The sequence below is a fragment of the Nocardiopsis synnemataformans genome (genome assembly GCF_965343085.1).
Taxonomy (GTDB): domain Bacteria; phylum Actinomycetota; class Actinomycetes; order Streptosporangiales; family Streptosporangiaceae; genus Nocardiopsis; species Nocardiopsis alborubida.
Map to the genome: position 1 here is coordinate 1 of NZ_CBDRFA010000067.1, position 46,787 is coordinate 46,787.

A 46,787-nucleotide genomic window follows, 5' to 3' on the forward strand; every position below is an offset into this window, starting at 1 on the left:
GTCAGGGTGGTGTCGACGACCGGGGCCAGCTTGTAGGTGCCGTCGCGGTAAAGCAGGTAGTGGCGGGGGTTGTTGCGGGGCATACGGCTGCTCTGCACGTGAGTGGCCGTGTCCGGGGTCGCGATGATCCGGGTGACCTCCCAGCCGTCCGTGGTGGTGCGGCCAACGGCGCCCTCGCTGTCCATCACGGGCCAGCCGTCCCCGGGGATGATCGCGACGGCGGTGCGGGCGACTTCCAGACCGGCGGGGGTGAGGAGCACTCGGCCGCGCTTGGTGCGGATGAGGCCCTCGGCCTCCAGGAGGACGCGGGCCACGCTTCCGGCCCGGATGCGGCCGGTGCGGGTGGCCTTCTGGAGGTCGCGGTGGACCTCGGGGGTGACGGCGAGGGGACGGGTGGTCGTGAGCTTCATGTCGCGTCTCCGTGTGTGGTCAGGCGGCCAGGTCGAGGCCCCGGGTGGCCATGCGGGTGGTCAGGCGCTCCATCCACAGGTGGGCGAAGCGGGGGCAGTTGGAGCAGCGGGGGTGGAAGGGTGCGCACAGCGGGTCGGCCGGGGTACGGCGCGCGGCGTAGGACCAGGCCATCGAGTCGGCCGAGTGCAGGTGCTCCCCCACTGCCATGAGCCCGGTCGCTTTGAAGCCGAAGGCGTGCAGCCGGATGCCGTCGGCGGCGAGTTCGCGGATGAGGTCGTGGACGGGCCGGGTGCTCTGGCGTCGGCAGACCGATCCGAGGCCAACGACGGGTTCGGCGGTGAGGTCGATTCCGGCTGCGGCGTAGGCGTCTCGGTGCCTGCGGTAGTCGTCGGCGGTGCGCCCTTGGAGGACCGGGGTCCAGCGCAGGTGCGCGGCGATGGTGCGCAGGTCCAGCAGGTTGGCGATGGTGAGGGCCTGGTGGTCGGCGACGGTGAGGCCGGTGGCCTTGAGCGCGTCGTCCTCGCACATCCAGTCCTGGATCGCCGCCCAGTCCAGGTGGCCGATCTGGTCGGTGTAGCGGGCGACGTCGGCGGCGTAGTCGGCGGGGGTGATGGTCCAGGTGCCGTGCTTGCGCAGTTCGGTGTAGCCGCCCGAGTCCAGGGCCCAGCGGCGGTCAGCCGGGAAGAGTGCGCGGCGGTCGCGGATGGTGCGGTAGGAGACGAACATCGGCTGGCCGCGCAGCCAGCGGCCGCGGCCGTGGATCCAGTCGGGGTGGTGGACACCGAGATAGAAGGTGGAGGCGTCGCTGCTCATGGTCCGCCTCCGTTGTCCAGGTCAGTTCGGGGGCATCTCCCCCAACACAGAGAGCATATATAGCGTGCCCCATGCACGCAACCTGTGCGTGCATGGGGCACGGAAAATTGGTGGTTTCTCTCTCGGGTCTGGTCAGAGGTCCTTGTCCCTCCCGGTCTCCGGCTCGCCCTGGTGCTCACAGATAACGCGGCCCGCGATCTGCAGCACCGCCATGAGCGCCACGTTGCGCACGGTCGAGGTGTCCTCGACCGCGACCTGCCACAGGGCCTGGGCCATGCCCTCGTCCCCATTGGTCAGGGCAGCGAAGACTTGGAGGCCGACGCGAGCCCCCGGGTTGGCGGCCAGGTCCCATCGGACGTTGAGGCGGGGGTCGTAGTCAGCTCGGGCCTGCTCCCCTGCGGGCAACGGTGCCACCCGCACGGATTCCGCGACCCAGACAGCCATGCAGTCGAAGAGGACGTCGGGAGGCTCATACGTCAGGCGTTCCAGCATCCGGCCGACCTCGGCCAGAGCTTCCACGCGCCCGCCAACACGAGCGACCTCGGCCGCCAGCAGCTGCTTGGCGAACTCGTTCTCACTCATCCGGTGACCTCTCGCGTGAGTACAGGCACCGCGACCTTCTTGTTGCCACGCTCGTACCAGCCGCACTTGCAGAACACGGACTTCTCGGGGTGGTCGGGGCATCCCTTGCGATAGCGGTTCACCGCGGCGAGCAGGGTGGGGTGGGCTGGCCGTTCCAGAGCGAGGCTTCCGGTGTCGCTCGGGTGGCCGTTCCAGGTGTGTACGACGCGAGCGCCGAGGTCGGCAAGCATGGCCGTGACCTCGTCGATTTCGGTGGGGCCGATCATGTGTGCGGGCGTCAGCTCGTTGCGCTCGGGCTTCCAGCCCGCACGAGCCACGTTGACCACGATGACGACCTTTCCATCCCATCCGGCGGGGATGAACGCCAGAGAGCGGTTGGCGTCGGGCAGGTACAGGCCCTCCCCGTGGTGCTGGAGGATCGCTCCGTCGGGCTGAGGTGTGTCGTAGAGCCAGCGCAGGCCAGCGGCCAAGGCCTGGCGAATGGTTGAGGCGGTCATCGGCCCTCCGGGGCGCGGTCGTCGGGGATGGTCATCGAGGACGTCCACCAGGTCTCGCGGCTCACCGGGGCGTCCCGATGACGGCGCGCACGCGGCTGACCTGGCGGGTGATCTCGTCGGCGAGCTGCGCTGCGGTCGGCACCGTGGCCCGCACGCGGGGGCCAGTCCCGACGAACGGCCGCTCTTCGACCCCGACATGCCAGGGGTGCTCCCGTCCGGCGTGGTCGAGGTCGTAGCCGATGCCACCACGGATACGGGGGTTGTCGCGAGCAGCGAAGTGCACGACCACCGCTCCGGCCTTGGCGGGTTCGAACCAGCGCACGTCCGGGTGGCTGTCGACGACCTTCTCCATCAGGCTCTTCAGGGCGGTGCGGCGGGCTTCGTCAAGAGCGATGTGCACGGGGCAGATGTCGCTGATACGGGTGGCGCTGCATTCGGCGAGGTGGGCGAGGCGGGCCCGGTCGAGGCAGTCCTCTCCGCGCGTGGGGGTGTGCTTCAGGGCGTTGCGAAATTCCGTGAGCAGGTTCTCGGCGTCGCGGGTGGTGTCGTCGAGGTAGGTGAAGGCCCGGTTGGGGTTCTCCGTCCAGCCGTTGAGGAGCAAGCCGGCCCGGTCGGTGGCGGCGGTGATGGTCGCCCATCCGCCGTCGAGGGCGAGTGCTGCGTTGCTGTGCAGGGCCAGGGTTTCGGGGCCGCGGTGCAGGTACCAGAGAGCGCCCTCCTGGGACAAGTGGAAGATCTCACCGTGCCATGTGGTCTCGCGTGTGCCGGAGGACGTGACGGTCCAGGTGGGTTGCTGCATCGGACATTCCTTCGTGGAATCGGGTGTGGCGGTAAGGCCCGCCCCGGGGTTGCGGGGCGGGCAGAGCTCGGTCAGGTGGGTGGTGCCGACGGTCAGCGGCGGGGCTTGTGCCCGGAGTGGGTGGAGCAGCAGTCGATGGTGCTGCGGGTGTTGGGCTGGTAGCGGGTGCTCCAACCGCGGGCGGCCGCGATGCGCCGGGCGATGTCCAGGTCGCCCCAGCGGGGGGAGGCGTCGGGGTGGTCCTTCATCGTGCGGATCTCGTCCGCGGTGACGTGCGTGCGTTCCGGGCACGTGCCGACGCCATGGGGAACGTCGCAGGTGAGCATGACGGTGGCGCTCATGGGGTCTCGTACTTCCATGCGTCGAGGTCGTCGAACAGGCTCTGTGCGCGGATGGTGTCCATCTCGGCTTCCAGGCCCGGGTCGCTGTACTCCTCGTAGTCGTCCAGGAAGTCCCAGCGGTGCCGACGCCTGTTGGTCATGTACTTGAGGACCTGCTCTTGGTTCGGTGCCTCGTAGGGACCGATGATGTGCTGGTCCCGCTCCCACACCTGCAGAGGGCTCCACGGGTCATCGGCGTAGATGGTCACCTCGTGCTGGTCCGGGTGCTGGTCTGGGGACACGTGGCACACCGTGCAGGGGTACTGGCCCCGTCCTTGGTGCCATAGGGCGCGCTCCTGCCTACGCTGACGCATCCGCCGCAGGATCATGGCCTGAGCGCGGCCGTGGTCCTCGACGTCCTGTCCGGGGCCCAGGAGCGGCTGGAAGCCGTGAGGAGCGACGCCTTCCTGTGCTCCGTCGCCGTGGTGGCGAGGGTCGCGCCCGCATTTTTTGACCGCGCATCCCGACGGCGATGTCCGGCCGGAGACGAAGGCCGGGATGCCCTCGATGCGGTGCTGGGCCCGCGCGGCAAGGCAGGCGGCGCGGCGCCTGCCCCGCTCGGCCGCCACGATGATCTTGGCCAGCTTCAGCAGTACGTCGGCGTGGCACGGCTGCCCCTCGGGGCACCAGCACGCCAGGTCCTTACCGACCAGGCCGCGGATGCGCGTGAGGATCCAGGTACGGCGTTCATCGGACAGCTGCCAGGCCCCGGGCAGGTCGTCGTAGTGGACCTTCCCGGTGAGCCAGCGGTGGTAGGTGGTGATGGCGCGGGCGAGGGCTTCGGTCTCGGTGGCGGCCAAGCCCATGCGGATGACGCTCTGGGGGTCACCGGCGAGCGCGTTGAAGGCCGTGTGGAATCGCGTGCCCTGGCCGACATAGACGATGTTGGGGCCAGACAGGCCGGGTTGGTTCTGGAGACGCTTCGGGATTCGGGTGACCTGCATCGGTTCCTTCTCAGGGGAGTGCGGTAGGGCCCGCCCCGCGCACGCGGGGCGGGCGGGTGGAGTCAAGTGCGACGGGCGGGCTGGAACGTCCACCAGCCGTCGAACCCGTGGGGCATGCTCGGGACGTTGGCGACCATCGGGCGGAGGATCTCCAGGTGCTCGGCGACCACATCCGGTTCCTGGACGCCCCAGTACCGGGAGCCGTCCCACCGGCCGTCGCAGTCACCGCCGTACCGGCCGTCGGTGTGGTCCTCCAGGAACGCGCGCCCGGTAGCCGGAGGCTCCTCTCGGGAGTTCCACAGGGTGCCGATGCACGCGTAGGTGACGCCCTGGCGGCGGCGGTACCAGACGGCGTCGATGCGCCCGGCGTAGTAGTGGCTACCGTCGCTTCGGGTGCGGGTGTCGACGCGGAGGCTGTTCAGGTCAACGGCGAACGGTTTGCGGCTGATCAGGAAGCGATCTTCGCGGATCACTGGCTGTTCTCGCTCTCGTGGTTGGTAGCCCGCTGGCACGCGGTGCGGGTGCGGGCATGCCGGGGAGGGCGTCCATCACGCCCTCGCGGGCTGGGTGTGGGCGCGGGTCGCGGCCAGCAGCCCCTCGGCCAGCTCCGTCTTGGAGATGAGCACGTGGCTGGCGTCCCCGCGCATCGTCGTGACGATGTACTCGGCGAGGGAGACGTTGTCGTGCCTCCCCCCGTCGGTCTCGTCGAGGTGGCTGGTGAGTTCGGCGTGGGCCCGGTCAGGGCTGGCGGTGATCTGGCAGTTGTCGCCCTTGTGGGCGCACACGGGGCAGGTCAGTGTGATGGTGTTGTCGGGTGTCTGCGGGCTGGTGGTCTGGGCGGTCACGCCGTCTCCTTGTGAGGGTTGTGGGGCCGCCCCCGGTGGCGGTCGGGGGCGGCCAAGCGGGTGGTCAGGCGGCGAGGTTCCAGCGGTCCAACTTGCCCTTGTAGCCGAGCGCGCGCATCTGGGCCTGGAGGTCCAGGCAGGTGGCGCGCAGAGTGTCGATCTGCTCGGACGGGGCGTCGGCGCTGTCGACCTTCTTCGCGAGCCGGTACGCGCGGCGGTTGTGCTTCGTACGCAGCTTGAGCAGGTCCAGCCGGTCTTGGTCGACCGGGCGGTCGTTGGCCCTCGCGATGGCTTCGAGCATGGACAGGGTTGGCTTGAAGGAGTCGCCGATCTCCCATTCGAGGTCGGCGTAGGTTTGCGCGAGCTCAGGGCGGAGTTGGCACGCGCGAATCAGGTCGGCGTTGGCCGAAAGCACACAAAATGAGCAGCTGAGCCTGCTCATTCCAGCGGTGTACGCGGAATGGTGGGGTAGACCGGTCCGGCGGTGTAGGTCCCAGACTCGGTCCTCGCGCATGTTCAGCACCGGGTGCCAGGTGCGGATGGTCCGGCGCCCGGAGGATGCCTTGTGCAGGTCCACTGGGGCCAGCTTTGAGCGGGCCGTGGACTCCTGGGCGCGCAGGCCCAGCACGTACAGGATCTCCGCGGTTCGCTCCAGGCCCAGCGCGGCGACGACCTCGGTCACGAACCTCATCCCCGGGCCTCGCTTCGCGAACGCTGTGCAGTAGCGGGCCAGAGCGTCGGGCCACATCCGGCGGCGGCGCACCTCGTCGAGCAGGTCGCGGTCGGCGGCGCGCTCCACGAACCGCAAGCCGTAGATCTCGGCGTGGGTCCGGGCGATGTCGGAGGCGCCGGGCCACTCCAGGATTCCCAAAGGGTTGTGGAGGACGGTCAGCTTGTCGAGCATGCCCATCTCGTAGGCGAGGGAGGCGACCAGGAAGAAGGCGGCCCCGGAGTCCTTGCCTCCGGAGTGAGCGATGATCCCGGCGTCGGCGCGGGTGAGCAGGTTCCGGGCTCGGACCAGCCCGGGGGCCAGGTCCCACGGCCGCAGTCGGATGGGGCGCAGCAAGCCGGCTTCAGGGGTCTTCAGCAGGGTGCTCACAAGGTCTGTTCCGTGTCGTGGTGCTCCCACAGAGAGCAACCGGTGATCGGTTTGTGGTCGGGCAGGTCCTGGTCCAGGCGGCAGGAGTCCGGCCAGCTTCCGGCGCCGCGGCATCCCGGGCGGCAGTCGCAGTCGTCGGCTCCGGCGGGTTCGAAGTGGGCGCAAGAGCGGCAGCCGCGGTTGGCGGGGTTGTGCCAGCAGCGGTCGATGTGGGCCTCGGTCACCGCTTGGCGGGAGCGGGAGAACGAGCAGTGCGGGCATTTCCACCGGGTGACGACCAGCGGGATGGCCCGGGGCGGCATCCCGGGCAGTGGGGTGCGGTCACTCATCGGTGGCCTGCTGGGCTTGAGCGACGGCGAGGTTGCTCATGGCCAGGGCGAGGAGCAGGCCGCGGATGCCGTCCTGGTACTTGTCCTGGGCGGCGAGCCGGTCAATGATCTCCTGGGTTCGATCGGTCATGGATCGACGCTCCGGCTCGGCCGCGGGCTCCGGAGCGTTGTCGGCGGGCGGCTTCCAGCGATGGTCAGCGCGCCTTTCGACGAGGCGGACCAGGTCCTCGGTGGTGTGGACCGGCCCGGCGTTCCATTCCTCCGCGTGCCGCGGGAAGGAGGACTCGTAGTAGGGGCGGGGTTCACCGGTGACGTGGATGTGGATCTGGCTGCCCGTCCACACCGCGGTCAGGTCCCGGCCGGGCAGGGTCCTCTTCTGGCGGCGGTAGCCTTCGTAGTCGATCGCCTCGACGATCTGCATGAACCGGCACCGCAACTCGAAGCCGCTCCTGGTCTCGTGGACCGTGACCTCGTCGGTCCGGACCTTGGTACCCAGGATCCGGCCGAGCTGCTCGCGGAAGGGCTCGTTCTGGGCCCAGGCAGCGTCGCGCGCCTGCTGCCGCTCGCGGTCGTATTTCTCGAAGCGGGCCTTGACCTCGGCCTCCCGCGCCGTGTCGAAGACCCGGACGGCTTCACGGAAGTGGGTCGGGTCGATGCCGTCGCGCATCTCCCAGTTCGTGTTTCCCATCGGGTTCGCCTTTCTGAGCAAAGGGGATGGGGCTGCCCCGCGCAACGTGGGGCAGCCGCGCGGGGTTCAGGGCGCCGGGGGCCAGCCCATGCGCTGGCACAGCAGGTCCACGGCGGCGCGTCCCACGGTGTCCAGGTCGGTGGAGACCTCCAGCACCTCGGCGACCTCGGTGTCGTCGAGGGGGGCGGTGTCGGCGGCAGAAGCCTTCGTGGCCATGTCGAGGTGGAGGACGCCGTCGGTGTCGCGGCTCAGGGTGTACAGCTCGTCGGGGTCGTGCACGGGGTTTCCTCCGCTGGTTGGGGTGGCGGGCCGGGGCGCGGGCACGGTGCGCCCCGGCCCGCCGGGTGGGTGGTCAGGTCCTTGGCGGCGGTGTGGTCCTCATCTGGGTCCAGGCCGCGCCTGTGGTCGATGGGGCCGCCCCCAGGAGGGACGGGGGCGGCCCCGGCTTGGGTAGGGGGTCAGGTGTTCTTGCGGCCCGAGGCGCGCCGGTTGAGGGTGCGCCGGTAGTCCTGGAAGCGGGCCTTGGCGATCACCGACCGGTCGGTGGTGCGCAGGATGATGCCCTCGGGGGCGCCACCGGCGCTGTCGTCGAGTCCGGCCTGGGTGGTGGGCAGCAGGTCGGAGAGGAAGACCTGGGTCTCCTCGATGCTGGTGGGCAGCGCGTCGGCGGCGATGACGCCGAGGTCGGGGACCAGGTCGATCTTCTGGTCCTGGGCGAAGTCCTCCAGCTCACCGCCTCGGGTGAAGAAGATCTGGCCGCCGTCCTCGCGCCAGGTGCTGATGCGCGCCTGGGGCCAGCCCAGGACGACGCCGACGGGGATGGTGGCCACGTCGAAGAGGCGGTGTCCGACGGCGCGGGTGCCGGTGTACTGCTTGCTGGCGCCGGTGACCTTGCCTCCGTAGACCTCCAGGAAAAGGACCCGGATGCCCGCGCTGGGCGGGGTGAGGCGCTCGGCCAGCGGGCGCAGGGCCTCGACGATGCCCAGGGCGGGGTTGGCGATGAGGTCGCCGCTGGCGTGCAGGAGTTCCTCGCGCGAGCCCAGGATGTAGTCGCCGTTGGGGAACTGGATAATGCGCGAGTTCGTGCCGTCCAGCTTCTCCGAGATGTGCACGACGTCGGTGAAGGCGGTGGGCTCCTCGACGAGGCCGCCGTTCTTGGGGTCGAGGCGGTGGTAGGTGGGGATGGACGGGTACTTGGTGGCCGTGTTGAGCGAGCCCAGGTCCACGTCGTTCATGGTCAGGTCGGACACGATGTCCTCTTTCTGTGTGTGGGGCGGGCCCGGGTGGCCTCGCCTTGCGGGGTTAGCGGGGGAAGGTCTTGAAGGCGTAGTCGCATCGCACCCAGGCCTCGGATCCAACGCCCTTGTCAGAGCCCCACGCCTTGCTGGGGATGTGGGTGATGCGGATCTTGACCTGGCCCTTGCCGAGCTTGATGATGCGCCCGGCGTAGGTGCCGGAGTAGCGGCCGCCGGTGGTGCGGGTTCCGACGGTGTCGCCGAGGCCGATGGGGTTGCCGATGGCGTCGGTGTAGCCGTCGCCCGGGGTGGGCGTGTGCTGGGTGTCGGCGAGCATCTGGGCCGCGCGGCCGACGAACCGGTTCATCCGGGACGGGTCCTCGGTGGTGACGGTGCCGTCCTCGGTGGCGATCTCGCTGAGCGCCGGTCGGGGGTCGGGGATCGGCTGGGTGAGGACGGCGAGCAGGTCCGAGGCCACCGTGGTGCCGCCTCCGGACATGGGAATGACGGCGTCGATGTCGGCGTCGGGGCGGCGGCTGTAGCCCCACCGCCATCCGGTGTTGTCCCATTCCAGCGTCACCACAGCCCCAGCGAAGGGGCCTTCGGGCGCGGGGAAGGTCCACCAGGCGCAGGTCTGCTCCTGATCCCAGTCGAGGGGGCCGACGGTGGCGGCGAGCTGGTCGGCGATCTGCTGACCGTCGAAGGGCTTGGTGGGGGTGTTCTTCCAGGGCTGGAGCTGCGGCAAGGTCATCTGCTTTCCGTCGGGGAGGTGTCGGGTGTGCGGTGGCGGGCCGCCCCACAGGTGTGGGGCGGCCACGGTGTTCAGGCGATGACGTCGACGGGGCAGCCGTCGGCGAGCTGGGCCAGGCGCGCGCGCACCGTTTCTTCGGCCGCTTCGCAGTCGCCGCAGCCCGTGAAGAATCGGACGGTCCCTGTGCCGTGGCTGCACGTGGGCTCCCCGGCCTGGGAGGGGAGTTCGTGGGCGCGGTGCCAGCGGTCCACGTCGTCGCTGTAGGCGTCGTGGGGGTCCCGGTTCTGGTGCGCGGTGATGGTGTGGATGATCTCGATCGGGGCGGCGTCGGGCACGTGGTGCAGGCAGTCCATGTCGGCCTGGTCGATGCCGTGGGCGCCGATGGTCCAGCCCAGCGTCGGGGACCAGGCGATGAGCTCGGCGGTCGTGACGATGTAGGCGGCGGGGCCGTCGAAGGCCGTGTAGACGACCGGAGGGTGGTCGGGGAGCCCTGAGGCCACGCTGGTGATGTAGTCCCGGACGGCCTTGGACACCGTGCTCTTGGCCGTCTCGCAGATGGTGCAGGCGAGGACGGTGGGCTCGTTCCAGGTGTCGCATCCGCCGCAGCGCCAGTTGCGGCTGATGGCGTTCTGGTCGCCATGGGTCATGGACATGTGCGTGGCGCTCCTGGCTGTCGTCGAACATCCCCGCGGGTCTCGTGGGGACCACTTCACAAGGAGCATACATAGAGTGCAGCGCGCACGCAAGTTTTGCGTGCACGATGCACTCTATTTTTGTCACCTGGAGTCGAGCTCCGCGCACTCGCCGACGAGCGTGGGCTCCGACCAGGGGTCGTCGACCTCTTCCTCCGTCATGCACCCCGGGCACACGTCCTCGTCCGCGCCCGCGTGGCCAAGGACGACCATCAGGCGTTCGTGTGCGTCGCGGCCCTCAGGGCTGGCCTGTCCCAGTCGGCGCAACGTGTCCTCGTAGCGGCCTCCGAGCTGGTGGGATCGGCGGGCGCTTTCCATCGCGTCGCGGACCGCGAGCACGTAGGGGTGCTCCGCCACGGCCGGGCCGCTCGCCAGCACCAGGGGACCGAAGTCCTCCCAGACCGAGTCGGGGTCGTCCCCGCTGCCGACAAGCCACCCGACTAGAGGCTCGTGGAAGAGCTTGAGCTGGCCGTGGTCCAAGCGGGCGTGCCAGCGGTGGCGGCCGGCCAGGTCTGCCCAGATGTCCCCGGGACGGGGCGGCCAGAGCGCGCTGCGCGGCCCGCGCGCAGCCAGGGCGCGCTCCAGTGCTTCCTCCAACTCCCACCGCATGGTCTCCAGGGTGGTGCGCAGGCCCCCTTCGGGAAGCGCCCAAGCCAGGCGGGCGACGGTCGTCACCGCACGGTCCAGGTGCGTGCAGGGCCCTACCCAGGCGGGGTTGTCCTTGGAGCGGTAGCAGGACAGGGCGTGCGTGAGGTCGCGCCGGTCCATCTGCGGGCCGATCCAGTACGGGCTCGGCTCAGTCTCGGGCAAGAAGCGGTCCAGCAGCGTCTCGTCGATCATCGACTCGGCTTTCAGGTGAGGCCCCCTGCGGGGAGGGCGCGGATCGTCGGTGGGCCTGTCCAGCGGCGTCGGGGGCACGACCCCCGCCACACACAGAAGCATACATGGCGTGCGCAATGCACGCTATAAATGGGAAATCCGTGTGGTTCTCTGAATGCCGCGGCGGCCGGCGCCTTCCCTGGCGTCGGCCGCCGCTTCCGCGCTACTCCGGTTCCGTTCCGGCCCCGTCGCTTCGCAGCTGGCGCAGTTCCTGGCGCAGGTCGCGCACCAGCCCCAGCAGGTCGGCACGGTCCTGAACGGCCTGGACCAGGCCGTGGAAGGCGTCGCGCAACGCGTCCTCCTGGGGGTCCTCGCCGCGCTCCCACGTGTCGAGCTGGGTACGGGCCACGCACGCCTCGGGGCGGTACACGGCCGGGCGCCGCCACTCATCGGTGTCCCCGGAGCCGTCCGGCAGGAGGTCGTTGGCGTGCCAGATCTCGAGGTCGCCCTCGTGGTCGATGACGACCAGGGGGTCGGCGGCCGCGGCCGTGGCACGGGCAGTGATCGCGTTGAGGTCACCCATCGGCGCTGACCGCCTCGCGCTCGTGCTGCTCGACGGCGAGATAGTAGATCGAGAGGGGCACTCGCTCCCACACCGAGGGGTCGATGCGCCCGGCGTCGCGCTCGTCGAGTTCGTCGGACCAGTACACGTACAGGTGGCCGCCGTAGACCCCTGACCCGGGGCTGATGAAGAAGGTGTGGTCGCGGTTGGAGGCGATGTCGGGCATGGACCCGGGCAGCTCCTTGCGGCGGTCGCTGAACGGGATCGCGGAGAGCTGGCGGGCGATTTCGCGGCCCGCGACGGTGCGGCGGGCGGGCACCAGCACCCCGGGGTCCTCACGCAGGATCCGCCAGCCCACGGGGGCCTGGTCGACGCGGTACATCACCCCGGTGGTGGCGCGGTCGTTCCCCCACATGGGGGTTCCCTCGGGGAAGCCGTGCCGGGACAAGAACGCGGCTATGGCCTCCTCCCGGTCGGCCTTGAGCTTCTCCACGCGCGCGATGTAGGCACCGCTGGCGTCCTCGCGGGCGCGGTAGACGATACGGACGGCGCCAGTGGCCATCTTCAGGACTCCTTCACAAGGTCGGTCAGGTACAGGCCGGTGAGGACCTGGTCGAGCATCTGGTGCAGGTGGGTGTGCTCGGTCGGCAGGGCCGGGCTGGTGTGGGTGGGGGTGACCCGGGCGGCGCGGAACCGGAACCCGTAGGGGTGGTGGGCGTAGGCGTCCGGGTCGGGGTCGTAGCCGAAGGACGCGGCGATGGAAAAGCCGCGGCCCTCGTGCTCGGTGGTGGCCTCCGCGAACAGGCCGATCCAATCCCGGGACTCACCGTTGAGCTCGGTGTGGGACAGGGTGAGGTTGGGCAGCCCACTCATCTGCGGTGTGAACACCCCGTACTCGCCCACCACATAGGTGCGCGTCTCCACCGGGTCGTGAGGGAAGTGCACTTCGACGCGGGCGTCCTCTGCCGCCTTGTGCTCGGGCAGCACCCTGCCGGGCGTGGCGAACACGTCATAGACGCCCTGTCCGGCCCAGAGGGGAGCTAGCTCGGAGGGGCTCTCGGTGTACTGGCGGGCGCAGGGGCGGCAGTAGGCCTCCATCTCCGTGCGGTGGATCACGTTGGGGACGGCGTCGCCGCAGACCACGCACAGGTACCCGTGGACGTCACTGGACCAGGCCGGGACCGGGGACCAGGACAGCTTCACCTGCTTCCAGGAGGTCAGGCCCGGGTGCGTCTTGGCCAGGGCGCGTTGGCGTTCGTCGGCGTAGTCGGAGTAGACCGAGGCGGCCAGTTCGGTGCCGTGGGCAGCGATCAGGCAGCGCGCCCACGCGGTCCAGTAGTCGTGCTCGGCGGCGGACAACCGGGGCTCCTGCTCGCTGTTCGCGCCGGGGTCGCTGTCCAGGACGCGGCCGAGTTCGGCGCGCAGGGCCTTGCGGGTCGGGCTCAGCTGGGAGGACGAGTACACGGTCAGCTCCCCTCGATGCGGTCGTAGGTGGTGGTCAGGACCTGGCGCGCGACCACGGGTTCCAGGACGATCTGGTCCTCGATGTCGGTGGGCGCGGGGACCTGTCCTTCCCCGTGGACGAAGGCGACGGGCGTGTACCCGTCGTGGACCCGGGGCTCAGTGCACGGGTTCTCCTGGGCGCCCAGGAGGCGATGGGCGATGTCGGAGTTGATCGTGGTCTCGGTGGGCATCGTGGTGGCCTTTCAGGCGTACAGGTCAGGGTCCAGACCCAGGGCCTTCAGGGCGGCGGGCAGGCCGATCTCCCATGCGCCGCTGGCCCAGGAGTTGGGGGTGTAACCGGTGGCGCAGGCCTTGGGCCAGTGGTCGCAGTCGCACAGGTCCTCGTGGTGGTGGTCGGCGACGGCGCGCTCGGCGGCCTGGGCGGCTTCGGCCAGCAGGTTGGGGGTGTCCTTGAAGAGGACGAAACCGGTGCGGCGGGGGCGACCCTCTGCCGTGGTCGGCGAGGCGTGGAAGGTCGTGATGGTGATGGTCCGTCGGCGGCCGCCGTCCAGGGGCAGGCCGGTGTGCTGGTCGGCGGAGATGACGTGGACGCGCTCGCCCTCGACCTTGCGGACATACACAGTGAGGCGGTTGTCGGGGTTGTAGTCCTTGGCGTGCTGCCAGGTCTGGCCTGCGCGTACGTGAGTGCTCACCAGGAGACGTCCTTTCGGGCGGTGGTCAGGTGTCGTCGCTGTGGGCGAGGATCAGGTCTTCGGTGTGCTGGTCGTAGGCGCCCAGGGCGGCCTCGGCCAGCTCGGAGGCGTCGCCGTGCCCGTGCCCGATCGCTTCCAGGACCTGGGTCCACAGCCGCAGTTGGCGAGCGAGAGCGGCCTCAGTCCGGCCGCGGCTGACCAGTGCACGGATCTGCGCGGCCTCCTGCTCGACCGTGGAGGGCGTGGGCAGGTAGGTCTCCAGGTCCTGTGCCAGGAAGAGCAGGGCGTGGCGGGCGTGGTCCGCCCCGGCGTGCTGGGCCTGGTCGGCCAGGTGCCTGGCGCTGCTGGCGGTGAGCAGGATCTCGGGGACGCTCCAGAGGCATTCGCCGCGGCGCAGGGAGATGGCCATGTCCCGCATCTGCTCGATGCGTTCGGCGTCTTCCTTCTCGCACGCCCACCTGCTGGCGCGCAGCTGGAGCAGGTGCGCGCCGAGCATGCGGGCGGCCAGGGGGCGGCGGCGCTCCAGCATGCGCCGCTTGCGCTGGTCCTGGGTGGGCTCCACCCACTTCTCATTGCGTCGGGTCTGGGGGTGCCAGCGCTGGAAGTGCTCGCGCGGGTCGATGCCGCAGTGGCGGCATCCGGACGGGTTGGTCACGTTGGTCACGGTCGTGCCCTTTCCGGGGGTGTGGGGCCGCCCCGGGTGGTGGTCGGGGCGGCCCGGTCGAGTGCGGGTCAGTCGTCGTCGAGGGGGACGTGGGTCAGGGGGCCGACGCGGAAGAGCACCTCGGTGTAGGGCTCGACGGGCCGGTAGTCGAGCATGCGCAGCGGCCCGCCGGTGCGCAGGGTTCCGTCGCCCATGTCGGTGTAGGCGTTGCCGTGCCGGTCGACGTAGCGGGTGCCCTTGGCGGTGACGGGGGTGCGGGTGCTGCTGGGGCGGGAGATCATCCACGAGGCGACGCAGTCCATCGCGATCTCCAGGTCCTTGGGCAGGGTCGACAGCACGTCGCGGGCCCGGCTGCGCAGGTGGCGGGCGGCGTCGACCTGCTCGTCGCGCAACACCTCGGTGTCGCCCTTGGCGAGGCGGTCGTAGATGTCCAGAGCCAGGTCGAGCTTGTAGCCCGCCTCGGCGCGGGCCGGGTGGCTGCGGTCGATGGTGTCGGCGTAGATGCGGATGCGGGCGGCGTGCTCGGCGGGGGCGGGGTTGGGCTCGGGGTCCTGGTGCTGGGGCTGGCCGGGCAGGAAGTGCCGCTGGTGGAACCCGTCCGCGGACCGGGTGTAGAAGCGGGGCTGGTTCACGTTGCGCCGCCACGGGTCGAGCTGGGACTCCTCGATCTGGACCAGGACCTCGCCGATCTCGGCGACGTGCGTGGTGAGGTCGGAGTAGTGCACGGTCGGGAAGCGCAGGCGCCGGGTCCGGCCTTCCAGGATCGTGCCGCCGATGGCCTGGGCGACCTGGTCGAGGTTGTCCTCGGTGAGCAGCACGGCGTTGACGGCGCCGACCTGGCGGGGCAGGTAGGTGGCGAACCCGGCCTCGGCCAGGCTGGGGGCGATCCGGGGGTAGGAGACGCGCTCGGTGTCGTCGTCGGTGTTGTCCTGCTGGGCGCGAAGACGGTTGAGCTCCTCGATGAGCGGGGTGATGGCGTCCACGATCACCTCGGAGGGGCGCGGCCCGTCCGCGTCGGGCCAGTCCACGGCGGAGACCAGGTCGCGGGCCTGGGTCTGGGCGGGGGTGGGGTTGGCCCAGTCTCCGTGTCGGTGGGCCAGCTCGGGGTCCTCCAGGTGGGCCAGGAGGGTGTCCGTGCTCAGGTCGGCCTGGGCGGACATCGGGCAGCGGCCGCATACGGCGTTGCTGCCGATGACGCTGACCCAGGTGGGGTAGGTCTGCTCGCTCATGGGTGGTTCCTTCCGATCGGATGCTGGATGGTCAGGCGGGCTGGAGCGCGCGGTCGTGGAGGGGCACGCTGATCAGGCGCAGCAGGTTGTGGGGACGCAGTCCGGCCTCGGTGAGCGTGCGCGCGTAGGCGGCCAGCTGTTCGCGGTGACCGCGGCCGGTGCCGGGTGCGACGGTGTGCCCGTCCTGGAGGTGCAGGACCTCGACGTGGTCTCCGTAGGAGCGGGCCACGAACCCGGTGGGCTGCTCTTCGGGGACTCCCAGGAACGTGGCGGGCACGTGTCCAGCGCGGGTGAGGACCTGGATGACGTGCTGCACACCCGGGCGGGGGCTCTCGGTCGGGTAGTGGCCGTAGCTCGCACCGGCGGCCTTCCAGGGCAGGCGGCCGCAGCAGGGCAGGAAGTGGAACTCCTCCGGGTCGTCGTAGTAGGCGACGTCCAGGTTGGGGTCCTCGGCGAGGATGTCGGCGACCATCGGCCAGATGAGGCTGACCCGGTCGGCGACGCGGACGGCGCGGGGCGTGGAGCGCCAGGCGCGGACGTCGCGGCGGATGTCGGTGCAGCCGCGGGAGTGCACGCGAATGGGTCCGCCCTGGGTGGTGACCGTGACCAGGTCGCGGACCAGAGGACGCTCGGGCACGGCGGGGATGGCGGCCTGGGCGATGCGCGAGGCCGTCGTGCGAGGACGGCGCGGCAACCCGGAGGCGGTGGTGACGTGGTGGACCTGGCGCCTGTCCCAGTTGGAGCGGGTGAGGCGGTAGCGCACGGGCCGGGTGCCGCCGCCGAAGGCCGGGACGGTGCGCTCCAGGTCCTCCAGGAACACGGTGCGCCCGGTGACCTTGGTGACCTTCGCGGTGTGGAAGCTCTGGCGCTTGGTGCGGCCGTCGGAGTGGTTGTTGATGAAGGTCAGCACAACGCCCTCAGTGACGTCAGTGAAGGCCAGCGGCATGGAAGGACCTCTCGATGTAGAAGCCGAACACAAACAACATACATAGAGTGCGCTCTGCACGCAACTTATGCGTGCATGTCACACGCATAGTTTGCGTGCGCGGGTCTTGATCATTTGGCCTACCGTGGGATACTGCGGCCATGACCACCACGGAGCCGACAGACCCCGAAGACCTCGCCGCCCTGTCCACACCCGACCTCGAAGCTCAGGTGCGCATGCACGGGCGCCTGCGTCAGGAAGCCGAGACAGCCGCCGCCACCCACCAAGAGTTCGTGGAACGGGCCGTACTCGAACTGCTCAAGCGCGACCCGAACCGCCTGCGCGCCGAACTCTCCGAACTGGCGGGCAGAGGCGACGAGACCTGGATCAAGCGCCTGGCGGCCGCCGCCGGCATCCCCACACCCACCCGCAAGGCAGGCTCCAAGGAGCGCACCACCCGGCGCATCCTGGACCTCCTGGAATCCGACCCTGAGATGCCCGTGGTCGAGGCCGCGGCGCAGCTCAAGCTCTCGCCCGAGCGGGTCAGGCTGGCCATGCGGGAACACAACCTGCCCCCGCGCCCGCGCAAGGGCCGCTCGGACTGGGAGACGTGACGGGAGCGGGTCCCCCGCTCTACCGCCGCGATCAGTCCCACCGCTCCAGCACCCGGCAGACCCGGGCCAGGTCGGCGTGGATCTGCTCGTGGTCGTCGGCAAGCTCCTGTGGCCGGTGCCGGGCCCGGTGTTCCAGGGCCTCCAACGCCTGACGTGCACGAAAGAGCACGCTGCGCGCCTCGACGCGCTCGGCGCTGGCCGGGAGCCTCCGGTGCTGGCTCAAGACGGTGACGCCTTCGTCCTGGGCGTGGCTTTCGATGTCCATGTGCTTCCCTTCTTCACGTGTGTGCGGCTAGGCCGCGGGGAGCAGGGGTTGCGTGGCGGGGTCGTCGATGTCCAGGCCCTCCCACGCAGGCAGGCCCACCCACCCCTGAGCCAGCGCCGCGGCGCTGACGGGCAGGAACCGCATCGGCGGGTCGTCGAGGATCTGGGGCACGGCACCGCGGAGCTTGACCGAGTGCGCAGCTGGCCAGAAGGGACGGGCGCCCGAGCGCACCGCCTCCAGCGTGGACAGGGAGATACGGGTCCAGGCGCGTACTACGGGCAGCCCGCGGCCGCCGACGGCCAGGCCTTGAAGGATGCGGGCGTCCCCCAGCGTCCGTACCTGCCCCGGGCCCGGAATGCCCTGCTCTCGGTCACGGGCGGCCTTGGCCTGTCGCTGTCGTCGACGGCGGATCCGGGCACGCTCGTCCTCTCCGCTGCCGCCCCACACCCCATGCAGTTCAGCGCGGTTCAGGGCGTGCTCCAGGCACGCCGCGATCACCGGACACTGACGGCACAGGGCGATCGCCTGCTCTTCACGGTCGGCCTGCTCGTCTCGGGTCTCCTCCTGGGGCCCGAAGAACAGCTCGCGCCGGGCGGGGTCGAGCCCGGCACACACCGCGCCGTCCTGCCACTGCCACCGGGCCTGGACTGCGACCGCGTTCACGACGTGTGCTCCTGCCACACCCGCAGGTCCACCCGACGCTGGTCGATCAGGCTCAGCGGGCTGGGCCAGACCACCCACAGGCGCTGTTGGTACAGCTCCACGTGGGGCCACATGAGGGTCTGGGACTCGGCGCGCACCGCGCTGGCCGGCATCCCTCCGGGCAGCAGGAGGTTCTCCGCCACGTGCGGGATCTCGCCGAGCTGACAGGCGATCTCCTGCCCGGCCGGGGTGGACTGGTCGGGGGTGATGATCCCGGGCCGGGTGCGATGCCAACGCCACCCGCCGGGTACCTCGTCGTGCTGCCAGAGCAGCCCGTGCAGCAGGGTGTCATCGCCCACCGCCTGGGTGCTGGCGGGCAGCAGGTGGCGCCCCAAGAACGCGCCGATGGCGACTCGGCGGGCCTGTATCTGCTGCTCTACCCGGGCCTGCCACTCCTGGGTGGTCTGGGCGGTGCGGGTGTGGTACGTCGTCATGGTGGACCTCGGAAGTGGGAAAACGGGGGTGCGGGCGCCCCGCGCCCGGCGGGGCGCCCGCACAGGGGTCAGTGCTTCGCGGCCAGGCGGGCGACCTGGTAGGACGCCCACGGCGCCCCCATCTGCTGGATCAGGTCACGGACCGGCGCGGACAGCGCGGGGGTGCGGTCCTCTCCGCCCTGGGCCAGGTGGGTGATCTCATACGCCACCTCGGGCGCGCCAAAGCGGCGCACCAGAGCGAGCAGCGTCTCGTCCTGTTCCCCCAGCTCGGCCGCAACCGGCTCCGGCTTCTGGCGCAGGCGCTCCAGGTCGGCTTCGGCGCGCTCGGCGCGCTCGCGCTGGGCGCTCAGGGCCTGGCAGGTGCGCTCGTAGGCCTCGGCCGTCGGGTAGGGCTGGCGGTCGTGGGCCAGGGCGAGGTCGCGCTGGGTGATGAGGCGGTCGATGAAGGCCACCAAGTCGGAGTGGTCACCCTCCCCGTTGCGCAGGGTGTCCAGGTCCGGGGTGGCCGGGCACTCCGACACCGGGGTGCGCTGTCCGCACTCGCACCGCAGCTCCTCGCCGGTCTCGAAGAGCTGGCCGATGTGCCAGGTGTGCGTGTGCGAGCACGCCGGGCACTGGCGGGCCAGAGGCAGCCAGACCCGCGAGTCCACCTCGGGGACGCCGTGGCCGGACCTACGCACGAGCTCGGAGCCGACCTTGTGTGCCTCGACGCTGCCCAGTAGAGCCTGGGCGCCCTCCCCCTCGGTTCCGATCAGGGCCAGAGCGGTACGGCCGTCGTCGTCCTCTCCGTCGTGGACCGCGACCCCGTACTCCTGGCCGCGGGGCTGGAGGAAGAAGATCCTCTGGTCGGCGAGGAAGGCGGGCTCGTCCGCGGCCTGGGACGAGAGGGCGTCCAACTCGGGCTGCTCGTCCGCGGCCGCCACGATGTCGGTGTCCGGGCCCGCGTGCGCGACGCGCACGACGCGGCCGTTGACGCGGCGCGCCAGGGCGTGTCCGGGGCCGGTGGTCAGCGCAGCGTCGGTGGAGGCCGCGGCGGGTTCGGCTCCGCTCAGGGCGAGGATGGCCGCGGCGTTGTCGTCGCCGTGCCCGGCGTAGTCGCGCTGGCGCACCACGTGGGCGGCGTCGTGCAGGGCGCGCTGGTAGGCGGCGGCATCGACCCGGTCCAGGTCGGCCTGGAGGCCTTCCAGGTCCGTGGTCAGGTCCTTCTTCTCCTGCTCGTCCAGGCCGTGGAGGTCGTTGGCCGCCTGGATGTTCAGCTGGGCGTCCTGGAGCTGGTGCTGGGCCTGGACCAGCGCGTCGAGCAGGGCGGGCAGCCCGTTGCGCACGGCCACGATGAACTCGGCCAGCTTCTGGTCGCTTCCGCAGTCCAGCGCGTTGGTGCCGCGCGGATCGCGGACCACGTCCTCGATGATCCAGAGCGGGTCGTGCAGCTCACCGCCCTTGGACACCGACCACCCGGGCGGGGCGATGGTCTGCTCCAGCTCGCGCAGCTCGGCCAGAGCACCGGCTGCCAGCAGGTCCCGGGCCTCGGTGCCCGGCTCGGGCAGCGATCCGGTGAACCTCAGCAGGTGCCGGGCGATGAACGCGGCACCGCGCGGGCCGACGATGGTGGGGCGTGAGTGCTTGCCCTCGTGGTCGACCAGGCGCAGCAGGGCCGACCGGCGCTGGCCGTCGATGCTGCTGTGGCCGTCGATGCGCAGCGCGCTGCCGTCATCGTTGTGCCAGACCGCGGGCTCCTTGGCGGCCGGGGGCTGGCCGAGCAGGGACGCCAGCATCTGTCGGGCGGGCGCCTCGCACGTCGAGGCCGGGGCCGGGGCGGGGACAGCAGTGAACCCGAACCGGGCGCAGAGCTTCTCGGCGATCCACTCGAAGGTCTCCGCGCCCGCCCCGTCCTCCTCCAGCGCGGCGATGAGGGCGTCGCGGTCCACCGGCGGCCCGGTGGGGTGTTCGCCCTCCAGCCGCACGACGTGCCACTGCTCCATCAGGGCGTCAGCGACGCAGCCGGTGTCCGGGACCGTGGGGTCGAGGACGTCTTCCATCCACACCGCGAGCTCGAAGGCGTCGGCCCAGGTGCGGGGCGTGTTGTTCTCGGTCATGGTGTTCTTCCTTCTCGTGTGGTGGGCGGCCAGAGCGTCGAGCGCTGGCCGTGTGGGGGTCATGACGCTTGTTGGTGGTCGTGTGGGCGGCACATCGGGCAGGGCTCGACCCACACCCGGTCGCCGTCGCGGCGGCTGATGACGCGGGTGACTCGGTTGCACCGTTCGTTGCCGCAGTGCGGGCCGTAGGGGTCGGCCGGTGCCGGATCGGGCAGCGCGTCCAGGACCTTGCTGGGCCCACTGGCCAGCGCGGGCTCCGGCGGCGCGGGCCGGGCCGGGGGCTCGTCGGCGGCGCAGGCCGGGCAGGACAAGCCGAAGCCGGAGGGGTCGGGGATGTAGCGGGTGCCGTGCGTGCGGCACCGGTCCGGGCTCGCGCCGGGCGCCGGAGAGGCCGCGGGACCCTGCACACCCCACGCCCCACGAGTCCCAGAAGCCCCTAGGGGCCCAGAAGCCTCTGAGGCGACCGCTCGCGCGACGAAGCCGGGGAGCTTGCCCCGAACCTCAGCTTCGGACAGCCGAAAGCTCAGCACCGCGTAGAAGCTGTTGTAGGTTCGCGTGCCGTCCGGGCGCAGGTACCCGGCGTCGATGTACTCGGGCAGATGGCTGGCGTGCACGTCCGCGCCCTCGGCGGCCAGAGCGGTGACCACCTCGACGGCGGCGTCGTAGCGGGCGGCCAGCGCCCGGTGTTCCCGCTCGGAGAGCCCCTCCCCCAGGCGCGCGGCGACCGCGGCGACCATGGCCTTGGCGGTGCCGGACGGCTCGGGTGCCGCAGGCGCCGGGCCCGTCCCGGCCTGTACACCCCACCCGTCAGATGAAGGAGTCTCGCTCGCGCGCGGGCGCGCGTCCCCCTCCTCCTCCTGCTTGTAAGTACTTCCTCTTGTTGGGGTCTGCATGTTGTTAGACCCCGGAATTTCGGGGTGCGCACCCCGATTTTCTGGGGTACGTGCCCCGGAATTTCGGGGTACCTGTTGACCTGCGCTTTTACCGTTACCGACCGGTACGCTCAGAGAGTAGGGCGGCATGGCCGGTGCCAGCGGCCCGTCGATGCCAGCAGCCCGCTCGTTCTTGGCCTGCTCGCGCCGGGCCTTGATGATCGCCTTGGTGTTCTTGGCCGTGGCGGGGATCTGCTTGGGCGTGTCGGCGATGGCCTTCAGGTGCGCCATGATCACGCCGAGGTTGTTCGTGTGGCCGCGGGGCGGGTTGAAGCGGACCCCGTACCGGTTGCGGGTCTTGCGCCCCCGGGCGTCGTAGGTGCCTCGGCGCACGATCGCGCCGACCTGGACGAGTTCGTCGAGGTAGGGGGTCACCAGGTCACCGCTGCCCACGCCGATGGAGACGGCCAGCAGGGCGAGCGTGGGCCACACGCGGGTGTCGCCCGCGGCCCGGCGGCGGTTGCGGTTGACGAAGCCGACCAGCACCCCGTAGAGCAGGCGCGCGGTGGGGCTTATGTGGTAGTTGAACAGGACCCAGTAGCCGATCTGCGCGAACCCGGGCTCGTCCTCAGCGAAGAAGTCCAGGGGCTCGTTGTCGTCGACAGGGCCGTCGAAGAGCAGGGAGGAGTCGTCGGGGTTCACCTGATCCTCCGCGCGGCGTCGCGGGAAGGCAGGACAGGGGTGGTAGGCGCCTTGGGGCAGGCGCCAGGGCGGCCAGCGAGCTGACCGCGCACGACTGCGGACATCACGGGCTCACCTCGTTTCTAGGTCTGGGGGTGTGGGGCCGCCGCTCAACCGGCGGCCCCACGCGGGCGGTGCGGGCTACAAGCCGAGTTCGTCCAGGCGGTCGTGGGCCCGCTTCCACAGCTGGGCGCTGCCGGGGTGGACGGTGCGGGGCTCGGCGTCGAGCAGGCGGGCCAGGACGCGGCGCCGGTAGTCGATGCCGTCGCTGTGGCGCAAAGCCCGGTGCCTGGCCGCCCTGACCTCGGCGCACGCGGTCTTGATCAGGAGCTCGGCCGATTCGTGCTCGTCCAGCACGCGCCGGAGCTTGCTCATGGGGTTCACTTCCATTCCAAGCCGGGGCCGCCAGGGCCCACAGGGATGTGGTCCGGGTCGTGCGGGGGGTCGGTGAGCAGGTCGCGGATCGTGTCCACGACCCTGGCCAGCGGCCCCCTCCCGGTTCTTCTTTCGGCGTTCGCGTCGTCGGTGTGGGCGCTCTCGCGTACCATCGGTGCTGTCTCCGTGCTCTTCGGTGGGCCTGGGACGACGAGGGGGCGCTGCCGGTCCAATGGAGGCGCCCCCTTTTGCATGTGCGGGGTCAGATCTGGGGCCAGGTGATGGTCGGCTTGATGCGGAGGACCTTGCCCTCGCGCACGACCAGGCGCGTCAGGTCCCCCTGGTCCTCGCCCCAGCACTCGATGTAGCCGCCGAAGGTGTGGGCGGCGCCGAAGATGTCCACCAGGGCCTGGAGTTGGAGCTCGACCCGGTAGCCGTCGGCCTCGATCTGGGGGCGCAGGCGCGCGCAGCTGATGACGAGGGTCTGGCCCTCCTCGGTGTCGGTCTTCTTCTCGTCCTGCACCATCTCCAGGTCGTCGCTGGCGGGCGACCTCCTGATCTGGCCCCAGTTCAGAGGCGGGTCGACGGTGATCTCGCCGTCGAAGGTGACCCCGTATCCCATCGCGTGCTCCTTGCTCCCTGCTCGTGTCGTGGTGTTTCGGCGGTGGGCCCGGCCGGGCCCACCGGGGTGTTCAGGTCAGTCCTGGGGCCAGATGATGGTCGGCGTGATCCGGGTGGGGCGGCCTTCACGCATCACCAGGCGGAAGAGGTCCTCGGGGGTATCGGCCGCCGCGGTGAGGTAGTCCCCGAGCTCGTTGTCGGGGAAGGCCACGGCGAGCCGCGACAGGTCGTCCATGACGCGCTCGACGCTCACAGGACGGGGGCCGCGCGGGACCACGGCGTAGGCGGTGACCTTGGTGAGCGAGCCCTCGTCGGTCTCGACCTCCTCGGTCTCCTGTACGTACTCCAGGGCCTTCAGGTTCGGCCCGTTCCTGATCTGGCCCCAGGTCAGAGGCGGTTCGATCGTGATCTCGCCGCTCAGTCGGGCGTAGCCGCTCATCGGCGTCTCCTTCGTCTGGGTCTGGGCCGGGTCGGCCGGGCACTGGTCGGCCGCGTGGTGCTGGCGGATGGTCTTGGCCTGGGATTCGTGGTGTTCGGTGCAGGCCGGGTCGGCGCGCTTGTAATCGACCAGGCCGCAGGGCGCCTTGAGGCAGGGGCAGTTCCGCTCGATCTCGCCGGGCTCCCAGCCGCGCGCCACGTGCAGGCCCATGTCCGACTCCCCCACAACCGCTTATGCAACCTTGCTTGTACAATCTAACTTGCCTAAACGACATTACACAAACACGCTTGCACAAGGTGTGTTGTGTCATCATGGGCCCATGAGCGCACCCGACACAGCCCTGGACGTCCTGCGCGAAGCGGTCCGCTACGCCGAGATCGCCCAGACCACCGACGACACCAGCGAGGCCCTACGCGCCGCCCGCAAGGCCGACGACGCAGCCACCCGAGCCAAGAAGCTCACCGCGGACCTGCTCCGATCCAGCGCCGGCGCCGCGATGCTGGCCGGCATGTCCACCGAGGACGCCGCCAGCCACATGGGCAAGACCTACGAGACCGCACGCCAGATCGCCCGCGCTCACAACGTCCCCCGCCGCCCGACCCGCACCAAGGCCACCTAAGCCACCACGGCCATGACGGTCCGAGCTCGCTCCTCACGCAGCTGCTTCGGCGTCAACCCACCGCACACGGTCTCCACCTGGCCGCTGTCCTGCAGCGCCCACTCACGGCACTCCCGCCACACCGGGCACCGCCAGCACATCTGCACCGCGGCCCGCTCACGCTGGATCCGCGCGCTCGGCCCTTCCCGAATCTCGACACCGCGCACGCTCACCCGCGCATCGGGCACCGCGAACAGCTCCGGCCGCTCCCGGCACACACCCCGCGAAGCCCAGTCGCCCTGCTTGTTCATCTCGTCCTCTCCCCAAGGGGTGCACCTCAGTGCACCCCCGCCAACGTCGATCTCAGGCAGCCGTGGGGTGGTACACCACCCGCGTGCCGTCCGCCCGCTCCACCGCCACCGGCTCCCACCGGTCGGCCGCCTGCATCAGCGCCTGCCAGGCCTGCACCGGCTCGGTGCCCGCATCCACCCGCGTGGGCTCCGACACGCGCAGCAGCGACATCTCCCGCACCGCGATACGCCCCACCCGGGTGCGCCCGTCGGGCCGGACCACGCTCTGCCCGCCCGGCCCCGTCGCCGCCGTCCACCACGCCCACCCCGGCGGCCGCTGTCCGCCAGCGCCCACGCACACACCCAGCGCGCGCCCCTCGACCACATACAGCGAGGAACCTGCCGCGAACCCGTGCCGGGCCAAGAACTCGGCCGGGGTCAACCGGCGCTCTTCCACCCAGGCGTGCACCTGTTCAGTGCCCCACCGCTCCAGCGCCGCGGGCCACCCTCCCGTCTGGTCCCAGGCGTGCGCGCACACCTGCAGCGGTTCCAGCCCGGCCAGCGGCCCCTCGTGATAGGCGTGCTCGGGGTGCTCCCAAGCGGTCCTCGGCGCCCGCGGGGTGGTGCACTCGAACACGTGCGCCAGCGCGACACCGCGATCGGCGTCGCTCATCTGCTCCCACTCGACCGCTCCGCGCGACCGGGCCCAACCGACCTCGGCCTTGCCCGACCCCGAGCACAGTCCGCTGTCGTGCTGGTGCTCAGCGATCACCATGTGCAGATCCCCGCGGCGCGGCGAGAGCAGGTGCACGCTCTGGCCACAGCCAGGGCACATCCCCTGGCCCGGGGCGAACTCACGCAGCTCCATCGAGGACCTCCTCCAAGATCACGTCGACCCGCGGCCCGTCCTGGGCCCGCTCCCCCGCCCGAAACGACACGTCGATCAGGTGCTTGGCGTTGTCGTCGGGCAGCACCCCGGCGTCGACCAGACCGTCCATGAGCGACTTGAACGTCGGCCCCCAGTTGTGGGGGTCGAAGCGGCCGTAGGTCTTGGGGTGCACGATCACGATCGCCTTCGCGCGCCACATCGCCACCCCGTGCTCGCGCCCCATCCGGCGGCCCGCCTTACGGATGCGCTCCTTGTACCTGCTCTCCTGCTGCCAGCAGTACGACCGGTTCGCGGTCAGCCGGGGCAGGCGCCCAAACCTCAGCTCCACACGCCGCCCCACCGCGGCCTCCTGGCTCACCGGGCGTCCTGGAACAACGAACCCTCGTCGTGCAGGGCCGCGTCCTGGAGCGCGCGGGTGCGCCGCTCCTTGGACCGGTTGAGCATGGCGTAGGCGGCCTCAGAGTCCGGGGACGAGATGACCTCCAGCTCCAAGATCTTCAGCAGCGTGGTCTTGAGGACGTAGTCGTACTCCCCGTCGGTACGAATGTCCTCCTGGCGGCTCTTGTGGCCGAGCCGCGCGATCACTATCCACTCGCCCCCGCGCTCGCTGAACATCGCCGCCTCATGCGGCTCCAGGGCTTCCCGCGAGGCCTTGGGCAGGCTGCCCAGGAGCTTGACGGCGAACTCCGGTGTGCTCTGCTCTGCGTCCGACATGACATCTCTCCTGTCTTCGCCGCGGCGTCCCCGCGGCACCCACCAACGTGGGCCGCCCCACCCCCGGGTGGGGCGGCCCACCAGATCATTCGGCCGAGACCGGCCACAGCTCCTCGACCAGCGCCCGCAGCAGGCGGCCCATCTCCACGCCGCTACCACCGGACTGGTCGATCACCCGCTCCCTCAACAGCGCCTGGTACCGCTCGGCGGCGGTCGGGTCCTTCTCCCACTCCGCCCGCACCTGCTCGCGCCAGCGCTCCATGAGGTGGGCGACGCTGTCGGCGGCCTGCGGCCCCGAGCACGGGCACCCGCGCACCACCTCCATCGCCCCGGGCGAGGTCTCCCCCTCACACCGGTCGAACGAGGCCTTGCCGATCTCGCACAGCGCGGCCGTGCAGCACTCACACCCCGGGCACGCGGGCCCCTGCGGCCGCACCCAGGTGTGGTGGTCCCCGACCGGGGTTCCGTGCACGATCACCGCTGCTCCCCTTCCAGCACCACGTCCTGGCGGTGCACACGGGTCGACAGGATGCGCAGCACGTTGCGCACCGACCGCTCGGCCTGGACCAACTCGGCGTCCAGGTCCTCGACCTCGACCTGGCGCGGGCAGCAGTCCCCTTCGCAGTGCTCCGCGGCGTCGCTGCCCACCGCCTCGTCGGCCTGGCGGGCCCTGGCCATCTCCGCCAGCGCGTTGTGCAGGGCCTCCATAGCCCGCAACGCCGCGTCCTGCTGCACCTGTACGTGCCGCTGCTCCAGCTCCTCGTCCACCGTGCTCTCCTCCTTGCAGACGGCACACAGCTCCAGCTCGTCCGCCTTCCGATCCCACAGCCACACATCCGGCCAGTGCGGGTGTCGCCCGCACGCCGCCGTGGCCATCCGTCCTCGTCCCGCAGTGAGCAGGTGGGCTTCCTGCCTGTCCGGCAAGCGCACACGCACGGCGCTCACTGGGGCTTGCCCATCCCGATCACGTCCAGGTCGGGGTCGTACTTCCAGGTGCTCACCCGCGCCGCGAGCGCGTGGGAGGGCAGCCACTGCTCATTCGCGTAACTGACCACCTCCTGGCGAGTGCGGGCCGCGCCGTGCTCCTGCTGGGCGATCAGCGCGTTGAGCACATCCACCTGGTGCATCACCTCGTAGGGGGTGCCAGCCAGCACCGCGCGCGCCACGGCCAGGCGCGCGTCCTCGTCGACGCCCTCCAGGTCAGGAACCTCGCCGCCGCTGTGCAGCACCGACCCGGTTCCCTCGCACGTGGCGCACGCTCCCTGCGGCGGCCGCGCCTGGTCGGCGCAGTCCCGGCACGGCGTCCGCCACCCGGTGGCCCGCCCGTCGACCAAGCGCGCATCCACCCCGGCCGACGCCAGCGCCCACCCCAGGACCTCGCGCACATCCTCGGCGTCGACGCCGGACCACATCTCAGCGCTGTCCATCGCTGCCCTCCATCAGGTCCGCGACGGCCTTGGCCGCCGCAGCGGCCACCACCGGCGCCTGCTCCTCACCGACCAGGCCGACCACGGCCGAGAGCACCACGGCCTGCACCGCCTCCTGGTCGCGCACGACGTCGCGCTGGGCACGCAACCCGATCAGCTCGCGGTTGAGCGCGTCCCATCGGGCGGTGAGCACGCCGATCAACTTGCTCAGCACCATCTGGCTCAGGCCCTTCGCACCGGGCCACTGCTCCACCGCGGCGCGCACGTCCCACACCTGCTCGGCCACCCCGGCGGGGGCGACCAGCGCTCCGTCCTCACGGGCCGCCCATCCGTCCGTGGCCCCGGCGTACTGAAAGCGCACACAGGCTTTCCACGCAGGCCAGTCCCGGTTGCCGTGCCCGTACAGGCCGCCGTCCGGCTTCACCCGGAGCAGCCGCCCACACACCGGGCACTCGGCGACCGGGGCCTTGCGGTCCTTCTCGTCCTTGATCACATCTGGCTCCGAAAAACAGGGGGGTGCCGCCCGCTGCCGCGCGGCGGCACCCCGAAAACGTCGTCAGGTCGTCAGGCGGCAGACTCGACGTGGTCCACCTGGCCGTTGGCCATCAGCTCCCCCCAGGCGCGGATGTGCGCCACCGGTACCTCCTGGGGAGCCCGGCCATCGTGGTCCCGGCGGAACGCCGCTTCGACCTCGGCCACGGACCAGTCATCGGGGAGCGCGTCATCCAGGAACCTCTCCCAGATCTGCGCCGGGCTGGGCAGAACGGCCAGCGCCTTGAGCACCGTCTCGGCCTCGTGCTCGGTCAGCTCCTCGCTGGACTCCATCTGGCGCTCGACGATGTCGCACACGAACTGACGCCGCTCATCACGGCTCATGCCCTGCATGTTCATGAGCCGCCCCATGCGCTGCTTCTGCGCGTGCGTGATCTGCGGAACGTCCACGGCTTCGCTCTCCAGCTCGGCCACCGGCCGCACCCGGTACGGCGACCCCAACTGGACCGTGCCCTTCCCCGCCAGGAGTTCAGCGGGGGACGACATCACCGAGATCACCGGCACCATGTACCGGGTCGTGGTCCCGTCGGGAAGAAGCGACATACGCTCCTCAACTCGCAGGTCCGCGTCCACGTACCCGCCGACCGCGCCCAGCAGCTCGGCGTACCCCGGCAGCTCGGCGGCGGCGTTGTACCCGTGGCTGACCAGCAACCACTGGCCCGCTCCGGGCAGGTCCTTGAGCAGTACCTTGAGCCGGGTGGTCGGCTTGCAGGTCTGGTTCTGGGTGGCCGCGCAGGGGCACCCCCGACCGGACAAGGTCTCGACCTCGCCGTCACAGCGGCGCACGCACCGGCGCCCCTCCCACTCCTCGAACCACTGGCTGACAGAGCCCTGGGGCGGCACCACGATCGGAAGCCGGTCCGCCGTGGTGTGGACCGACCACACCTTCGGTCCGCCACCCTGGGGCTCCCACGGCTCCACCGTGCCGCCGTACTCCTTGGCCGCGTGCTCCAACAGGAGCTTGTCCGACGAGGTCAGCCGGAAGTGGTCCAGCTTCCTCGGCCGCCGGTACTCCTTACCGCCACGGGATATCGCGGGGACGCTGTCCCCGATGCGGATGCGCCCGATGGTGGTCATCCTGCGCTGAAGTGTCTTGATCATGCTGCCGCTACCTCCTGGTGAGCGGGAAGAGGAAGAGTGAGAGGGTCACCAAGGACCGACGGGGACAGCTGGGCGTTGGCCTCGCACACGGCCTGGCACGACCGGAACCACTGGTAGACCGTCTCGTCGCAGCGGGCGGGCACCACCTGGTAGCCCTCCGGGCGCAGATGCAGGATGATCCCCACGTCATGCGTGGCGGGCATGGGCACCCACGTGCCGTCGGGCATCCACCCGTACTCGGCGTTGCGGTACGCGGAGAGCTGGCAGGCCGCCTCCGGGTAGACCCCCCGGATGTGTCCCGCGTAGGTGCGGTCGTTCAGGGTGGTACCGCCGGTCTTGGTGTCCCCGGGGAACAAGGTCAGCAGGGGAAGTCCCCACATACGGGCGAGCACCGGGGACCGGAACAGGAAGTCCAGCGTCCCCGCGTAGTTGTCGCGGTAGTTCGCGACGGTCATCTCAGAGGCGTAGAACTCGATCTCCCACTCAGCGACGAACCGCTCGAACGCCACCAGGTACGGGGCCATCTCCGGATCCTCAGCGATCTCCGCTGGGAGCGCCGTCCCGAGGATGTAGCACTCCACCACCGTGTGGACCTTCGAGCCCAGGTCGGCCTTCTCGTCGCGGTACCGCACGGCCGCGCCCCGGAGCCGGTGACGCACCTCGGTGCGCAACTCCGGAAAGCCCTTGACGGCTTCCATCTCCTCCAGGGAGTCGAACGCCTCGTCCAGCGCCCGCCCGGCACTCCAGGGCGCGAGCGCGGGGTTGGGGTTACCCCCGTGCAGGATCGTGGTCACCGATCGCAGACGCCGCCCGGTCGTGGTGCAGCGGTAGAACCCCTTCACCCGGGAGGGGATACGCGCCGACCCCACGAGCGTGCCCGACCCCGGGCACGGCAACGCCAGCTTCGCCCCTTCAGCCTTGGGGGCCTTGTGCTTGTAGATGGCCCCCGCGAGGGTGACCTTCCGGATGCTCTTGCACTCCGGGCAGGTCACCGCCGCAGGAAGTGGGTCCCTCATGCTCCGACCCCAGAGCGGACCGGCCGAACCTCGTCGTCCTCGTCGTCCTCGGAGTCGAGAGCTTCGCTGTCCTCACGCCACCCGACCGTGCGTGCGGCCTCGCGCAGCTGCTCTGCCCACCGCTCGGCCTGGTCGGCCAGGTGCTCCAGGTCGTCGCGGCTCGCGCCCGCGTCCACGACGATGCCCACCTCGGGCTCCCTGTCCTCTCCCGAGGGGTAGAGGTGCAGTTCGGGGAAAATCCCCTTAGCGGCGTCCACGATGCGGGTCTCCGTGACGCGCACCTCAGCGCCCTTCATCGCCAAGGTCGTGGCCTTGCGGGGGACGATACGTGCCCAGTCTCGCCAGCTCATCGGGCTCCCTCCAGGACGTTGGCCACGTCCTCCATCAGGTCCGCCACGGCCGGGTTGGCCGTCGTCCAGGACAGGGAGCGAAGCGTGTCCACCGGGGCCGGGCCGGAAAGCGCAGCGCCCACCCGCGCCGCGCGCTCGGCGAGGCGGGCGTAGACCGGGCTCTGGGTGCGCTGCGCGGCCGTGCGGTAGCGCGCCTCCTGCTGCGCGGCCAGCTCCAGCAAGGCGGTGGTAGCCTGACTGCTCATTCGGGTTCCTCTCTTGGGGAATCGCCCTCGCCCGGGTCGCGACCGGGCGGGGGATTTTTTATGCCGCCTGCGAGGTGGGCTCGTGCGCGGTGCGCACGGCCGGGGTGGCCTCGATGTGGTCTCCCGCGTAGCGGGTGCACCGGTCGAGCACGCGCTCAGGCCACGGAGTGGCGTGTGTAGCGCGGTGCGCCAGGGCGTCGGCCCACAGCCGCGGGTCGATGCCGTCGACCTCTGGGGTCTGCGCCCACTCGGTGAAAGCTGCCTCGGGCACTCCCGTGGCCTCCGCCAGGCGTCGCAGGTTGAGCTCGCTCACGCGTCCTCCTGCGCCAGCAGATCGGTGACCTGGTCCAGCTCGAAGGCGTTCGCCAGCGCGCAGACGCGCTGGCGGGGTGGGCGTACCGGCTTGCGACGGTGCAGGTACTTGTACAGGGACGCGATCGGCACCTGGGAGTGCTTGGCCAGGTCCCCTACCTCCCAGCCCCTCTCGGTGCACAGCCGCATGACCACGCGGCGATCAAGTAGTGACATGCCCGCGAGCGTACCAGCTCATGGAAGCTTTTAGAAGCTTTTGGAAGCCAAGCTGTCATCTGCTTGCAAAAGCTCTCACGATGGCAGCTGGGCACAGGCCCGCTCCCCCACGAGGGCGCTCACAAGGCGGCACACCGACCAGAGGCACCCCATGCAGCCCCCAGGGCCGCGATACTGAGAGGCATGGAGCCCAAGACGGTCACGGTCGAGGATTACCTCGAATCCCTGCGCGATGAGCGCGGATGGACATGGAGAGATGTATGCCGCAAAGCAGGCATCTCGAACGGCACGCTGTCCAAAATCAGAGAAAAAGGATCCGATGGTGCCGGAAGGGCATATGTAACGCGCCTTGAAAACGCACTTGAAATCCCGCCAGGCACCATCGAACGCGTCACCCGAGAGGGAAACCCCGCTCCCCCCGAGGGCGAAGCGAATCCAGAAACCGAACTAGAAAGAGGACCCTCTAAGCACCTCAAAAAAGGCGAGGTGCTATACACACAACCCTCCGCCGATGGAGTCAAGTACCGCCTAGAAATATCCCCCGGATACGGCGTCACCTACATCTGGTCAAAACCCCAGGAAATCAGCAGCGTAGCTGTAATACTCCGGGCCATGGCCAAGGTGGCACGCGAGGTAGGGGAAGTATTCGAGACGGAAGCGCACGGCCTGTGATCCCCAGCGCACAGACGACCCCTCAGCACCACAGCACCACAGGAAAACAACACCATGATGGCCAACCGCACCCCCCGCCTGCAGGTACTCCTGCACCCCGTGCCCGAGCCGGCCGCGCTCCCCCTAGCCCGCGTGTACGAGCCCAACTACACAAACATCCTCGTGCATCCCGGGGTCACAACCAGCCACCTGATAAACGCCATGGGGAAGTTCTTGGAAATCAGCGAATGGCAGCAATGGCTGGAAGCTTTCCACTACACCTACAGCACGAAAGAACTCAAGAAAGTCATCAAGAACCCCTACATCTACCTGCCTGAGAGCATCACTTCCCTCACTGTGATCGCGAGCAACATTCCACAGAAGATCCGACACCCTCTAATCCAGCTCTAAGAAAGAAGCCCCCGAAGAGATCAACCCGCGGGACCCAGAAGCACAAACTCTGGGTCCCCTACAAATCGAATATCCACCGACTCCGACGGCAGCAGCTTCCGACGCCCCACACGTCCAGTCGGCAAAATGTGGATCGACTGCGTGAAATCCAGTAGGGCCGAGCGCTTTTGCTCAACCGACCAGGAACGCCACAGCTTCAGCAGCGCACCCGCCGCACCCTGAGCGGCCAGAAAATCCTGGACTGGCTGCGGCAGAGGGGCCGTGCGCTTCCGCAACCGCTCCTCCACCTCCGAGATCTCAGCGCCCAGCGACGCCTCCAGCTCCAGCACCCGGACCATCGGAATCCGGGCGCGGCCGGTCTTCAACGACCCGTCCTTGACCAGTTGCAGCTCCGACTTCAGGTACTCCAGGTGTCGCTCATCCTCAGCCACCTGGGTCTCGTCGGCCTTGGGCTCCAGGAAACGGAAGGCGACGTCGGGTCGGCAGAACTCCGCGACGATCAACGCCTCGATGCATTCATGCAGGCCGGTCACACTCCGCGTGACGCACCCGCTCTTAGCCCCCTCGTACAGCCCTTCACACCGGTAGACCAGGGTGCCCGCGCGCCCACCGACTCCAACGCCGATCGGCGCACCGCACCGCCCGCAACGGCCAATCCCCGAGACCTCATGCTTCACGCCAGCCATCCGCCGACGATCAGCTGATCGCTGGGGGTCCACCTTGAGCTTCTCCTGGACCTCGTACCAGACCTGCGGCGAGAGGACCTTCTCCCACCGGTCTCCCCACTCGGTGTCCTTGATCAGCCGCCCGTGCCACTCCCGCATGCCCATGAGGGCGGGCCGTTTGAGCATGGAGGTCAAGGCCTCGGTGGACCACTTGCCACCCTTCGGGCTGGGGATCTCCAGCCGGTTCCACTCCGCCACGACGGAGTGAGGAGTGTGGCCGCGCCGAACGCGCTCGGCCGCGTAGCGCATCATCTCGACGGGGGTGGTCTCACCCTCCGCCGTTGGCCACGGAGTGCGATCCACCACCCGGCGCAGGAGGGTGCCCTTGTCCGGGTCGTACACAGACCGGGTACCGAACACCGGGGTCCCGGAGGGGCCGCCCTTTTCAGCCTGGCTGCGCGTAGCGCGGGTGACACGCCGACGGGTCTTGCCTACTTCCTCGATCCCTCGGGTCACGATCCCAGCGAGGTGCGCCATGTCCCTGGGGTCGGTGGCGTCGTAGACACGCCCGTCGACCATGATCAGCAGCGCTCGATCTTCGGCTAGGTCTGCGAATTCCGCCCACTCTTTCCAGCTGCGGATGCCGCGTTCCAGCTCCCAGAAGACGACCGCGTCGATGGCACCGCGGCGGATGAGGTCGAGGAGCCGAACCCAGTCAGGGCGGTCCTTCTTGGAGTAGCGACTCGCCGAGACATTGGGATCCGACAGGACCCGGACCAGGTCCCATCCCTCGTAGGCCACCCACTTTCTGCACTCGGTCTCCTGTTCCTCGCAGGATCTGCCGTCCTGCTTGTCGTCGGAGACGCGGGTGTAGATGGCAGCGCGCAGGGCTGCCTCGCTCAGGCGTAGACGAGAGATGTGCACTGGGTCATGCTATCGTCTTATGAAAGCGGGTTAGCGAACGTGGCCCACGCGGAGTTGAAGGGCTCCCAGTCGCCGGTGATCCTGCCGTAGGTCGCCTCCAGCCACAGGTAGTAGCTGTAGGCCTCGGAGGTGGTGGCGTGGCCGTGGTCGGGCGCCTCCACGATCAGGGTCTCCACCGAGTGGTACGGCACGAGGAGGCCGTCGAACTCGCGGAAGTAGCCGCTGTCGGGGTCCTTGATCTTGTCGTACTGGGCGAGGAACTCCTCCTCGTAGGCGTTGGCGGCGCCGGAGAGTTCACGCGCGGTGACCACCACGGGGTCGTAGCCCTCGGCGGAGACGGTGAACTCGGCCTGGGCGGGCTCGCCCGAGCCGTCGCCGGAGGAGGCGACCGTCACCTCCTGGGCGGTGTCCCAGTCGGCGTCGCCGAAGGTCAGCGAGGCTCCCGAGGCCACCGACAGGCTCTCGCTGCCGGAGGTGCGCTCCACGCTGACGGCGACGTCCTCGGCGGGCGCCTCGGACAGGGCCACGTCGAAGGCGGCCTCGCCGCCGGGCTCCAGGGTGACCGAGTCGGGGTCCACGACCAGGGTCGGGTCCTCGGGCTCGGGCTCCTCGTCCTCACCCGCGCAGTCCAGGCCGTTGAGGGTGAACTCGGTGGGTGCCTCGTTGGCGCCGCTGTAGGTGGCCTGGAAGCCGAACGTCGCGGTCTGTCCGGAGGCGAGGCCGGACGCCCAGGAGGGGCCGCTGGCGGTCACGGAGCTGCCGCTCTGGGAGACCTGCGCGTTCCAGCTGTTGCTGATGCTCTGGTTGCCGGAGAACTCCCAGCCCAGCGTCCAGTTGGAGACGGACTCGGCCTCGTTGGTGACCGAGACCTCGGCGGTGAAGCCCGAGCCCCAGTCGTTGAGCTGGTAGTCGACGGAGCAAATCGGTGCGGCCTGCGCGGGCGAGGCCGGAAGGAGGGCGGCTAAGAGCACCGCGCCGAGGAGCGCGGGCGCGGGTCTGCGCCAGCGCGCCGTGCGGCGCGGGCCGGGGCGGGGGGTGGTCACGTGTCCTCCTCGGACAGGTTCTCCGTTCCCCGCCGCGGGCCCCGCGCGCCGGAGGACGGCGTCGGGGCGGAGCTCTCCGAGGGGAGGCGGCGGGGCCGGAGTGCGGGTGTGGGGGGAGAGAGCCGGGTACGACGCTGTGACCTGCGGCTCGTTGCCCGGGGTCGGGCCGGTGCGCGTCCGGTGGTTTTCCGGAATACGGACGCCTGTTTTGCGCACGCCTTGCGGGAGCGCTCCCAGGCATCGTGGGGCGAAGTTAACACCCACGACACACGGAGACAACGGGTGCAATCGTGGTGACTACTCGTTAAGTTCCCGGAGCCCCGGGGCGGGCCGGACCGCCCCGGGGACCTTGGGGCGCAGCGCGGAGAGAAGGTGGCGCGGGTGCACGCCCGCATCACCGACCGACTCCAGGACTTCCTGCGCGAGCTCACCTCTCGACTCGTCCGCGAGAACCAGGTGGCCGTGATCGAGGACCTGACCGGGTGCGACATGGTCAAGAACGGGGAAGCCACCTCTTGCTTTTCCTCATGGTTGGGGGTGGTGCCAGAGGGACGAGAGTGTCGGGACGCGGGACCGCCGACTGATGCGTGGAATCCGGGTGGTGTGGGGATGGTGCGCGGGGCACGTCGTCCTCCGTGGAGGGTGTCGCGACGCGGGGGATGTCCGCATGGGTGGGAGCGCTCCCAGAACAGGAGCGCGGAAAGTGGGATGGACTGGGGGACGGGCGGGATGGGTTGGGGACATGGACGCTCGCGCCCCCATGTGCGACCCAGGCCGCGTGTGACCCAAAACACTCGGGAGCGCTCCCATGAGAATAACCACCGTCGCTTCACATGTAAACACCCCGTAAAGAACAGTGTTCGGTATGTCGCGCGGCCCCGGTGAACCCCGGCGTCACAGTGGAAGCACGCGCCTCCCGCTCCGCCACGGCGCCCCTCGGGAATAGCCGGGACGGACACGCCGTTCCTCTGGTAGTTTCGCCAATAAACTACTTCTCAAGAAGCTTTTTACTAGGGGGACAGATGGCGACCCGCACACTGGTGACCGTCTCGGCGGGGATGAGCACGCCCTCCTCGACCCGCCTGCTCGCCGACCGGCTGACCGCCGCCGCCGAGGCGTCGCTGCGCGAGCGCGGCGACGAGGTCCGCACCCGCACCGTGGAGCTGCGCGAGGTGGCGCACGACATCGTGAACGCGATGACCACCCGGGTGCCCACCGGTGAGCTGCGCGGTGTGCTGGAGGACGTCGCCGGAGCCGACGGGATCATCGCGGTGACCCCGGTGTTCAACGCCTCCTACAGCGGCCTGTTCAAGTCCTTCTTCGACGTGGTCGACCCCGAGGACCTGGACGGCACGCCGGTGCTGATCGGCGCGACCGGAGGCAGCCCGCGCCACTCACTGGTGCTGGAGCACGCACTGCGGCCGATGTTCGCCCACACCCGCTCGGTGGTCGCGCCCACCGGCGTGTACGCGGCCTCGGAGGACTGGGGCTCGGGCGAGGGCGGCGGCCGCGAGCTGTCCCAGCGCGTCGAGCGCGCCGGACGCCAGCTCGCGGCGCTGGCCGCGGACCACTCCCCCGCGGCCGGGGACCCCTACGAGGAGCCGGTCCCCTTCGCCGACCTGATGTCGGGCCTGGGCGCCTAGCCCCCGCCCGCCCGCCGTCTGCCCGGGGTCACCAGGGAACGGCGCCCTCGTCGTCGAAGAAGCCGCCACGCGGCCCGTCATCCGGCAGGGTGGCGAGCCGGATCGCGATCGCCGCACCCTGCTCGGGCGTCCGCGGCGCGTTGAACCCGGTGAAGTCGGTCGCCACGTAGCCCGGGCAGGCGGCGTTCACGATGACGTCCGTGTCGGCGAGCCGGCGGGCGTACTGTGCCGTGACGCTGTTGAGCATGGACTTCGACGGCGCGTACGCGGCCAGGACCGGGCCGGTCCGCAGCGTCAGCGAGCCCATGTTGCTCGACATGTTGACGATGCGCGGCGAGTTCGCGCGGCTGAGCAGCGGGAGCATCGCGTTCGTCACCCGCACGACCCCGAACACGTTCGTGTCGAGGACGGCGCGGACGACGTCGAGGTCGAGCGTCGTCGGATCCTGCGCGCCGCCCTCGGTCCGGCCGGAGATGCCCGCGTTGTTGACGAGAACGTCGAGCCGCCCCGCCGTCTCTTCGATCGTCGCCGCCGCGGCGGCGACGCTGTCGTCGGAGGTGACGTCGAGCGCGACCCCGAACGCGTCGACGCCCGCGGTGCGCAGGCGCTCGACGGCCTCTCCTCGCCTGGTGTCGTCGCGGGCTCCCACCGCGACCGTGAAGCCCATCTCCCCCAGCCCCTGGGCGATGGCGAAACCGATTCCCTTGTTCGCGCCGGTGACCAGCGCGGTCTTCGTGTCGTTCACGAGGTCCATGCTCGGCGGAGCACGCACGTACCGTCCAATACCGGCTCAGTCCGCCGTGATACCCACCGGGTATCGGTCAGTAGGCTGCTCGCGTGGACGATCTCGAAACCCGCGAGCTCCGGTACTTCGTCGCCGTCGCCGAGGAACTGCACTTCGGGCGCGCCGCCGACCGGCTCGGAATCGCGCAGCCCCCGCTCTCGCGCGCGATCCGCCAGCTGGAGAGACGGCTCGGTGTCCGGCTCCTCGACCGGAACCGTCGCGGCGTGGCGCTCACCGACGCCGGCGGGGTGCTGCTCCGTGAGGCCGGAGCCGCCCTCGACGCGGTCGCGGCCGCCGCGCGCCGGACACGGCGCGCCGGGGACCCGAAGCGGCCGCTGGTGCTCGTGACGAAGGCCGGGGCGTCCCATGAGCTGCTGCGAAGGCTCCTCGACGCGGCGGGGAGCGCACCCGGCGCGGCCCCGGTCGAGGTCCTCCTGTGCGAGGTCGGCGAGCAGGCGGGGCTGCTCCGCGACGGGAGCGCCGACGTGGCGCTCATGCACCGCCCCTTCGACGACCTCGCCGGGTTCGACACCGAGGAACTCCGCGTCGAGGGCCAGGTCGCGATCCTCCCCGCCGGGCACCCGCTCGCCGCACGCGACCAGCTCACACTGGCGGAGGTCGGCGACGTACCGGACCTGCCGATCGCCCGGTGGCCCCGGCTCGACGGGACCTACCCGGACGGCCCCGGGCCGGAGGTGCGCACCCAGTCACAGCTCGCCCAGCTCGTGGCGCTCGGCAGGACTCTGCTCGTCATCCCCGCCTCCAGCCGCGCCTGGCAGTGGCCCGAACACGTCGCGGTGCCCGTCGTCGACGCGCCGGAGGCCACCACGGTGATCGCGTGGCCGTCGAGCAGCCGCTCCCAGGCGGTCGCCTCACTCGTCCGCGCAGCGGCCGGGCTCCGCGAAGCCGCGCCGTGAGGCGGCTCCGCGCGGTCCGGGCAGAGCCCGTCGCGTTCCCCCGCCACGGTCGGGGACAGCTGAGACCGGGTTCGGGTCGCCTGACCGGCCCGTCGTCCGTCCGCGCCCCACACGCGGACGGACGACGGGTGGGCCGGCGCCAAGCCGAGGCCCCGGGAGGCAGCGGGCACCGGCGGCGGCGCTCCCGCCCCCGGTCAGCTCCCGTACTCGGCGCGGATGCGGTCGGCGAAGCGGGCGAAGTCGGCCCCGTGCAGGAAGGCCGAGCGCATGGTGCCGTGGTCGGCCACCCCCTGGCCCGCGATGTCGAAGGCGGTGCCGTGGTCCACCGACGTGCGCAGGATCGGCAGGCCCACCGTCACCGAGATCGTCCCGTCGAAGTCGAAGGTCTTGGCCGCGATGTGGCCCTGGTCGTGGTACTGCGAGAGCACCCCGTCGTAGTGGCCGGTCAGCAGGCGGTGGAAGACCGAGTCCGCCGGGACCGGTCCGACCACGTCCGCGCCCGAGGCGCGTGCCCGCTCCACGGCCGGGGCCAGGTGGCGGATCTCCTCGTCGCCGAAGGCGCCGTTCTCGCCGCCGTGCGGGTTGATCGCCGCCACCGCCAGGGTCGGCTCGTCGTGGCCGAACACGCGCAGCGCGGTGAGCGCCTCGGTGATCGCCCCCACCTGCTGCTCCTCGTTGATCCTGTCCAGCGCGCCGCGCAGCGAGACGTGCCGGGTGGCGAAGAAGATCTTCTTGCCGCGCACCACGAACATGGTGTTCTGGCGGGTGACGCCGGTCAGCTCGCCGAGCATCTCGGTGTGGCCGAGGTGGCGGCTGCCCGAGGCCCAGATGGCCTCCTTGTTGATGGGCCCGGTGACGATCCCGTCCACGCGCCGCTCCATCGCCGCCCGCGTGGCCACCTCGATCGCGCGGACCGCCGCGGCCCCAGCGCGCGCGTCGACCCTGCCCCACTCCAGTTCGGTGTCACCGAGTCCGCCGGTGTCGAGGCAGTCGACCACCCCCTCCTGCTCCGGCGGCAGGTCCCAGGAGGACACGGCGCGCACCCGCACGTCCAGGCCCAGGACGGTGGCCGCGCGGCGCAGCACGGCGGGGTCGGCGACGACCACCCCGCGCGCGGGGGCGGTGGCACCCACCTCGGCCAGGGTGCGCACGGTAATCTCGGGGCCGATGCCGACGGGGTCTCCGACGGTGACGGCCAGGGTCGGGCGTTCAGTCATCTTCTCTTCTTCCGCTCGGGATCCGCGCGGACACCCCGCGCAGCCTGTCGTTGACCGTGTCGCGCAGCCGCGCCAGGCAGCGCGCGATGGTGTCCTGCTCTCCGACCAGCCCACCCTTGGTGATGATCGGGGTGCCCTCCAACGGCCCGCCGTCCAGGCGGCCGTGCACGGCCAGCGGGACGAGTTCGCCGCCCACGTCCAGGGCCCGCACGTCCAGGGCGGCGAGCAGGGCGGAGGTGACGTCGCCGCCGCTGGAGAACAGCGCGCTGGGGCGGGCCCGGGCGACGGCCCCGGCGACCAGCGCGGCGAGCATGCCGGGCATGGCGCGGCGCGCCTCGGCCGGGAGGCGCACGACGTCCTCGGCCGAGGCGCGGGTGCGCACGATCACGGCCGCGGGGAAGGAGTTCCGGGCCAGGGCACGGACCAGGAGCCGCGCGACCTCGTCGCGGTGCCCGGGGTCGGACGTGAAGCGCTGGGCGTCGACGTCGACGAACTCCGCCGAGGGGTCCTCGGCGACGGTGTCGAGCTGGCGCCGGGTCAGCTCGGTCGCACTGCCCACCACCGCCAGGACCGGCCCGGGGTCGGGTGTGGTACCGCGCAGCCCCAGTTCGCGGGCCAGCAGCGCCCCGAACGGGCCGGGGTCGGCGGCCACCCAGACGGTGCCGTCCCGGCGGGAGGCCGCGGCCGCCGCCCGGGCGATGTCGGCCAGGTGGTCCTCGGTCACGGCGTCGCACAGCACGACGGGTTCGTCGCCCGCGAGCAGTTCCCCGACGAGGTCGGCGCGGGTGACCCGCCCCAGGGACAGGTGCCGCACGGCCAGGGCGCTCTGCTCGGCGACGAGGTCGGCCACCACGCTGGTGCGGACCGGGTTCAGCGGGTCCAGGGCCAGCTGGGTGCGTTCCAGGGGGACCCCGTCGAGCAGCTGGACGCCGTCGACGGTGATCCGCCCGGAGGCGGGGTGTGCGGGGGCGAAGAGCACGCGGACACGGACTCCGGACGGCGTGCGCTCGCGCACCGCCCGCCAGGCGGCCTCCAGTTCGGCGCCGACGTTGCCGCGCAGGGTGGTGTCGGTGCGCTTGACCACCAGGTCCACCGGCCAGAGCCGCGCCACGGTGTCGGCTACGAGCCCGGCGGCCTCGGAAGCGGGCAGGTGGCGGCTGTCCAGGTTCGCCACGACCGCGTCGTAGGCCGGGGCCGCCTCGGGGGCGTGCCCGGTGTCCACCGAGGCCACGCGCATGCCGGTCTGGGCGAAGCGCGCGCCGGTGGCGTTGGCTCCGGTGAGGTCGTCGGCCAGGACGAGGATCCGCGCCACGGGTACCCCCTAACCCAGCACCAGGGCGGCGACGCACAGCAGCGGCAGGCTGGCCAGCCACAGCACGGTGGTCATCCCGCTCCACATCTTCATGGCGGCGCCGCCGGACAGGCCGGTGAACCGGGTCACGACCCAGAAGTAGGAGTCGCTGACGTAGGAGAAGACGAAGGAACCGGCGCAGGCGGAGGCCACGGCGAGCGCGGGGTTGATCCCCGCCGCCGCCACGATCGGGGCGCTGAGGGTGGCGGAGGTGATGATGGCGACGGTTCCCGAGCCCTGGGCGAGCCGGACGAACGTGGCGATCACGAACGGCAGCAGGAACATCGGCACGGGCCAGCCCGAGACGGCGTCGGCGAGCGCGTCGCCCACGCCGGAGGCGCGCAGGACCTCGCCGAAGGCCCCTCCGGCGCCGGTGATGAACACGATCAGCCCGGCCGAGGCGGCGGCCGCGGTCAACCAGGAGACGACCTCCCTGCGCCCGGTTCCCCGGGGCGGCAGCGTGTAGACGGCGATGACCAGCCCGATGATCAGGGCGATGGCGGGGTTGCCGAGGAAGGCGAAGACACCTGCGACGGCGCTGCCCGCCGCGAGTGCGCCGGTGAAGGTGTTGCCGACGATGAGCAGCAGGGGCAGCAGCAGCGGGACGGAGGCGGTCAGCGCGCTCACGCCCGGGTCCGGGGGCTCCTGGCTGATGTCGCGTCCGGTGCCCGGGGCCGCGGTGCCGGACGCGGCGCCCTTGCCGGTGGCCGCACCCTTGCCGATGGCCGCGCCCGGTCCGCCCGCGGCGGCGTTCTCGGGGACCAGGCCCGACTCCACGCTCGCCTCCAGGCGGGGTCCCACGTAGCGCGCGTAGAGCACCACGACCGGGATGAGCAGGATCGACATGGCCCCGCCGAGCAGGACGGTGGTGCCCAGGTCGGCGTCGAGGAGCCCGACGGCGGCGAGCGGGCCGGGCGTGGGCGGGACCAGGTGGTGGGTGATGGACAGCCCGCCCGCCAGGGCCAGGCTCATCACGACCAGCGGCCTGCCGTAGCGCCTGGCCAGGGAGCGGGCGAGCGGGTGCAGGATGACGAAGCCGGAGTCGCAGAAGACGGGGACGGACACGACCGCGCCGGTGGCGGTCATCGCCACGTCCTCGCGACCCTTCCCGGCCATGCGGACGAAGGCCTTGGCCAGGGCGTCCGCGCCACCGCTGCGCTCCAGGACGGTGCCGATCATCACGCCCAGGGCGATGACGATGCCGATTCCGGCGAGGGTGTTGCCGAAGCCGGTGGTCAGGTGCTCCACCAGCTCGGGGGCGGGGACGCCCGCGACCACGCCGGTGACCAGGGCTCCGGCGAGCAGACCGACGAACGCGTCCAGCCGGGACCACACGATGAGGGCGATGACGGTGCCGACGCCCAGGAGCAGTGCGGCGAGGAGCTGTACTTCCATACCAGGAGCCTTTCAGGGGGTCATTCCGGTCGCGTGCCCGCGCCGACCGGAACGATGTGGGGGGTGCAGGCGGGATCGGCGTCGAGGGCCTCGCGCTCGCGGGCTCCGATCCCGTCGTCGGTGATCAGGCCGTAGGGTCCGGGGACGACCGCCCAGTACGGGTGGGGGCCGGAGCCGACCTTGCTGGAGTCGGCGACGACGAACACCCGCCGGGCGCTGCGCATCTGGAGCTCCTTGGCAGCGGCGATCTCGGGGCTGGGGCAGTTGAGCCCCCGGCCGGGCAGGAGGCCGTCGGCGCCGATGAAGGCGATGTGCGGGGTGATGCGGTCCAGGACGCCGTGCGCGTAGTCGCCGACGATGGAGCCGCGTCTTCGCCGCACGCGTCCGCCGACGACGACGAGTTCGATCCCCTCGGCGTCGTGCAGCGCGGCCATGGGCCCGAGGCCGGAGGTGACCACGGTGGGCCCCGAGCGCCGGGCCAGGCGCTCGGCCACGAAGGTGGTGGTGCTCCCGGCGTCCAGAAGGACGACGTGGTCGTCCTCGACCAGCGCGGCGGCGTGGTCGGCGATGCGCCGCTTGGCGGGGGCGTCGCGCAGGCTCTTCTGGGTCCAGGACAGTTCGGCGCCCGCGGGCGCGGGGACCGCGCCGCCGTGGGTGCGGACCACCTTTCCGGCCCTCTCCAGCTCGCCCAGTCCGCGCCGCACGGTGGAGGGGCTGATGCCGAGTTCCCGCGCGAGGTCCTCGACCCTCTGCACGCCGTCGGTGACGGCGTCCAGCAGCCCTTGGTGACGCATAACCACCCCTGCTCGTTTCGCGCATGTGAACAGGGCCATACTGCGCGCTTTACGCAGAGGAAAGCAAGAGTTCGCGCCCCTTGTGCTCATAACGCGCATATAACGCCCAGGGAGTGCGGACACGGCCACCGCGCGGAGAACAGCGCGGCTGGGGACGTTTGGGCGGGTCGGCGCACGGCTATGTCGCATACGGCGCCGGAGAGGGCCGCCGCCAGGACTACGGAGCGTGCCGATGCGAAGACAGTTCATCAACGAGCCGGGCGACGTGGTGCCCGAGGCGCTGGAGGGGTTCGCGGCGGCCTGGCCGCACCACGTGCGCCTCAACGCCGAACCCGCCTACGTCGTGCGCGCCCGCCCGGCCGCGGACAAGGTCGCGGTGGTCTCCGGCGGCGGCTCGGGCCACGAGCCCCTGCACGTGGGCTTCGTGGGCACCGGCATGCTCGACGCCGCCGTGCCGGGGGCCGTCTTCGCCTCCCCCACGGCCGTGCAGATCCGGGCGGCCTCGCAGGCGGCCGACACCGGCCGGGGCGTCCTGCACGTGGTCAAGAACTACACCGGCGACGTGCTCAACTTCCGCATCGCCGGTGAGCTGCTGGCCGACGAGGGCGTGCGGAGCGAGATCGTCCTGGTCGACGACGACCTGGCCACCGACACCGGTGACGGCGGGGGTCCGGGCCGCCGGGGCACGGCGGCGGTCGTGGCGGTGGAGAAGGTCTGCGGCGCCGCGGCCGAGCGCGGCGCCGACCTGGCGGAGCTGGCCGCGCTCGGGCGCCGGGTCGCGGCGCACAGCCGCACCCTGTCCGTGGCGCTGGCCGCGGGCGCCCACCCGGGGCAGGACCGGCCCTCGTTCGAGCTGCCCGGGGACGAGGTCGAGTTCGGTGTGGGCATCCACGGCGAGCGGGCCCGGCGGCGGCGGGCCTTCGGCCCCTCCCGCGAGCTGGTGCCGCCGATGGTCTCGCCGCTGGTGGAGGCGTTGGGGCTGGGGCGCGGGGACCGGGTGATCGCCATCGTCAACGGCCTGGGCGCCACACACGACCTGGAACTGTACGGGGTGTTCCGCGAGGTGCGGCGCGTCCTGGACGCCGCAGGGATCGGGGTGGCCCGCTCGCTCGTGGGGTCCTACGTGACCTCCCTGGACATGGCGGGCTGCTCGGTCACCCTGGTGGGGGCCGACGACGAGGTGCTGGAGCTGTGGGACGCTCCGGCCGCCACGCCCGCGCTCACCTGGTAGAACGTCCGTCCCACCACAATCCGCACGGGAGCACCGGCATGGCAGAGCAGCTCAGTCCCTCCGACGTCGAGCGGTGGGTGCAGGCCTTCATCGGCGCGGTCGAGGAGGAGGGCGGCTACCTCACCGACCTGGACCGCCGCAGCGGCGACGGCGACTTCGGCACCAACATGACCACCGCGCTGCGCCGCACGCGTGAGGCCCTGGCCGACACCGCCGCCACGGGCGCGGCCGGACAGCCCTTCGAGGTGATGGCGGAGACCTTCCTGGGCCACAGCGGCGGCACCAGCGGCCCGCTGTTCGGCATGTGGTTCCGCGAGTTCGGCAAGGCGGGCGCCGGAGCGGAGGCGTTCACCCTGGCGATGGTGGCCGAGGCCACCGCGAACGGGTGGGCGACCCTGCACCGGCTGGGGTCGGCCGAGGTCGGGGACCGCACCATGGTCGACGCCATCGCCCCGGCGTCGGAGGCCCTGACCGGGGCGGTCGGCGGCGGCGCGGGGCTGCACGCCGGGCTGCGGGCGGCGGCGGAGGCCGCGCGGGAGGGCGCGGACGGCACCAGCGACCTGCTCGGCCGCCGGGGGCGCACCAGCTACGTGGGCGAGGCCGCCCTGGGCAGCCCGGACCCCGGCGCGGTCACCGTCGCCCTGTTCTACCGGGCGGCGCAGGGGGTCGTCGGCGACTGAACCCCGGCGCGGACGGCCGGGCGCTGCGGGTACGGGCACCCCTCGAACGGATGCGTGGCGAGGGTCTACGGCGGGGTCAGGCGCCGCCGAGGTACTCGACGAAACGCACCCCGATCCCGCCTGGGCCGCAGCTCACCCCGACCATGCGGCCGGTGAAACCGCCCGCGACCTCGGTCGACAGGTAGCGCCCGTCGATCCGGGCCAGCTCGGTGGTGCCTTCCGGGGTGCGGACCGCGGCGACGACCACGTCCGGTCCCCGTTCGCGGCTGTACTCGGGCGCCGTCGACGGCACCACTCGCAGTTCGAGCACCGTGTCCGCGGACGCGGGCGCCTCTCCGAGCACGGTGGTGAGCGGTCCGGCCTGGGCGACGGCGCGCACCCGCGTGCCCTCGACCTCCAGGGCGAACCGGTGAGCGGGGTCGACGCGGATCTCCAGGGCGCCCGCGCCCCCGTCCGCGTCGATCCCGGCCCGGACGGTCATGGTCGTGTGCTCCTGGCGGCGGCCGACGAACACCCGCTCGTCTCCGGGAGGCGACATCCGCCACCGGTCCCGCGACCACCGCAGCACCTGGTCGGGGAAGACCCCGGCGCCGACCCAGTCGGGGCCGAGCGTCCCCCCGCCCAGCGAGGCGCGCACCCGCGGCGGCTCCCGCGGCTCGACCGGTCCGGTGACCACGGGCCAGCCGTCGCGCCAGGAGACGTCGGCGGCGAAGGTCTCCCTGCCCAGCACGTGCCATCCGGGGAAGGAGCCCGAGGGGCGCACTCCCAGGAACACCGCCGCCCACGACCCGTCGGGCCGTTCGACCAGGTCGGCGTGGCCGGTGTTCTGCACCGGGCCCGGCGTCCCCCTGGCGGTCAGCAGGGGGTTGTGCGGGCAGGCCTCGAACGGGCCCTCCGGAGAGGGACCCCGGGCGATCGTCACCGCGTGTCCGGGGCCGGTGCCGCCCTCGGCGACCACCAGGTACCACCACCGCCCCACCCGGTACAGGTGCGGCGCCTCCGGATCCCTGCCCCCGGTGCCGCTCCACAGCGGGCGCGGTTCGGACAGCAGGTCACCGGTGGCCGGGTCGAGGACGGCCTGGCGGATCCCGCCGTCCGACCACGTGAGCAGGCACCTGCCGTCCCCGTCCCACACCAGGTCCGGGTCGATGCCGCCCGCGCCGCGGATCCGTACCGGGTCGGACCACGGACCGGCGGGGTCGGTCGCCGTCATCAGCAGGTGTCCCGGGCCGTCGGAGACGTTGGTGGTCACCAGGAAGAAGGTGCCGTCGTGGTGGCGCAGGGTCGGGGCGTAGACGCCCGAGGAGGGCGCGGCGCCGGACAGCGCCAACTGGGAGGGCCGGTCCATCACCGCGCCGACCCGCTCCCAGGCCACGAGGTCCGACGACCGGAACAGCGGGACGCCCGGCGCGTACTCGAAGCTCGAACACGCCAGGTAGAACACGTCGCCGACGCGGCACACCGTGGGGTCGGGGTGGAAACCGCCGAGGATCGGACGGGTCGGCAGGACACCGCCTCCGGGGGGAACTTCGGGCTCGCTCACCCCCACGAGTGTGGCATGTCCCTCCGCCGACCCGGGAGCGAGTACGCCATCCAGTACCAACGGCGGGAGCGGTTACCGGAGGGCGACCAACGCCCGGGGTTCGGGGGTGGTTACCCGCTCCTGCGTCGGCACCAAAGGCAGCGGGTGCCTGAGGGCACCGCGTAACGCCCTGCCCAAGGGTGGTGACCGAGGCAGCGCCGGCACCAAAGGCGAGCGTGCCCTCCGGCCTCGGGCAACACTACCGGCCCC

63 protein-coding genes and 2 pseudogenes are annotated in these 46,787 nt (G+C 71.2%); 9 read left to right on the forward strand and 56 right to left on the reverse strand.

From position 1 onward, the window contains the following. The 25 genes from ACSIH6_RS29555 to ACSIH6_RS29675 form a co-directional block, all read right to left on the reverse strand. Window positions 1–410 (reverse strand): hypothetical protein (locus ACSIH6_RS29555; protein WP_435111610.1); only part of this gene is annotated, 410 nt, incomplete at its 3' end. A gap of 19 nt (window positions 411–429) precedes the next feature. Next, entirely contained in the window at window positions 430–1,224 is a 795-nt protein-coding gene (locus ACSIH6_RS29560) for a deazapurine DNA modification protein DpdA family protein (protein WP_435111611.1), read from the reverse strand. Between the two features lie 132 nt (window positions 1,225–1,356). Next, entirely contained in the window at window positions 1,357–1,806 is a 450-nt protein-coding gene (locus ACSIH6_RS29565; protein ID WP_435111612.1) for a hypothetical protein, read from the reverse strand. Beyond that, on the reverse strand, window positions 1,803–2,303 hold the full coding sequence (locus ACSIH6_RS29570) for a hypothetical protein (RefSeq protein WP_435111613.1): 501 nt from the start codon (window positions 2,301–2,303) through the stop codon (window positions 1,803–1,805). The genes ACSIH6_RS29565 and ACSIH6_RS29570 overlap by 4 nt, the downstream gene beginning before the upstream one ends. Window positions 2,304–2,364: 61 nt before the next feature. After that, window positions 2,365–3,102, reverse strand: a complete 738-nt coding sequence (locus tag ACSIH6_RS29575; protein WP_435111614.1) for a hypothetical protein — start codon at window positions 3,100–3,102, stop codon at window positions 2,365–2,367. A 92-nt stretch (window positions 3,103–3,194) separates the two neighbouring features. Further along, on the reverse strand, window positions 3,195–3,443 hold the full coding sequence (locus tag ACSIH6_RS29580; RefSeq protein ID WP_435111615.1) for a hypothetical protein: 249 nt from the start codon (window positions 3,441–3,443) through the stop codon (window positions 3,195–3,197). After that, complete coding sequence (locus tag ACSIH6_RS29585; protein WP_435111616.1) at window positions 3,440–4,426, reverse strand: DUF4326 domain-containing protein; 987 nt, start codon at window positions 4,424–4,426, stop codon at window positions 3,440–3,442. The genes ACSIH6_RS29580 and ACSIH6_RS29585 overlap by 4 nt, the downstream gene beginning before the upstream one ends. Window positions 4,427–4,488: 62 nt before the next feature. Beyond that, the gene (locus tag ACSIH6_RS29590; protein WP_435111617.1) at window positions 4,489–4,899 is read right to left on the reverse strand and encodes a hypothetical protein; all 411 of its coding nucleotides are present in this window, start codon (window positions 4,897–4,899) and stop codon (window positions 4,489–4,491) included. A gap of 75 nt (window positions 4,900–4,974) precedes the next feature. After that, on the reverse strand, window positions 4,975–5,271 hold the full coding sequence (locus ACSIH6_RS29595) for a hypothetical protein (RefSeq protein ID WP_435111618.1): 297 nt from the start codon (window positions 5,269–5,271) through the stop codon (window positions 4,975–4,977). Window positions 5,272–5,335: 64 nt separating this feature from the next. Then, window positions 5,336–6,370, reverse strand: coding sequence for a phosphoadenosine phosphosulfate reductase domain-containing protein (locus tag ACSIH6_RS29600; protein WP_435111619.1), 1,035 nt, complete (start codon window positions 6,368–6,370; stop codon window positions 5,336–5,338). Further along, a complete protein-coding gene (locus tag ACSIH6_RS29605; protein WP_435111620.1) occupies window positions 6,367–6,699 on the reverse strand; it encodes a hypothetical protein in 333 nt (110 codons plus the stop codon). The genes ACSIH6_RS29600 and ACSIH6_RS29605 overlap by 4 nt, the downstream gene beginning before the upstream one ends. Then, window positions 6,692–7,387, reverse strand: a complete 696-nt coding sequence (locus tag ACSIH6_RS29610; protein WP_435111621.1) for a hypothetical protein — start codon at window positions 7,385–7,387, stop codon at window positions 6,692–6,694. Before ACSIH6_RS29610 ends, ACSIH6_RS29605 begins: the two co-directional genes overlap by 8 nt. A 66-nt stretch (window positions 7,388–7,453) precedes the next feature. Beyond that, a complete protein-coding gene (locus tag ACSIH6_RS29615; RefSeq protein ID WP_435111622.1) occupies window positions 7,454–7,666 on the reverse strand; it encodes a hypothetical protein in 213 nt (70 codons plus the stop codon). Between the two features lie 179 nt (window positions 7,667–7,845). After that, the gene (locus ACSIH6_RS29620; RefSeq protein WP_435111623.1) at window positions 7,846–8,637 is read right to left on the reverse strand and encodes an RNA ligase family protein; all 792 of its coding nucleotides are present in this window, start codon (window positions 8,635–8,637) and stop codon (window positions 7,846–7,848) included. Window positions 8,638–8,689: 52 nt separating this feature from the next. Next, window positions 8,690–9,373 (reverse strand): hypothetical protein, encoded by a 684-nt coding sequence (locus ACSIH6_RS29625; protein ID WP_435111624.1) that lies wholly within the window; start codon window positions 9,371–9,373, stop codon window positions 8,690–8,692. A gap of 71 nt (window positions 9,374–9,444) precedes the next feature. Then, complete coding sequence (locus tag ACSIH6_RS29630; protein ID WP_435111625.1) at window positions 9,445–10,026, reverse strand: hypothetical protein; 582 nt, start codon at window positions 10,024–10,026, stop codon at window positions 9,445–9,447. Window positions 10,027–10,149: 123 nt separating this feature from the next. After that, window positions 10,150–10,905: a hypothetical protein gene (locus ACSIH6_RS29635; protein ID WP_435111626.1), complete on the reverse strand. Its 756-nt coding sequence runs from the start codon at window positions 10,903–10,905 to the stop codon at window positions 10,150–10,152. A 202-nt stretch (window positions 10,906–11,107) separates the two neighbouring features. Next, a complete protein-coding gene (locus ACSIH6_RS29640) occupies window positions 11,108–11,467 on the reverse strand; it encodes a hypothetical protein (protein WP_435111627.1) in 360 nt (119 codons plus the stop codon). Further along, complete coding sequence (locus tag ACSIH6_RS29645; RefSeq protein WP_435111628.1) at window positions 11,460–12,008, reverse strand: hypothetical protein; 549 nt, start codon at window positions 12,006–12,008, stop codon at window positions 11,460–11,462. The genes ACSIH6_RS29640 and ACSIH6_RS29645 overlap by 8 nt, the downstream gene beginning before the upstream one ends. Before the next feature lie 2 nt (window positions 12,009–12,010). Further along, on the reverse strand, window positions 12,011–12,910 hold the full coding sequence (locus ACSIH6_RS29650; RefSeq protein WP_435111629.1) for a hypothetical protein: 900 nt from the start codon (window positions 12,908–12,910) through the stop codon (window positions 12,011–12,013). A 2-nt stretch (window positions 12,911–12,912) separates the two neighbouring features. Further along, window positions 12,913–13,140 carry a hypothetical protein gene (locus ACSIH6_RS29655; protein WP_435111630.1) on the reverse strand — a complete coding sequence of 76 codons (228 nt, stop codon included), beginning with the start codon at window positions 13,138–13,140 and terminating at the stop codon, window positions 12,913–12,915. A gap of 12 nt (window positions 13,141–13,152) precedes the next feature. Further along, complete coding sequence (locus ACSIH6_RS29660; RefSeq protein ID WP_435111631.1) at window positions 13,153–13,602, reverse strand: hypothetical protein; 450 nt, start codon at window positions 13,600–13,602, stop codon at window positions 13,153–13,155. Between the two features lie 25 nt (window positions 13,603–13,627). Then, window positions 13,628–14,266, reverse strand: a complete 639-nt coding sequence (locus ACSIH6_RS29665) for a hypothetical protein (protein ID WP_435111632.1) — start codon at window positions 14,264–14,266, stop codon at window positions 13,628–13,630. A 68-nt stretch (window positions 14,267–14,334) separates the two neighbouring features. Continuing rightward, window positions 14,335–15,495 (reverse strand): hypothetical protein, encoded by a 1,161-nt coding sequence (locus tag ACSIH6_RS29670; protein WP_435111633.1) that lies wholly within the window; start codon window positions 15,493–15,495, stop codon window positions 14,335–14,337. Window positions 15,496–15,526: 31 nt separating this feature from the next. Further along, window positions 15,527–16,441, reverse strand: a complete 915-nt coding sequence (locus ACSIH6_RS29675; protein ID WP_435111634.1) for a hypothetical protein — start codon at window positions 16,439–16,441, stop codon at window positions 15,527–15,529. Between the two features lie 140 nt (window positions 16,442–16,581). Here ACSIH6_RS29675 and ACSIH6_RS29680 point away from each other — a divergent pair, with 140 nt between their 5' ends. Next, the gene (locus ACSIH6_RS29680; protein ID WP_435111635.1) at window positions 16,582–17,034 is read left to right on the forward strand and encodes a winged helix-turn-helix transcriptional regulator; all 453 of its coding nucleotides are present in this window, start codon (window positions 16,582–16,584) and stop codon (window positions 17,032–17,034) included. A 31-nt stretch (window positions 17,035–17,065) separates the two neighbouring features. On the opposite strand, the gene ACSIH6_RS29685 is transcribed toward ACSIH6_RS29680, so the two are convergent. The 9 genes from ACSIH6_RS29685 to ACSIH6_RS29725 form a co-directional block, all read right to left on the reverse strand. Next, window positions 17,066–17,299 (reverse strand): hypothetical protein, encoded by a 234-nt coding sequence (locus ACSIH6_RS29685; protein ID WP_435111636.1) that lies wholly within the window; start codon window positions 17,297–17,299, stop codon window positions 17,066–17,068. Between the two features lie 27 nt (window positions 17,300–17,326). Beyond that, complete coding sequence (locus tag ACSIH6_RS29690; protein WP_435111637.1) at window positions 17,327–17,962, reverse strand: WhiB family transcriptional regulator; 636 nt, start codon at window positions 17,960–17,962, stop codon at window positions 17,327–17,329. Then, the gene (locus ACSIH6_RS29695) at window positions 17,959–18,435 is read right to left on the reverse strand and encodes a hypothetical protein (RefSeq protein WP_435111638.1); all 477 of its coding nucleotides are present in this window, start codon (window positions 18,433–18,435) and stop codon (window positions 17,959–17,961) included. Before ACSIH6_RS29695 ends, ACSIH6_RS29690 begins: the two co-directional genes overlap by 4 nt. Window positions 18,436–18,503: 68 nt before the next feature. Continuing rightward, on the reverse strand, window positions 18,504–20,531 hold the full coding sequence (locus ACSIH6_RS29700) for a hypothetical protein (RefSeq protein ID WP_435111639.1): 2,028 nt from the start codon (window positions 20,529–20,531) through the stop codon (window positions 18,504–18,506). 59 nt (window positions 20,532–20,590) lie between these two features. Next, window positions 20,591–22,105: a hypothetical protein gene (locus tag ACSIH6_RS29705; protein ID WP_435111640.1), complete on the reverse strand. Its 1,515-nt coding sequence runs from the start codon at window positions 22,103–22,105 to the stop codon at window positions 20,591–20,593. A 180-nt stretch (window positions 22,106–22,285) separates the two neighbouring features. Next, window positions 22,286–22,519 (reverse strand): hypothetical protein, encoded by a 234-nt coding sequence (locus tag ACSIH6_RS29710; RefSeq protein ID WP_435111641.1) that lies wholly within the window; start codon window positions 22,517–22,519, stop codon window positions 22,286–22,288. Window positions 22,520–22,524: 5 nt separating this feature from the next. Continuing rightward, window positions 22,525–22,692 (reverse strand): hypothetical protein, encoded by a 168-nt coding sequence (locus ACSIH6_RS29715; RefSeq protein WP_435111642.1) that lies wholly within the window; start codon window positions 22,690–22,692, stop codon window positions 22,525–22,527. A gap of 89 nt (window positions 22,693–22,781) precedes the next feature. After that, window positions 22,782–23,141, reverse strand: coding sequence for a DUF6205 family protein (locus tag ACSIH6_RS29720; RefSeq protein ID WP_435111643.1), 360 nt, complete (start codon window positions 23,139–23,141; stop codon window positions 22,782–22,784). Window positions 23,142–23,216: 75 nt separating this feature from the next. Beyond that, the gene (locus tag ACSIH6_RS29725) at window positions 23,217–23,789 is read right to left on the reverse strand and encodes a DUF6205 family protein (RefSeq protein WP_435111644.1); all 573 of its coding nucleotides are present in this window, start codon (window positions 23,787–23,789) and stop codon (window positions 23,217–23,219) included. Between the two features lie 109 nt (window positions 23,790–23,898). On the opposite strand from ACSIH6_RS29725, the gene ACSIH6_RS29730 reads away from it, so the two are divergent. Then, on the forward strand, window positions 23,899–24,198 hold the full coding sequence (locus ACSIH6_RS29730; RefSeq protein ID WP_435111645.1) for a hypothetical protein: 300 nt from the start codon (window positions 23,899–23,901) through the stop codon (window positions 24,196–24,198). Here ACSIH6_RS29730 and ACSIH6_RS29735 read toward each other — a convergent pair. The 14 genes from ACSIH6_RS29735 to ACSIH6_RS29800 all read right to left on the reverse strand — a co-directional run bounded on the left by ACSIH6_RS29735 (window position 24,195) and on the right by ACSIH6_RS29800 (window position 31,289). Beyond that, complete coding sequence (locus tag ACSIH6_RS29735; RefSeq protein WP_435111646.1) at window positions 24,195–24,488, reverse strand: WhiB family transcriptional regulator; 294 nt, start codon at window positions 24,486–24,488, stop codon at window positions 24,195–24,197. The genes ACSIH6_RS29730 and ACSIH6_RS29735 overlap by 4 nt on opposite strands. A gap of 52 nt (window positions 24,489–24,540) precedes the next feature. Then, a complete protein-coding gene (locus ACSIH6_RS29740; RefSeq protein WP_435111647.1) occupies window positions 24,541–25,335 on the reverse strand; it encodes a hypothetical protein in 795 nt (264 codons plus the stop codon). Continuing rightward, the gene (locus tag ACSIH6_RS29745; protein WP_435111649.1) at window positions 25,322–25,714 is read right to left on the reverse strand and encodes a hypothetical protein; all 393 of its coding nucleotides are present in this window, start codon (window positions 25,712–25,714) and stop codon (window positions 25,322–25,324) included. The genes ACSIH6_RS29740 and ACSIH6_RS29745 overlap by 14 nt, the downstream gene beginning before the upstream one ends. Continuing rightward, window positions 25,711–26,070, reverse strand: coding sequence for a hypothetical protein (locus tag ACSIH6_RS29750; RefSeq protein WP_435111650.1), 360 nt, complete (start codon window positions 26,068–26,070; stop codon window positions 25,711–25,713). Before ACSIH6_RS29750 ends, ACSIH6_RS29745 begins: the two co-directional genes overlap by 4 nt. Window positions 26,071–26,155: 85 nt before the next feature. After that, window positions 26,156–26,548 (reverse strand): hypothetical protein, encoded by a 393-nt coding sequence (locus tag ACSIH6_RS29755; RefSeq protein WP_435111651.1) that lies wholly within the window; start codon window positions 26,546–26,548, stop codon window positions 26,156–26,158. Next, window positions 26,545–26,946: a hypothetical protein gene (locus ACSIH6_RS29760; RefSeq protein ID WP_435111652.1), complete on the reverse strand. Its 402-nt coding sequence runs from the start codon at window positions 26,944–26,946 to the stop codon at window positions 26,545–26,547. The genes ACSIH6_RS29755 and ACSIH6_RS29760 overlap by 4 nt, the downstream gene beginning before the upstream one ends. Before the next feature lie 65 nt (window positions 26,947–27,011). Next, window positions 27,012–27,497, reverse strand: a complete 486-nt coding sequence (locus tag ACSIH6_RS29765; RefSeq protein WP_435111653.1) for a hypothetical protein — start codon at window positions 27,495–27,497, stop codon at window positions 27,012–27,014. Then, window positions 27,484–27,990: a hypothetical protein gene (locus tag ACSIH6_RS29770; protein WP_435111654.1), complete on the reverse strand. Its 507-nt coding sequence runs from the start codon at window positions 27,988–27,990 to the stop codon at window positions 27,484–27,486. Before ACSIH6_RS29770 ends, ACSIH6_RS29765 begins: the two co-directional genes overlap by 14 nt. A gap of 71 nt (window positions 27,991–28,061) precedes the next feature. Next, window positions 28,062–29,150, reverse strand: coding sequence for a recombination directionality factor (locus tag ACSIH6_RS29775; protein WP_435111655.1), 1,089 nt, complete (start codon window positions 29,148–29,150; stop codon window positions 28,062–28,064). After that, on the reverse strand, window positions 29,147–30,166 hold the full coding sequence (locus ACSIH6_RS29780) for a hypothetical protein (protein ID WP_435111656.1): 1,020 nt from the start codon (window positions 30,164–30,166) through the stop codon (window positions 29,147–29,149). Before ACSIH6_RS29780 ends, ACSIH6_RS29775 begins: the two co-directional genes overlap by 4 nt. Next, entirely contained in the window at window positions 30,163–30,516 is a 354-nt protein-coding gene (locus ACSIH6_RS29785) for a hypothetical protein (protein WP_435111657.1), read from the reverse strand. The genes ACSIH6_RS29780 and ACSIH6_RS29785 overlap by 4 nt, the downstream gene beginning before the upstream one ends. Beyond that, window positions 30,513–30,761: a hypothetical protein gene (locus ACSIH6_RS29790; protein ID WP_435111658.1), complete on the reverse strand. Its 249-nt coding sequence runs from the start codon at window positions 30,759–30,761 to the stop codon at window positions 30,513–30,515. The genes ACSIH6_RS29785 and ACSIH6_RS29790 overlap by 4 nt, the downstream gene beginning before the upstream one ends. 58 nt (window positions 30,762–30,819) lie before the next feature. Next, window positions 30,820–31,074: a hypothetical protein gene (locus ACSIH6_RS29795; RefSeq protein ID WP_435111659.1), complete on the reverse strand. Its 255-nt coding sequence runs from the start codon at window positions 31,072–31,074 to the stop codon at window positions 30,820–30,822. Beyond that, a complete protein-coding gene (locus ACSIH6_RS29800; protein WP_435111660.1) occupies window positions 31,071–31,289 on the reverse strand; it encodes a helix-turn-helix domain-containing protein in 219 nt (72 codons plus the stop codon). Before ACSIH6_RS29800 ends, ACSIH6_RS29795 begins: the two co-directional genes overlap by 4 nt. Window positions 31,290–31,472: 183 nt before the next feature. Here ACSIH6_RS29800 and ACSIH6_RS29805 point away from each other — a divergent pair, with 183 nt between their 5' ends. Both ACSIH6_RS29805 and ACSIH6_RS29810 read left to right on the forward strand, forming a co-directional pair. Next, a complete protein-coding gene (locus ACSIH6_RS29805) occupies window positions 31,473–31,961 on the forward strand; it encodes a helix-turn-helix domain-containing protein (protein WP_435111661.1) in 489 nt (162 codons plus the stop codon). A gap of 54 nt (window positions 31,962–32,015) precedes the next feature. After that, window positions 32,016–32,351 (forward strand): hypothetical protein, encoded by a 336-nt coding sequence (locus tag ACSIH6_RS29810; RefSeq protein ID WP_435111662.1) that lies wholly within the window; start codon window positions 32,016–32,018, stop codon window positions 32,349–32,351. A gap of 20 nt (window positions 32,352–32,371) precedes the next feature. On the opposite strand, the gene ACSIH6_RS29815 is transcribed toward ACSIH6_RS29810, so the two are convergent. Both ACSIH6_RS29815 and ACSIH6_RS29820 read right to left on the reverse strand, forming a co-directional pair. Beyond that, window positions 32,372–33,940 carry a recombinase family protein gene (locus ACSIH6_RS29815; protein ID WP_435111663.1) on the reverse strand — a complete coding sequence of 523 codons (1,569 nt, stop codon included), beginning with the start codon at window positions 33,938–33,940 and terminating at the stop codon, window positions 32,372–32,374. A gap of 44 nt (window positions 33,941–33,984) precedes the next feature. Further along, a pseudogene (locus ACSIH6_RS29820) lies at window positions 33,985–34,983 on the reverse strand (glycoside hydrolase family 48 protein); the annotation flags it as partial. Window positions 34,984–35,352: 369 nt separating this feature from the next. Between ACSIH6_RS29820 and ACSIH6_RS29825 the strand changes: the two are divergent. Continuing rightward, window positions 35,353–35,484, forward strand: a pseudogene (locus ACSIH6_RS29825) (transposase); the annotation flags it as partial. A gap of 521 nt (window positions 35,485–36,005) precedes the next feature. Then, window positions 36,006–36,626: an FMN reductase gene (locus ACSIH6_RS29830; RefSeq protein WP_150256116.1), complete on the forward strand. Its 621-nt coding sequence runs from the start codon at window positions 36,006–36,008 to the stop codon at window positions 36,624–36,626. Window positions 36,627–36,654: 28 nt separating this feature from the next. Here ACSIH6_RS29830 and ACSIH6_RS29835 read toward each other — a convergent pair whose 3' ends face one another. Continuing rightward, the gene (locus ACSIH6_RS29835; RefSeq protein WP_435111664.1) at window positions 36,655–37,380 is read right to left on the reverse strand and encodes an SDR family oxidoreductase; all 726 of its coding nucleotides are present in this window, start codon (window positions 37,378–37,380) and stop codon (window positions 36,655–36,657) included. 83 nt (window positions 37,381–37,463) lie between these two features. Here ACSIH6_RS29835 and ACSIH6_RS29840 point away from each other — a divergent pair, with 83 nt between their 5' ends. After that, a complete protein-coding gene (locus ACSIH6_RS29840) occupies window positions 37,464–38,327 on the forward strand; it encodes a LysR family transcriptional regulator (RefSeq protein ID WP_435111665.1) in 864 nt (287 codons plus the stop codon). A gap of 194 nt (window positions 38,328–38,521) precedes the next feature. On the opposite strand, the gene pdxA is transcribed toward ACSIH6_RS29840, so the two are convergent. From pdxA to ACSIH6_RS29860, 4 genes are read right to left on the reverse strand one after another with little or no spacing between them, the layout of a single operon-like run. After that, the gene (gene pdxA / locus ACSIH6_RS29845; RefSeq protein ID WP_435111666.1) at window positions 38,522–39,544 is read right to left on the reverse strand and encodes a 4-hydroxythreonine-4-phosphate dehydrogenase PdxA; all 1,023 of its coding nucleotides are present in this window, start codon (window positions 39,542–39,544) and stop codon (window positions 38,522–38,524) included. Continuing rightward, window positions 39,537–40,856, reverse strand: coding sequence for a four-carbon acid sugar kinase family protein (locus tag ACSIH6_RS29850; RefSeq protein ID WP_435111667.1), 1,320 nt, complete (start codon window positions 40,854–40,856; stop codon window positions 39,537–39,539). Before ACSIH6_RS29850 ends, pdxA begins: the two co-directional genes overlap by 8 nt. A 9-nt stretch (window positions 40,857–40,865) precedes the next feature. Further along, on the reverse strand, window positions 40,866–42,290 hold the full coding sequence (locus ACSIH6_RS29855; protein WP_435111668.1) for a GntP family permease: 1,425 nt from the start codon (window positions 42,288–42,290) through the stop codon (window positions 40,866–40,868). Between the two features lie 20 nt (window positions 42,291–42,310). Then, on the reverse strand, window positions 42,311–43,084 hold the full coding sequence (locus ACSIH6_RS29860) for a DeoR/GlpR family DNA-binding transcription regulator (protein ID WP_435111669.1): 774 nt from the start codon (window positions 43,082–43,084) through the stop codon (window positions 42,311–42,313). 232 nt (window positions 43,085–43,316) lie between these two features. Between ACSIH6_RS29860 and ACSIH6_RS29865 the strand changes: the two genes are divergently transcribed. Further along, window positions 43,317–44,315 carry a dihydroxyacetone kinase subunit DhaK gene (locus ACSIH6_RS29865; protein WP_435111670.1) on the forward strand — a complete coding sequence of 333 codons (999 nt, stop codon included), beginning with the start codon at window positions 43,317–43,319 and terminating at the stop codon, window positions 44,313–44,315. 38 nt (window positions 44,316–44,353) lie between these two features. Beyond that, on the forward strand, window positions 44,354–44,995 hold the full coding sequence (locus ACSIH6_RS29870) for a DAK2 domain-containing protein (protein WP_435111671.1): 642 nt from the start codon (window positions 44,354–44,356) through the stop codon (window positions 44,993–44,995). Between the two features lie 76 nt (window positions 44,996–45,071). Here the strand turns inward: ACSIH6_RS29870 and ACSIH6_RS29875 are convergent, their stop codons facing one another. Then, window positions 45,072–46,538 (reverse strand): glycoside hydrolase family 43 protein, encoded by a 1,467-nt coding sequence (locus tag ACSIH6_RS29875; protein ID WP_435111672.1) that lies wholly within the window; start codon window positions 46,536–46,538, stop codon window positions 45,072–45,074. Window positions 46,539–46,787: the final 249 nt, after the last annotated feature.

Coding starts and splice junctions, on each gene's coding strand:
- ACSIH6_RS29560 (WP_435111611.1), bottom strand. CDS start 1,224: ATGAGCAGCGACGCCTCCACCTTCTATCTCGGTGTCCACCACCCCGAC.
- ACSIH6_RS29565 (WP_435111612.1), bottom strand. CDS start 1,806: ATGAGTGAGAACGAGTTCGCCAAGCAGCTGCTGGCGGCCGAGGTCGCT.
- ACSIH6_RS29570 (WP_435111613.1), bottom strand. CDS start 2,303: ATGACCGCCTCAACCATTCGCCAGGCCTTGGCCGCTGGCCTGCGCTGG.
- ACSIH6_RS29575 (WP_435111614.1), bottom strand. CDS start 3,102: ATGCAGCAACCCACCTGGACCGTCACGTCCTCCGGCACACGCGAGACC.
- ACSIH6_RS29580 (WP_435111615.1), bottom strand. CDS start 3,443: ATGAGCGCCACCGTCATGCTCACCTGCGACGTTCCCCATGGCGTCGGC.
- ACSIH6_RS29585 (WP_435111616.1), bottom strand. CDS start 4,426: ATGCAGGTCACCCGAATCCCGAAGCGTCTCCAGAACCAACCCGGCCTG.
- ACSIH6_RS29605 (WP_435111620.1), bottom strand. CDS start 6,699: ATGAGTGACCGCACCCCACTGCCCGGGATGCCGCCCCGGGCCATCCCG.
- ACSIH6_RS29610 (WP_435111621.1), bottom strand. CDS start 7,387: ATGGGAAACACGAACTGGGAGATGCGCGACGGCATCGACCCGACCCAC.
- ACSIH6_RS29625 (WP_435111624.1), bottom strand. CDS start 9,373: ATGACCTTGCCGCAGCTCCAGCCCTGGAAGAACACCCCCACCAAGCCC.
- ACSIH6_RS29630 (WP_435111625.1), bottom strand. CDS start 10,026: ATGTCCATGACCCATGGCGACCAGAACGCCATCAGCCGCAACTGGCGC.
- ACSIH6_RS29635 (WP_435111626.1), bottom strand. CDS start 10,905: ATGATCGACGAGACGCTGCTGGACCGCTTCTTGCCCGAGACTGAGCCG.
- ACSIH6_RS29640 (WP_435111627.1), bottom strand. CDS start 11,467: ATGGGTGACCTCAACGCGATCACTGCCCGTGCCACGGCCGCGGCCGCC.
- ACSIH6_RS29645 (WP_435111628.1), bottom strand. CDS start 12,008: ATGGCCACTGGCGCCGTCCGTATCGTCTACCGCGCCCGCGAGGACGCC.
- ACSIH6_RS29655 (WP_435111630.1), bottom strand. CDS start 13,140: ATGCCCACCGAGACCACGATCAACTCCGACATCGCCCATCGCCTCCTG.
- ACSIH6_RS29670 (WP_435111633.1), bottom strand. CDS start 15,495: ATGAGCGAGCAGACCTACCCCACCTGGGTCAGCGTCATCGGCAGCAAC.
- ACSIH6_RS29675 (WP_435111634.1), bottom strand. CDS start 16,441: ATGCCGCTGGCCTTCACTGACGTCACTGAGGGCGTTGTGCTGACCTTC.
- ACSIH6_RS29680 (WP_435111635.1), top strand. CDS start 16,582: ATGACCACCACGGAGCCGACAGACCCCGAAGACCTCGCCGCCCTGTCC.
- ACSIH6_RS29685 (WP_435111636.1), bottom strand. CDS start 17,299: ATGGACATCGAAAGCCACGCCCAGGACGAAGGCGTCACCGTCTTGAGC.
- ACSIH6_RS29695 (WP_435111638.1), bottom strand. CDS start 18,435: ATGACGACGTACCACACCCGCACCGCCCAGACCACCCAGGAGTGGCAG.
- ACSIH6_RS29700 (WP_435111639.1), bottom strand. CDS start 20,531: ATGACCGAGAACAACACGCCCCGCACCTGGGCCGACGCCTTCGAGCTC.
- ACSIH6_RS29710 (WP_435111641.1), bottom strand. CDS start 22,519: ATGAGCAAGCTCCGGCGCGTGCTGGACGAGCACGAATCGGCCGAGCTC.
- ACSIH6_RS29715 (WP_435111642.1), bottom strand. CDS start 22,692: ATGGTACGCGAGAGCGCCCACACCGACGACGCGAACGCCGAAAGAAGA.
- ACSIH6_RS29720 (WP_435111643.1), bottom strand. CDS start 23,141: ATGGGATACGGGGTCACCTTCGACGGCGAGATCACCGTCGACCCGCCT.
- ACSIH6_RS29725 (WP_435111644.1), bottom strand. CDS start 23,789: ATGGGCCTGCACGTGGCGCGCGGCTGGGAGCCCGGCGAGATCGAGCGG.
- ACSIH6_RS29730 (WP_435111645.1), top strand. CDS start 23,899: ATGAGCGCACCCGACACAGCCCTGGACGTCCTGCGCGAAGCGGTCCGC.
- ACSIH6_RS29735 (WP_435111646.1), bottom strand. CDS start 24,488: ATGAACAAGCAGGGCGACTGGGCTTCGCGGGGTGTGTGCCGGGAGCGG.
- ACSIH6_RS29740 (WP_435111647.1), bottom strand. CDS start 25,335: ATGGAGCTGCGTGAGTTCGCCCCGGGCCAGGGGATGTGCCCTGGCTGT.
- ACSIH6_RS29750 (WP_435111650.1), bottom strand. CDS start 26,070: ATGTCGGACGCAGAGCAGAGCACACCGGAGTTCGCCGTCAAGCTCCTG.
- ACSIH6_RS29760 (WP_435111652.1), bottom strand. CDS start 26,946: ATGGCCACGGCGGCGTGCGGGCGACACCCGCACTGGCCGGATGTGTGG.
- ACSIH6_RS29765 (WP_435111653.1), bottom strand. CDS start 27,497: ATGGACAGCGCTGAGATGTGGTCCGGCGTCGACGCCGAGGATGTGCGC.
- ACSIH6_RS29775 (WP_435111655.1), bottom strand. CDS start 29,150: ATGATCAAGACACTTCAGCGCAGGATGACCACCATCGGGCGCATCCGC.
- ACSIH6_RS29780 (WP_435111656.1), bottom strand. CDS start 30,166: ATGAGGGACCCACTTCCTGCGGCGGTGACCTGCCCGGAGTGCAAGAGC.
- ACSIH6_RS29785 (WP_435111657.1), bottom strand. CDS start 30,516: ATGAGCTGGCGAGACTGGGCACGTATCGTCCCCCGCAAGGCCACGACC.
- ACSIH6_RS29790 (WP_435111658.1), bottom strand. CDS start 30,761: ATGAGCAGTCAGGCTACCACCGCCTTGCTGGAGCTGGCCGCGCAGCAG.
- ACSIH6_RS29800 (WP_435111660.1), bottom strand. CDS start 31,289: ATGTCACTACTTGATCGCCGCGTGGTCATGCGGCTGTGCACCGAGAGG.
- ACSIH6_RS29805 (WP_435111661.1), top strand. CDS start 31,473: ATGGAGCCCAAGACGGTCACGGTCGAGGATTACCTCGAATCCCTGCGC.
- ACSIH6_RS29810 (WP_435111662.1), top strand. CDS start 32,016: ATGATGGCCAACCGCACCCCCCGCCTGCAGGTACTCCTGCACCCCGTG.
- ACSIH6_RS29830 (WP_150256116.1), top strand. CDS start 36,006: ATGGCGACCCGCACACTGGTGACCGTCTCGGCGGGGATGAGCACGCCC.
- ACSIH6_RS29835 (WP_435111664.1), bottom strand. CDS start 37,380: ATGGACCTCGTGAACGACACGAAGACCGCGCTGGTCACCGGCGCGAAC.
- pdxA (WP_435111666.1), bottom strand. CDS start 39,544: ATGACTGAACGCCCGACCCTGGCCGTCACCGTCGGAGACCCCGTCGGC.
- ACSIH6_RS29855 (WP_435111668.1), bottom strand. CDS start 42,290: ATGGAAGTACAGCTCCTCGCCGCACTGCTCCTGGGCGTCGGCACCGTC.
- ACSIH6_RS29860 (WP_435111669.1), bottom strand. CDS start 43,084: ATGCGTCACCAAGGGCTGCTGGACGCCGTCACCGACGGCGTGCAGAGG.
- ACSIH6_RS29865 (WP_435111670.1), top strand. CDS start 43,317: ATGCGAAGACAGTTCATCAACGAGCCGGGCGACGTGGTGCCCGAGGCG.
- ACSIH6_RS29870 (WP_435111671.1), top strand. CDS start 44,354: ATGGCAGAGCAGCTCAGTCCCTCCGACGTCGAGCGGTGGGTGCAGGCC.